The organism is Vibrio sp. NFR, from assembly GCF_027587095.1.
Lineage (GTDB): Bacteria > Pseudomonadota > Gammaproteobacteria > Enterobacterales > Vibrionaceae > Vibrio > Vibrio harveyi.
In genome coordinates this window covers 576,715-634,385 of sequence record NZ_JAPPTN010000002.1, presented here as the reverse complement: position 1 = coordinate 634,385, position 57,671 = coordinate 576,715, and the positions used below count along the sequence as shown (strand labels likewise).

Here is a 57,671-nt window from a genome sequence, read left to right as displayed (position 1 = left end):
CGAGAAACCGACAAGCTTGGCGAAACTTCCGAACTATCAATGTCTTTAAGAGCAAAACCACCAATCTCACCTTTTCCATCTGGTGTTAGTCGGTGCGCATCGAATCGCAATCCGCCCGTAATGGTCCACTTATCTAACTCCACCACATCTCGGATATATAGACCAAAATTATAAGATCGAGCTGGGGCGAAAGGTTGCTTTATAGAAGGTGTAACACCATTCCAATCAATCTTAGAATCACTGTCTTTGCGCTCGTAATAATCTGTCGATAGCTCGACACCATAAGCAAGCTGGTGCTCAGTGTTTATCGCGTTAATTGTGTGTGTGAAATCTCCTCGGAATCCCATCGTTTCATCAATAAACTTCTTGTGTTCAAGCTCACGACGCCTAACAGTCAAACCATTGTGGTCTGTCTGTCGCATCAAACGATTTGTATCTTCAACCACTTCGGTATGGCGCCAGTAAACTTTGGCATCGAGTTCTTCAAACCAAGTAGGTTCAAGAGGCGTCATTTCCACACCAACGTAAGCACTGTATTCTTCGGAAGCTTCATCCTCATCAAATGTTTCGATATCCCAGCGCCCGTCAGGTTGAATCGATGGGGAACCTTCTAAACGCTTTTGGTTCTGGGTGTAAAGTTCTGCTCGTGCTTTCAACATCAATTCATCGCTGTAGAAATGATTGATCGTGTATGCACCGCTATAACCATCAAGATCTCGGTTATACAGGTCTTCATCAAAGTTTCGAGTTTCTTGTCCTTGCCAGTAAGCTACATTGAAGAGACTTTCCGTATTGCCAGAACGAAATGCTAAGTTACTTGTCGCTTTGTACTTCTTGCTGATATCGGTAAACGTTCCAGATGCATCCACATAAAAGTCTTTATTCTTTAGGAACTCACCCGGTTGTTTCGATTTCAGGATAACAGCACCACCAATGGCTCCAGAGCCATGAATAGATGAGCTCGCTCCTTTGATGATCTCCAACGAACCAAAATTTGATAAATCAAAAGTATCTCGTCCTACCGCATCGTTAATATCATTTGCGCCAAATCCGTCCGCAGAGCGAATACCGTCACGCATGATCATAATTCGGTTACCCGTCATACCTCGGATAGTAATGTTTTGAGGACGACCAGCTCCTCCAGTCACACTTACTCCAGGTTCGTTACGTAGTGCATCATAAAGTTCGGTTTCTCCCCGCGACTCAATTTCGTCGCCAGTAACAACCACAACACTGCCCGCGACTTTCGATAATGGTTGTTCAATTTTATTAGCAGTTACAACTACCTCTTCCATAGAGAAAACGTTAGATTCGGCGTGCACTTGACTGGCAGCAAGTACCGATAGTACTGCCGCTGACACTGGGGTAAGCTTCATTTACTGCTCCGCTTCAGATTTTTTGATTAGTGATAATAAAAATGCATATTCCTTTGCTTGTTGCTCCCTAGCCTGCCTTGGGTCCATGCGGTGGCCTGAGTTAAAGTCCGTTTGCAACAAATAAGGTCCTGTCGATTCACTAGTCGACGAAATTTTGGCGAGATATTTAGCACCTTCCCAGTAAGGCACACGTTGGTCGTTCAGTCCGACTTGAACCAACATGGGTGGGTAAGCGTCTTTATAGATATTGAGGATAGGGTCGTAAGCTTGCATGATAGTGCGTTGCTCAGGGATGGTCGGATTCCCCCACTCACCATATTGTTGAGCCGTTAATGGCAATGATTGGTCAGACATGCTTGCTACAACATCAACGAATGGTACTTTTAGCACAGCACCAGCAAACAAATCAGGTTTTTGGTTGATTGCGCCAGCAACCAAAGTGCCGCCAGCGCTTGAACCAAGTGCATAAACATCACGTTTACCACCTTTGAAGTGTTTTAGTGCTTGAGCGACAGCAGTAAAGTCATTGATAGAATTAGCTTTAAGAAGACCACGCCCCTGTTCATGCCACTCGCTGCCAAAGTAGCCACCACCACGGACATGCGCAATCGCATAAATAACGCCTTGGTCAAGCAAGCTTACCGTTTGAGGCATAAAGTATGGTTTCATCGTAAAGCCGTAAGCTCCATAACCATAAAGGACGACAGGAGCGTTATCAGAAAACGTATCTTTTCGGTAAGCAAGCGACACGGGTACTTCTATACCGTGGTTTTCAACCATAATACGCTTGGATACGTAGTTTTCGCTTGAGAAGTTGTTGTAAGTATCCTGAGATAAGTCAGATTTCACCAGCGTTTCGACATCGAACTCTTCCCAGAGTGGAGGCGTTATCATTGACATACTGCGAATGCGGAGCTTGTTTGACTGGTAATCTCCGAGTGTACTCAGCCAAGCCACTCGCCCTTCAGTTTCCAAAGGAAGTGATTTTTTAGCCTGACCATCGTATGAGTACACAGTCATCGTCGTAGCATTTTCCCTCTTAGCTAATGCCACAAGTCCCGCATCATAAAGATAAAACTGCTCAATACCGCCTTCTGCACTCACAAAAGGGTGCCACTTAGATGCAGGCGATTGCAGTTTAGTATCAGAGACTTTCATCTCAAACAGCTCAAAGCTGCCGTTAAGATTACTGTTGATGAATATGGTGCCCTTAGCGACATCCGCATAATACTCAACACCAAGTTCAGGCTTACGTAACGAAGCCGTTAATTTTCCTGAATCCAAATCCAGCAATTTTTGCTCTGTCGTAGAATCATTATTGCTTTGTACTAGCGCATAACGAGCATCAGCAGACGGATAAAATGACATTAACCAGTCATTTTTATTCTCTTGCCAAATAACTTTGCTTTCACGCGTCTGAGTATCGATTTGAATAATTCGATATGGGCGTTGTGTTTTCGCTTCTTTCGCTACGGCATAAGCAAACTTTCCATTGCCTGATAACAACACATTGTCATCAACATTCTCGGTCAGTTCTGTCGTCTGGTTGTTGGAGACATTCACGAGTACAGCACGATATTGTTCGCTGCCATCAACATCCTCAGTGAACAGTAGCAAAGAACCTTGCATGCGCCACTGACCGATTTGGTAGTATTGGTGTTGATTCTGTCGAGATGAAAAATCGTAAACAACTTTTTCTTTCGCAGTTTTGCTTGGACGAGACAGTAGAATGTAATTGCCTTGGCGACGAGTCAGGTTCCATTCTTGCCCATTACTGATACTCCAAGGCTTGTCACCTTTCTCTGCCGTCATCAAATCCCATTTATCTAATAGATATTGAGTAATATCACTGTAACCTTTTTGATAGCCCTCTGTTGCTTGGTTTTGCTTCTTGAGGTAAGCAATGACTCGTTGATCTTGACGTGAGTCATCTCTCAGCCAATTAAAATCATCAGCAGCAAAGCTAGGTAAAGAGGTAACGAAAAGCCCCAAAAAAACATGACTAAATTTCATATAAAAGGCACAGATATTTATAGAATTAATGATATCGGCGTATTCTGCCCTTAAATGAAAATGAGATCAATTATCATTACGGAATTTGTTTGGTATTTTTATCTAATTACAAAACGCAAACGTTTAAATGTTAGGCAAATGCACTAAGTGGAATAGTATTTACTGGAGAAGTAATCTGTAAGAAAGAGACAAACTTCACGGTAGCGTCTCCTAAATACAGAGGCAATACCGCAAAGCTTTCAAATATCAGGTCACAGGAAAGCAAGACTCAATTAGAAAAGATGTGTCGTTACAACCCAAATTAGAGCGAGGAAGCCAACAAAATAAAGTGAGGAAACAACAATGGATTTTATCAACTCTCCCATCTGTGATTTCTCAGTAATCATGAGTTCCTCCACGATACATAACCAGAGCACAGCTTATTACTGCCATACAGAGAAACGAAAACATCTCAACGAACAAAGTTGTTTGTTCCCACCCTAGTTCTCGACATTGTTGCTCGGTAAGGGTCATGTCTATTTCTTCTAACCATTGATCTTTTTGTTGCTGAATATCTTGCTGCTGCATATCGTATTCTCCTCTTCACATCCCGCTCATGCTAAGCAAAAAATCCGTTCAGAAAAATCAAAGTGTCTTTAACCCACGTTTAGAATAAATAAACATAAAGCTTATACCCAAGTAACCTCGAGATGCTTGGTTCAGCGAGGATGACTTGGTTTGTAGGCGCGGCGGCGATTTAAAGGTTTAGTGGGTCTAAATCAAAAATCGACAACAAAGTATACAAGCCAAGGCCCTTACTATTTACAAAGAGTGCCCTTCGGGAGCGTGTCATTGACTCGCTTTTTTAGTCAAACAAATGGCTACGTCAAACAACTTGGAAAGAGCTGGCTATTACGCTGCGTCGTTTTCCTTGAAGTCAAATCAATAACAACGCTCTGAACTCTGCATCTTGAAGTCACTTGGGTATATCTGTATCGTTTGTTTGAAAGAATAAGGCATAAAAAAACCGAGCTCTTGAGCTCGGTTTTCGTCTATCAGTCTTGTCACTTTCGCTGAAGATTAATCTTCAGAACTTGGTGCTGCTGGCTTCTTTTTAGGGATAAACACGTTATCGCCCACTGCCACGTTTTGATAGAAACCTTTGTCGCGCTGAGCTGGTTTCTTCGGCGTTTTCTTAGCTTGAGGACGTGCTTTCTTAGGAGCCACTTTCTTATTGCGGAAATCTGGCTTACGTGGCTTCAGACCTTTGAATTTACCTTTTAGATCTTCAAACACAGAGAAGCTCAAATCTTGCTGTAAGTATGTTTCTACACGCTTGAAGCTATCCCAATCTTTAGGGCCGACCAATGAAACTGCATCACCTTTGTTGCCCGCACGACCAGTACGACCAACACGGTGAACGTATTCTTCTGTATGCTTAGGCATATCGAAGTTAATTACGTGTGTCACAGTCGCGATATCAAGACCACGAGAAGCAACGTCCGTTGTCACCAGAATCTTAAATACCGCACGCTCAAACTGGCTCATGATGGTATTACGTTGAGTCTGGTTCAAGTTACCGCTTAGTGCGATAGCTTTCAGTTTCTTCTCGTTCAACTTCGCTGTTAGACGCTCAGTATCATCGCGAGTCGCAGTAAAGATGATCACCTGACGGTATTCAGCTTCTTCTAGAACTCGTTCAAGAATCGCTTCTTTGTGATCTAAGTGATCACATAGGTAGAATTTCTGAGTAATGTCTTTGTGTTCTTCGTTCGAAACACCAATTGCAATACGTTTTGGCGCATTCAGCATTTCTGCCGCGATGTCATTCACTTCTGCGTGATCAAGTGTTGCAGAGAACATCAAAGTTTGACGACGACGGTGTTTTGCCGCTTTATGAATGCGACGCAACTCTGGAGCAAAGCCCAGATCCAACATACGGTCAGCTTCATCTAGAACCAATGTTTCCAGACCATCAAGGAACAAAGAACGGTGCTCCAGATGATCAGCCAAACGACCTGGAGTGGCAACGATAAACTTAGGGTAGCGACGCAGTGCTTTAACCTGATCGTTAAAGTTTTCACCACCAAGAATCAATGCAGCGTCGTAGGACAAACCACCAAGCATTGAGCGAAGCTCACCATATACTTGTTTTGCTAGCTCACGCGTTGGCGCAAGAATCACAGCTCGTGGGTCTTTTGCAGAAAACGACTTATTCTTTAGTGACTTATGTAGCATTGGCAATACAAACGCCAAAGTCTTACCCGAACCCGTTTTCGAAGATGCCAATAGATCCTTGCCTGCAATCGCAACAGGAATCGCCTGCTGCTGAATGTCAGTCGCTTTTTTGAAATCGTAGTGTTTTAGGTTCTTCAACAATCGGTTGTCTAGGCCTAGATCTTTAAATTGCAAAGTATTCTCCAATAAATAGTCAGCGTCTTGAGCGCTTTTTCAGTGTCGTTTCCGCTCTAACGCAGCAAAAAATAAAAGCTCGATATAATACCGCAAATCATAGGAGTATAGATAGAGATCACACAAACTAATTCCAATAGAAAAAATAAAGTTTCCGCTTAGAAACTTTCATTTGTGTCAATATCGTCTAAATTATTGATATCAGGTAGTAGCAAAAGAGCTGCTGTACTACCTGATACTAGCGTTAGCAAGTGAGTAATCACTTACATTTGTAAGAAGAAAGTTAGCGTCCGTATCAGGTACTCTATGAAATCCTTGGATTTTTTTGACTTTTGCTACATCATGTTCTGATAGAATGTATTCACATTTGACCCTATGACTATATGACACAGAATTTATAGCGTAGGAATTTCACTATATGCAAGGAGTTCTAATATGAACAAAACGTTGATCGCAGCTGCAGCAACTTCAGTACTTCTACTAGCAGGTTGTGCTTCTTCTGACGAAGCAGCAACAGCTACTAAACTAGACGAACTAAGCAACCAAGTTAGCCAACTAAGCCAAGACGTACAGTCTCTACAATCTGACGTTCAAAAGTCTAACGACGCGGCTATGGCAGCTCAAGAAGAAGCTGCACGTGCTAACGAGCGTATCGACAACATCGCTCAGTCTTACACTAAGTAAGATTTGATTCCGCGCTTTAACGCTCGTTAAGGCGCGGTTATTTCAACTGGAACACCATTCTGCGCAGCAATCGCTGCTTTCGCTTTAGCATTCGTCATACCAAACTCATCAAGCCACCAGTCCAGTTCTTTTGGAATGACTAAGTGATCCTTCTCGCCATTGCTGCGAGTTAACGGCTCGTGGGCTTCAACAAACACACTACGATCTGGTTCTAATGCGACTTTAACCGGTTGATTGATGATTTTTACTTTTTCGCCACGACGTACTTTATCAAATAACCATTCGATGTCTCTTGGGTCCATACGAATACAACCCGCACTCACACGCATACCAATACCAAAATCTTTATTGGTGCCGTGGATCAAGTATTCACCATGCCCATATGCCAAACGAAGTGCAAACATACCTAGTGGGTTATCTGGTCCAGCAGGAACGACAGCAGGTAGGTCAATCCCCTTTGCTTTGTACTCTACACGAATAGAGGCAGGTGGCGTCCAAGTCGGATTAGGACGCTTTTGACTGATGCTTGTAGTCATTTCTGGAGTGTCTCGACCAATTCGACCTATACCTACAGGAAAAACATGAACCACGTTTTCGTTTTCTGGGAAATAGTAAAGTCGCAATTCGGCAAGGTTAATGACAATACCTTTATGAGGGACATCAGGAAGAATAAGCTGAGTAGGGATCGTTAAAACGTGACCATCTTGAGGGAGAAACGGGTCAACCCCTTTGTTTGCAGCCATTAGCGCAAGCATGCCAACATCATATCGCTTCGCAATATTCGCCATAGTTTCGCCTTGTTCAACCACATGGTTTTCCATGCGACCTATAACGCGAGCTCCGTCCTCTGGTAGTTGGTACATTTTAGCGAATGACAAACTACTCACTAAAGACAACGATATAGACAACAGGGTTCTTTTAGCGATACTCATTGGACGCTTCTTGCTAGGCATCTCTCTCTATTCCTTGGCATTTTTGAAGAGCCGTAAGGTTATCTCTCTTTCCACCTTGTGATCAACCATCGGCTTGTGATAATCCAGTAAATTAAAGCCACTCCATAGCCAAGGGTTATGAATGAATTTGTTTGGTACTTGTTTTATTTCCGGCACCCAATGGCGAACAAAGGTTCCGTCAGAGTCAAATTTCTCGCCTTGGCTGATCGGATTGAATATGCGGAAGTAAGGCTGCCCGTCGCACCCTGTTGATGCCGACCATTGCCACCCACCATTGTTGGCGGCAAAGTCTCCATCCACCAGCTTACTCATAAAATAAGCTTCACCCCACCGCCAATCGATATGAAGATCTTTGGTTAAGAAGCTTGCCACTATCATACGTAGTCGATTGTGCATCCAACCTGTTGTATTAAGTTGGCGCATTGCCGCATCCACGATAGGGTACCCAGTATTTCCTGCTTTCCAGCGTTCGAAGGCTTGCTCATCGTACGACCACTGAATCTTGTCTTCCCAAGCAATGAAGCCTCTGCCCTTGACCAACTTTGGCTCGAATACCAATAAGTGTTGATAAAATTCTCGCCAAATGATTTCGCTCAGCCACGTCGCTTTACCATCTGATAGGTCAACCATAGGGCTTTCAGCATACAACCTAGCGATGCACTGCCTTGGTGACAGAGCGCCGATAGCCAAATACGGAGACAATTGACTCGTACCATCAACAGAAGGGATATCCCTTTCAGCTTGGTAGGCATCACTACGGTCTCGAGCAAATTCTCGCAAATGCTGAACAATATCACTGGTTGCTGCGAACCATCGCTTGCTAGATTCTCTAGGATAAGAGAATGCGACACCATCATGGTAGCGATCTGGCTGAATCGGCTGGATGGTAGACGGTGACAGCTCGGCTTGCGGCTCAGGTTTCGATACAACTGGCATTTGAAACTTTGCCAACCAAGCACGTTTAAACGGGGTGAATACTTTAAAGTACTCCCCCTGTTTATTTAAAACGGTAGTCGGAGTATGAACGCACTTATCGTGAAAAGTATCAAAGGCAATGCCTCGAATTGAAAGTGCGTGAGAAACCTCTCTATCTAGTGCTTGTTCATTAACCTCGTAATGGATGTTCGCCATGACACGTTGAGCGCTTAAAGAAGTAGCCCAATCATTTATGACCTCTGTTACATCGGCAAACTCGGGCACCTCTTTGTATAAAAATGGGATGTTGAGTTTGGCGAGCTCTTCATTAAGGTGAGATAAACGTCGAGCAATCAAATCAGCTTGCATCGGTGCCATATGGTGCTCTCGCCACTGCTCAGGGGTCGAAACAAAACAAGCAACAACCGGAAGCCCAGTATCCAATGCAGCCTTAAGTGCTGTGTGGTCTAACGTTCTTAGGTCACGTCGAAACCATACAAGAATCATGTCGCCTCCTTACGAGGATGGATTTATTGCGGGAAATGCAGTTTTTCGATGACTTCAGATAGCTGCACTTGCTTCGGAGCTTGCTCTAATAACGTCGCCAAAGCTTCAACTTGCTTGATAGGCAGCGCTTTATTCGAGAAGAAATGCACGTATTGGTAACGTGACATCACATCATGCTCAACTAAACCCGAGATGTCTTCGACTTTATCAATCAGAGTAATGTGATACCCCTGTTCACACAGCTTTGCCGCCTGAATCCAGCTCTCTGAGTCACGAACTTGTTCAAAACTCAAAAGCAAACATTTTCCCTTGGAAGATGCCTTATTTTCCGAATCGACAACCAAGGCTAATCGAGTAATCAAGCAAGTTTGGAACAAACCAAGCTGTAAAGAACGTAGCGAGACTTTCACCAAATCTAACGCTTCAAACACAGGATTGACCAGCTGTTCAATGACAATGTTGAGTGGGTACTCTTTTAGCACATTCGATAACAGCGTTTCTGTTTTGCCACGATTGAGTTCAGATAACGCTTTGAGCATTGACTCCACTTCTTCTAGTCGTTGGATATCGGTCACTAAATCCACATCTGATTCCTGGCCTAGCAAGCCTTTGACTTTGCCAATCGCAACGCCTTTTGCAAGCCAACCTTGAATTTCACGAATAGTATCTAAATCCTGCTGTCGATACAGGCGGTGACCCTTCTCTGTTCTTTGTGGTTGGATCAAGTTATAGCGTCTTTGCCAAGCGCGCAGAGTAACGGGTTTTACTCCCGTTAACTCTGATACATCTCGAATTGCGTATAGTTTGTCTTCTTGGCTACAATCCATAACGAAGTCTCATCTCCTGTGGATACGGTTCTAAGTATTTTTGTTTCTGTAAGTACGCGTCGGGGTACGTATTGAGATAGTGCTTAATTAACGTTAACGGGGCAAGTAATGGTAACAAGCCCGTACGATAATCACTGATCACCGTCGCCAGCTCCGCTTTTTCATTAGCGGTTAAAGAGCGTTTAAAATAGCCTTGCAAATGCATCAGGACGTTCGTGTTGTTTTTTCGACTGGCGCGATTCTGTAACGCTTTCATCAGACCTAGACGATATTCGTTGTAAAACTGTTCCATTTCGTAACTTGATACATCTGCAACCAAGCGTCCCAGCGAACGATAAGACTCTGGATGGTGCGCCATTAAAGTCAGCTTATAGCGAGAGTGAAAATCAATAATTTTGCCGCGTGTGGGCTCGCCGCCCATCGACTCATAAAAGTCATTCAAACAGTAAACACGCGTAATGAAATTTTCTTTTAAAACCGGATCGTTTAGACGACCGTCTTCTTCTACAGGCAACCACGGCATTTTTTCCATTAATGTTCTGGTGTACAAACCGATACCTTCTTTCGCCGCACTATTTTTGCTGTATACCTTCACTCGCTCCATGCCACACGTTGGTGACTTCGCACAGACGATGTAGCCACACAGCTCTTCACCCTCTAATTCGTTCACTTTATTTTCTGAGTACGCAAGCATGTTGTCAGTGTGGTCGTTTTCTGGATTTTTCGTTTCTACCAGCGCGATTCGCTCCTCATTGCTTACCAAACGAATGGTAGGGCGTGGAACAGACATACCAACACCGACTTCTGGACATACGGGAACAAAGCTAAAGTAGCCGTCGAGCTCTTTCGTTACGAAGTTACTGATTTTATGTCCCGAATCGAAACGAACTCGTTCGCCTAGTACACAAGAACTGATACCAACTTTGATTGAAGATTCCATAACGAAGCGTCCTATACAAAATGTTTTGTTGTATAACTTATAGCAAGTCAAATAGCATTGTACAAGAAAATAAATTGTACAATTTAATCGTTTTACTCACTCTCTTCGAATATCGATCAGAAACTTTTAAGAAAAAATTTTGTGCTGAAAGACGAGATTTTGTGCGCGCAATCAACAAACTGCTCAAAAGCAAATCGATTGCCTTTTTGCTTTCAACAGATTTAGTTATCAACAGATTATTTAAACAATAAAACCGACCATTTTGTGACTCAACTCTCATGCCCCCTTACCCTGTCCCGATATTATTGCCTCAACGAAAACGAACAAGTTCAACAGAATTGGTAATAGCATTCTATAATTGATGCGTTTTACCTGAACAAAACTTTGGAGAGCACTTATGGCAACCCCACACATCAACGCACAACCAGGTGATTTCGCTGAAACAGTACTAATGCCAGGCGACCCGTTGCGTGCAAAATACATCGCAGAAACTTTCCTAGAAGATGTGAAACAAGTTTGTGACGTTCGCAACATGTTCGGCTTTACTGGCACATACAAAGGTAAGAAAGTGTCTGTTATGGGTCACGGTATGGGTATCCCATCTTGCTGTATCTACGTACACGAGCTAATCGCTGAATACGGCGTGAAAAACGTTATCCGCGTAGGTAGCTGTGGTGCAGTACGTGACGACGTGAAACTAATGGACGTTGTTATCGGTATGGGTGCTTCTACAGACTCTAAAGTTAACCGTATCCGTTTCAACAACCACGATTTCGCAGCAATCGCTGATTACGGTCTTCTAGAAGAAGCGGTTAACCAAGCGCGTGCTCAAGAAGTACCAGTTAAAGTAGGTAACGTATTCTCTGCAGACCTATTCTACACACCAGAAGCTGACATCTTTGAGAAGATGGAAAAACTAGGCATCCTAGGTGTAGATATGGAAGCGGCAGGTATCTACGGCGTAGCTGCAGACCTAGGCGCGAAAGCTCTAACTATCCTGACAGTTTCTGATCACATCATCCGTGGTGAAAAACTAAGCTCTGAAGAGCGTCAAAAGTCGTTCAACGACATGATGAAAGTTGCTCTAGAAACTGCAATCAACATCTAAGAAATACTTAAGTAGTAATTTGCAGCCGGAGCCTGACCGGCTGCCTGAATTATCCCGAGGGGGCGATTGTGTCTAACGGCGAACTGCCAAAGGACGCAGATGGGTTACAACTCAACTTTTGTAAAACATTGGCGTGTGACAACTTTGGATTGAGTGATGCAAAGCGTTACGTCTTGCAGCATGCTAACCCTAAACGTCCGGCGATGGTGTGCCGTGAATGTGGAGCTTTCCCCCCCTTACTTAACAACCGCGATGTGGTCAACGAACTTCATCGTTTGAGACACGTCCACAGTGATGGACTACCTGCTTGTCGCAATGATGACTGCGACAACTTCGGACTTTCTGTCCACACTCATAAACACCTCTATCACGCTTTTGGTTACAGTGGCGATCGCCAACGTTACCGCTGTAAAGTGTGTCAAAGTACTTTTGTCGATAAATGGTCTGGTGCCAACAAAAAGCTTCAATTTCAAGAAAACTTAATGGGCTTGCTGTTCACGGGATATTCCGTCCGAGAAATCTGCCGTAAACTGAGCATCAATCCAAAAACCTTTTACGATCATGTTGATCACATTGCTAGTCGTTGCCGCCGTAAGCTTGCAACCATTGATGCACGCTGGGTAAACCACGCGCAGCATTATGAGCTCGCTTCTAGCTACGTTGCATTGCAACCCCATAGTAATAATGGCGTGTATTGGATTGCTTCTGGTGAGGCACATTCGGGCTACATTCTTTGTCAGCATGTGAACTATTCATCTGATGATGAGCCAGTGGCGTCCTTGGATCACAATCCATACGATGAAGTCTCTCGCTTTGTATCACAAGAATACACCGCTGAAGCAAGTGAACCACCACCAGAGCCATCAAAAAAGCTGCGTGAGCGCATCGATCAGAAATACCAAACGATTTTGGCCCGTGGTAACGTCGAAGATCCAATGGGAAATCTCTCTGTTTTCCACTATCCGTCTAAAGGTGCCTTAATTCGTCCACCTTATACCTCTTACGCACACTATCTTCATGTATTGGATATGTGTTGCCCAGAAAAACGCGTATCGATCTACATGCCACAAGATCCCCTGCTCCGCTCAGCGGCGTTGAGCGTCTGTTTGTCTCGTATTCAAGAGAAAAACGTCGATCTTATGTACGTAGAAGAAGACGCAATTTGGGATATGAATGCCCCGTTTGGTAAGGTAGATATCGCTTATATGAGTTGGTGGCGAGATCGCTGGGCGATTTCTAGTCAATACGAATGTAACAAAGGTATTTGTTATCTAGCTGGTGATAAAAATGAACCTGAAGCTTGGTTCAATGTAGCAACAACTCGCCACATCCAATTCTATCAAAACCGTTTCCAACTGCTGTTTGAGAGCTTCATCAACGAGCCACGTCGCAAATTAAGACCTGCTGGTATATTGCCTCTTTTAGATATATTCAGAGCTTGGCATAATTTGTGCTATCAGGATAAGCAAGGACTCACTGCCGCTCAGAGACTGAAAGTCACCGACGCACCACTAACGATCAAACAATTGTTGTCATGACTATTTAACAGTTTACTCATTTAGAAGTGGTAAGTAAGCGCTGAACACGGTATACATTACAGTATCCGATCCCTTATTGGTGTGGCGATTTTCCACACCGAAATGATAAACGCATCTAACCACTTGTTTTTAGGTGTAAATTCCAGTTCTATAGTCATGGATGTGAACGTTGGATAAAAGCCAAATTCAGCTCGAAACTGAGCTAACTGCGCTTGAAGGTCAGATAAAAACTGATCCTGAGCGCGCATTTCGAATTGCAGAACAATGCCGGATACGCGCAGAACAAATTCTGTTTGTTGACGGTGAGATTCGTGCGCTTATTGTTATGTCCCATGCCTGCTGGTGTAGCATGGATTATCGACACGGCTTAAAGCTGGTTAAAGACGCCTATAACCTTCAAATTCAACTCGACACTGACGACCACTTACCTAAAATACTTCACTTATTTGCCCTACAATACTGGGGACAAGCTAAGTACTACTCTGCTCAGCAATACTGGATTAATGCCCTAGAGCAGTCTGCGCTAGTCGACGATATCGAGATTCAAATCGAAGCTTTGATTGGTCTTGGTAATGTTTGGCGAATCACCAATGAACACAAACTTGCCGCCTCAACCCATGAGCTCGCGGTAAAAGTGGCAAACAACGTTCGCATAGCTTGGCTAGAAGGGAAAGCCAGAATCCTGCTTGCTTGGGATTACTACTTGCTGAATAACTTTGTCGAAATGCTAACAGTGCTCGACGGTGCGACCGAAGTACTTCGAGATCACGAAGACAGCACTTGGCACGCAGAAATCTGGGATTTCAAAGGTCTCGCTCTACTGGGTTTAGAACGTTTAGACGCAGCGGAAGAAGCTACTCAAAAAGCCCACCAGCTCGCAATTGAACAAGATCTTACGTGGATGAAAGCGCATTCTTTCATCAGCCGAGCAAGACTCGAATTACTACGTAAAAATACCGAAAGTGCATCTGAGCTACTGCAATCAGCAGAACAATCCGCCCTCGCGTTTGATAACGGCGAATTGCTCAGTCAAATTTGTTTCCAACAATCGCGCGTAGCGGAAGAGCAAGGTGACTATCAAGGTGCTTTCCAAGCGTTCCAGAAATACCGCAAACACGCACTCAAAATGCTGAAAGAGCAAACGCATCGAGTGAGCATGGACAAAGCACGAGGCTCAAAACGCCAGTTAGAACAGCGAGCACGAAAGCTCATCAATCGTATCCGTGCTCAACATGAATATGACCCAGAAAAGCAGTTCTCAAATGTAGTATCAGAAACTTACTGGTGGGAACAACTGGTTCTGTTTAAGACCGAATTAAAACGCTCTAATCATGCGATCATCATGATCCGCCACGCTGAGCCCGCATTTCTCGATATTTGTACCGAACTGGTTCACTCATTGACCACTTCCAGTGATTTAATTTCCCGCCTAAGCAGCGATCGCTTAGCCATGCTTATCGCAGAAAAAGACCAAGCGGCAGAAGATCTGTATCAAACCGTGTGTTCGATGTTAGACATCTATCCTTGGAAGCGTCGTGGTCTTGATGGTCCAAAACCGACACTTTATCTACAGGACATCCTAACCTTCCCGTTCACCTTAGAGCAGTTGGAAGAAAGCCATATTGAGGTATTGAAGAATGGAACAACTGCTTAGTAAGGTCACTGATGCGGGAATGGATCCCTCTTCTGTCGCCGGTGAAGAGGCATTGATTCTGTGGGAGCACATTCGCCTTCATATCGCCTCGACCAACAAAGAAAAAGCGCATTGCTACATCATTAGTGCTGAATATCGTAGCAAGATTAAACAGTTAACCGAGAGTATTGAAGAGCTACGTCTCGCGCTTGATCTACTAAAACTCCCAGAGGATGTAGAAGATATCCTATCGGTAAAAGCGAGTTTAAGTGATCGCTTGGTAGAAAAAGGGGACTATAACGCAGCACTGACCGAATACATCGCCTCAACCAACATCGCCGTTGAGTACGGCTATATCGATGAATATGTTCTCGCCATCATTGGTATGGGCAATCTTTGTGATGCGTATGGGGATCATAATCGTGCCCTACGTTATTACCAGAAAATCGACGCGATTGACCATGCAATCGGTAGCCGTTCACTAAGACTGCGTTACAAACTCTACATGCTAGCGTGCTACATCAGCCTGCAACGCATCGGCGCAGCAACCGAGCTACTAAGTGAATGCGAAGAACTGAGTATCCTAGTAAGTGATAAGAACTTAACTGGGCAAATTCATTTATATCGCGCGAAGTTATATCGTCTCCAAAAGGAATATGAACAAGCCTTACTTGCGATTTCGCAAATCCAGTATGCGACAGGCAAGCAACATACTTACTGGCTCTCAACCATGGTAAAAATTGAAACGGCTTACTGCTTAAATGAGGTCGGTCATCAATCTTTAGCGAACTTGCTGCTGGCATCAACGGGCAAACGCATTAATGAGCACTCCTCACCACTTATTGCGAACCGATTCTACAATGCAATGAGCCAAGTATGCGCGTCGCAAGGCTTGTTCAAAGAAGCGTTAAACTACGAGAAGAAAGCTTTTCGAGTTGAGTCTGACTTAGTCAAACATATTCCGATTAGTGAGTTGGGACCAGCACAGTTGCGCCGCCTCACTCGCTTTGAGCTGCAACTAAAACTCATTCTGTCTGAGATTGAAAACAAAGAACTCAAAGAGACCACCAAGCAACACAAAAATACCGTAGCTCAGCTTCAACAAGATGTATTCACCGATCCGCTGACTTCTTTACATAACCGACGTTGGTTGGAAGTGAAACTAAAAGATCTGCTGCTGCACGACACGCCATTTGCACTTATGGTGATCGACATTGACCACTTCAAATCGATTAATGACGAACTCAGCCACCTTGTTGGTGACAAGGCGATCGTCAATGTGTCGAAAGAACTCTCAGGTTACTTCAAGTTCCGCGGTTCATCGTGTGTGCGCTTCGGTGGAGAAGAGTTCTTGGTCATTTTAGAGAACACCGAAGTGAACAAGGCAGAAATGCACGCAGAAAACTACCGAGAACGTATTTACCAATTTGGGTGGCATGAGATTCTTGGTGAACGCGGTCTGACCGTGTCGATAGGCATTACTTTGCATCGGGAGGGAGAGAATACGCAACGTACCTTCTATCGCGCCGACAAAGCCCTATACCGCGCCAAAGCCAATGGTCGAAACCAAGTCTGCACTGAACTATAAAAAACGCCCCAGCAACAACTGGGGCGTTTTGATAAGCCGAATGACAAGCTTAAAGAAAAAACAAAGAAATACCGCCAAGTGCGACTAATGTACCAAGCATACTCTTCACGCCGACCTTTTCTCCTCGCAGAGCATAAATCACCAAAATAAACAGTGGGCTGGTTGCAATTAACGTCTGAGCAATGGCGGGGTTAGCGTATTTCAACGCGATTTGTTGTAACCATAATGCCAGAAATGTCCCCACGAAAATTGCCAACAACAGCCAAACTAGCGCTTTGTTGCCCATTGCTTTTAGGTGCTGTTTAATGCTGCTAAACGGCGCCGGTTCGACAATTTTCACCACCAAACACACTGCCAACACGCCAATACTAAGACGAATGAGAGCACCGAGCAGCGGTGGAAGATCGCCCGCAACCAACGCATAGTGAGAGATCACCACACCTGAGGCTTGGCACACACTCGCGAGTAACCCAAATCCGATACCGCTCCAGTTTGTTGCCGCTCCCGAGGTTGATGGTTGAAATACCACAAACGTAACCGCAACCGTGGTCACTACCACGCCCAGCCAACTTTGTAGTGTGAGTTCAGACCCAAGAAAAACAATGGCAAGCACGCCAGATAAAGGCGGTGCAAGGGATTCTAAAAGTAGTGTTTTGTTCGGACCAATGCGCTTTAATGCAGCAAAATAGGCACTGTCACCGACGGCAATACCAATCACACCAGAAATTGCCAACACCGCGAGATGTAACGGCTCAATGTACGCAGGTACACCTTGAGGTAGAAAAGGAATAACAACCACCATCATCATTGAGGCGATCACACCTTTTACTATGTTCAACTGCATTGCTGAAAATCGGTGGCTGAATTGGCTGTAAATCCAAGTCGCAACCGCCCAAACGATGGCTGCACTTATCGCGGCAAGTTCACCAGAATAATGCACTACTCACTCCTTCGTATTCCATGCCGTATCTCTCAATAACTGTGTATCAAATTATAAATTACTTGATCCACCTATTGTTCTATCAAATACTTAAACAGTTAATTTACGTAAGTTTTTCTATTTAGCAACAAGCACAGGGAAGTAAGATGTTTCTAGACTATTTTGCACTTGGGTTACTCATTTTCGTTGCTCTGGTTATCTTCTACGGGATCATTGTCATTCACGATATTCCTTATGAAATAGCGAAGGAACGTGAACACCCTCATCAAGACGCCATTCACTATGCAGGCTGGGTCAGTCTTTTCACACTTCATGCTCTTTGGCCATTTCTGTGGATCTGGGCAACCTTATGGCGCAAAGAACGCGGATGGGGTTTCAAACAACTCGAGCAAGAAACGCATGATATCCATCATCGTCTCGAAGAGCTAATTGACGAAGTCAATGAATTGAAAAAAGAAGTCTCAACACTCAAAGATCAAAAACCTGCACAAAGTGTTCCTGCACAAAAAGAACAAGGTAAGGAGGAGCAATAATGGATTTACTACTGGTTCTGACTTACGCCGCATTATGTATCGCCATTTTCAAAATCTTTAACATTCCACTTAACAAATGGACAGTGCCAACCGCTGTGCTTGGCGGCGTTGTATTGGTCGGCACACTAATCTTGTTGATGAACTATAACCACCCGTTCACACAAATTGGTAATCAAGTATTCTCTACCACACCGGTGGTGTCAGGCGTTCGTGGGCGCGTCATTGAAGTGCCTGTACAACCAAACCAACCTCTACAAAAAGGCGACGTTCTTTTCCGTATCGACCCGATTCCATTCCAAGCAGAAGTCGATAAGTTACGTGCAAAAGTGAAAGAGGCAAGCCAAGGTGCACTTGGGCTTGAGTCTGGCGTGCAAGAAGCGGAAGCAGCGGTTATCAAAGCGCTTGCCGAGCGTGACAAAGCACAGCGAGAATTTGACCGTTATCAACGCGGTTTTGATCGCGGAGCATTCACTGAGCAGCAATTGGATACTCGACGCCAAGCATACAAAGCCGCACAAGCCGCATTGGAAGTCGCACAATCTAAGCAACAACAAGCGCAAATCGCGCTGGATTCTGAAGTGGGTGGTGAAAACACCCAAGTCGCTTCATTGCTTGCAGAACTTCGCCAAGCAGAGTTCAACCTAGAACAGACCGTCGTTACAGCTCCTACTGATGGCTATGTTACCCAGCTCGCACTACGTCCTGGTGTTATGGCAGTACCATTGCCTCTTGCTCCAGTGATGACCTTTGTTCATACCGAAGATAAACTCTATACCGCTGCGTTTCGCCAAAACTCACTACAGCGTTTAGAACCGGGATTTGAAGCGGAATTTATGTTCCGCGCGCTACCGGGCAAAGTCTTTAAAGGTGAGGTTGTTGATGTATTGCCAGCCATCGGCGAAAGCCAATTCCAAGCTCGTGGCTCCCTGCTTGGTACAGAGGCATTGCGTACCAGCGGTCGTGTATTCGTGACGCTGAAAATTACCGATGAGCTTGCTGAATATCACCTGCCTATGGGTACGGCGGTAGAGGTTGCCGTTTATTCTGACAGCTTCACTCATGTCTCCATCATGCGTAAGGTTCTCATTCGAATGAAGAGCTGGCAAAACTACCTATACTTAGACCATTAATTTATCGATAAAAATCGCATTAAAAAGTGTAATCAGGGGCTGACAGTTAGCCCCTGATTTCATTCTAGCCATCCAGACAGATAGCATTCCCACTTTTATCAATATTCTGTATAATGCGCGCCTTATTTTTGATGCTTGCTGAAAAACTAAGCCAGTCAATAGAGTGCGTGAATCCAATCACACATTTCTTGAAGAAAAACAGAGCAAACAATAAGCAGCTTGGTTGTTTCTTAACTTTGTTACACAATCAGCGCTATACAAAAAAGCAAGTGAACGTTCTTTAAAATCGACAATTGAACTGAGGTTATCTATGAATCTTTCCGCTAAAACCGTTGTGGTTATTGCAATCGGTGCTGCATTGTACGGCATCGGTGGTCTGCCAATGTTCGGTATTCCAGTATTTGCAAACACGACGCTAAAACCAGCAATGGCGGTATTAGCATTGTTCTCAGTACTATTCGGTCCTCTTGTGGGCTTCTTGGTTGGCTTTATTGGTCACTGGGTCACTGACCTGTTCGCAGGTTGGGGGGTATGGCTTACTTGGGTACTTGGTTCAGGTATTGTCGGTTTAATTATCGGTCTTTTCCCTTCTCTGACGCGCAACCGCTTGGAGAAAGGTGATTTCAATATGAAAGACTTTGTGTTGTTCGTGGTACTTGCTCTATTGGGTAACGTATTTGGTTACGGTTGCTCAGCCTTCCTAGACACCATCTTGTACGCAGAACCGTTCACTAAGGTATTTACTCAGCTATCTATCATTGCAGCTGGTAACACCATTCTTATTGCTATTGTGGGCTTCTTCATTCTTAAGTCTGTCGCAAAACGTAACAAGCAAAGCCGCAACTTAACAGAGGCTTAATGTCGAATGACAATCGAATTTTCTAACTTCTCTTTTAGATATGAGTCGCTGGACAAACCGACGCTAAAAAATATCAATCTAAGGATAGAGAAAGGAGAGAAAATCGTCATTATCGGTCCAAGTGGTAGTGGTAAATCTACCCTTGGCCAATGTCTTAACGGACTAATCCCACACGCAATCAAAGGGGAGAACAGTGGCAAACTGACCATCAATGGTCAAGACACAACCCCTTTTGACATGCACCAATACACCGAGCAAGTTGGCACCGTTTTACAAGATACAGATAGCCAATTTGTTGGGTTAAGCATCGGCGAAGACATCGCGTTTGCACTAGAAAACCAGCTCACTTCTAACATCGACATGTACCCGTTAGTCAAAGCAACGGCGAAAATGGTCGACCTAGAACAAATGCTAAACCGCTCCCCTCATGATCTATCTGGTGGTCAGAAGCAGCGTGTTTCTTTGGCTGGTATTTTGGTGGACGATGTCGATATTCTACTGTTTGACGAGCCTCTAGCGGCACTCGACCCGAAAACCGGTAAAAAGACCATTGAAATCATCGATGACTTACACCGTGAAACAGGGAAAACCATCATCATTATCGAGCATCGTCTTGAGGATGTGCTGCACCGTTCTGTCGATCGCGTTATTTTGATGGAAAGTGGTGAGATCATCGCCGATACAACACCTGATGCAATTTTGGCGTCCCCATTGCTGGAAGAATATGGCATTCGTGAACCTCTGTATCTTTCTGCATTGAAAGAAGCGGGCTGCGCGATTGAAGGTGACGCGAAACCATCAAGCCTAGATACGTTGCCACTGGCTCAGTACCAAGCAGCTGTCGACTCTTGGTTTAACACTTCACAAGAGACTTCAATAGCCGCCCCACTCGACTCACTGCTAGAAGTGCGTAACTTAACCTATTCTTATGACGGCGAGAAAAATGCCCTCGAAAACGTCAGCTTTGATGTTAAACGTGGCGAGTTCGTTTCTGTTTTGGGAAAAAATGGTTCTGGTAAATCGACGATAACAAAGTTGGTGATGGGCGTTATCGAAGCTGATCAAGGCTCGATGTCGCTAAATGGTCAAGACCTTAGTGAACTCTCCATCTTCGAACGCAGCCAAAAGGTTGGCGTAGTCATGCAAAACCCAAATCATATGATTTCACATCACATGATTTTTGATGAAGTGGCATTTGGTCTGCGCAACCGTGGTGTTGAAGAGAAACAAGTCGAAGTGAAAGTACTCGAAGTCTTAGAGTTATGTGGTCTCAGTAAATACCGTCATTGGCCAATTGAAGCTCTTAGCTACGGTCAGAAAAAACGCGTAACCATTGCATCTATTTTGGTGCTAGAACCTGAGCTATTGATTCTTGATGAGCCTACTGCTGGTCAAGATTACCGCAACTACACATCGATGCTGAGCTTTATCGAGAAACTCAACAGAGAACTCGGCATCACCGTGATGATAATCTCTCATGACATGCATTTAGTCTTGGAGTACACCACTAGTTCCATCGTGATTGCCGACAGCAAACTCATTGCTGACGCGCCGATGACGGCGGTTTTCAGCGACCCTGCACTGTTAGATCAAGCAAACTTAACGACCACCAGTTTGTATGAACTCGCAACCAAGTTGAATATTGAGAATACGAACGGCTTTATGCAGCACTTTATCGATGTAGAGAAAGCGAGGCGAGCAAACAAAACCGAAGCTGAGATTACCGTTCAAGCACGAGAAAACATTGAGAAAGTAGTGGCATGAAAGACAACAAAATGAAGTTTGGTATCAACTATATTGATACACAGTCGCCACTGCACAAGCTGAACGGCATCACTAAGTTCTTGATGTTTATCGCTTGGGTGACAGTAGTGCTGACGACATTCGATTTACGCATCATCGCATTATTGATCATTGTCGGTCTTGCCCTGCTCAAAATGACTAAGGTGCCATTCCACGTATACAAGCCATTGTTAATTGGTACAGGTAGTGTATTGCTTATCAACGCATTGTTTATGTTTGCATTAGCCCCACAACAAGGCACTGAGTACATGGGGTCAACGACCGTTTTATTCTCATTGCCAGGTAACTACTCCCTGACTCAGGAAACCTTGTTTTACCTTGTAACGGTAACGCTGAAATACTTCAGTATGTTCCCTATCGCTTTGGTGTTTGTGTTTACGACACATCCTACTGAGTTTGCGGCAAGTTTGAACCGTTTGGGAGTGCCTTACAAAATCGCTTATGCCGTCAGTTTGACCTTACGATACTTACCTGAGGTGAAGAAAGACTTTGTAAATATCATGCATGCACAACAAGCTCGTGGCGTAGAACTTAGTAAGAAAGCACCGTTGTTTACTCGAATGAAGAATGTCGCCAAGATTCTGGGGCCGTTGATTTTCTCTAGCCTAGATCGCGCAGACCAAATCTCCAATGCAATGACATTACGTGGTTTTGGTCGTCACTCATCTCGCACTTGGTATAGCTTAAAACCGCTAACTAAAGCAGACATGCTGTGTATGGCGGGCATCGCTGTTATTGTTGCGGCAGCAATCGCTAAACGAGTATTAGACGCTCAACTGTTCTGGTATCCGCTGTAATACCGCAACACTAACAATAAAAAATGGGATGCCGCAGCATCCCATTTTTGTATCTAACATCTCATTTATTGAGAAGTGAGCACTAACTCAGTTCCATCTCAACACGCGTGTTTCATTACCCTCTTGCGGCTTGGCTGGGATGTTCAACGAAAGCAACAGGCTCACCGCCGCCATGCCTGCGCCTATATAAAATACGCTTGATGGCGATACCAACCAAATCACCCCGAAAGTAACTGGGATGACGACAGCTGCAATGTGGTTAATCGTAAACGCCACGCCGGCAGTTGAAGCCATATCGGCAGGATCGGCAATCTTTTGAAAATACGTTTTGATCGCCAATGCTAACGCGAAGAACAGATGATCAATAACGTAAAGCGCAGCTGCCCATTCCGCTGTTTGAACCAAACCATAGCCAACAAAAACAAAAATCAAACCAACGTATTCGAACATCAAAGCCTTACGCTCACCAACAGCGCCGATAAAACGTCCAATACGTTTAGCAAACAAAAAGTTAAAGACGTAGTTAATAAGGAAAAGTAACGTAATGTCCGCAGCCGAATAACCGAACTTCTCTACCATCAAAAAGCCAGCAAATACGGTGAAAATTTGGCGACGCGCCCCGCTCATAAAAGTCAGAGCGTAATACAACCAGTAACGCTTACGTAAAACCAGCTTCTTATTTTGTGGTACTTCGGTTTTAAACTCAGGGAAAGCAAACGCCATCACGATAATCAAGACAAAACCAATCCCCCCAGCAAGTAAGTAAACGGTTTTGAAATCGAACTTAAGTTGCTCTAACAGCACCCAAATCGCACCGTAAGTAAAGAGTGAAGCCAACGCACCAACCGAGATGAATTTACCCAGCATCTCTGGCGCCTCTTCTTTAGAGAGCCACTGCAGCGACAAAGATTGCTTTAATGTTTCAAAATAGTGGAAGCCCGTCGACATCAACAGAGTAGTAAAAAGAAGTCCAAATAAAGATGGGAAGTAACCTGTTATTGCCGTCCCTAACGTCAGCATTGCCAACGACACCAACATAAAGCGCTGCTCACGAATAAACAGCAATACAAATACGACGGTAAAGGCTAGAAAGCCAGGGATCTCTCGCACGCTCTGTAGTAACCCGATATCTGCGCCATCAAAGTTAGCTTTTTCAATGACAAAGTTATTTAACAGCGCCATCCAAGTCGAGAAGGCGATAGGAACGATAATAGAAATCAGCAGAAGAAAGTTTTGTGGTGTTCTCCAGCTTTTCGGTGACGTGCTCATGATGTGTCCTTAGAATATGAAGCCGCCATCATACCGCCAAATGTAACAAATTCGCAATATCATTATTATTTCCTCGTTTGCTTGGCTTTCTTTTTTATTTCATCATGTTAGCTTAAGAAGCAGATTCATACCCTCGTTTATCAAACGATTTTATGTGACTATTTTTGAAGTATATTTTACAAAATTATTCCGTATTTCTAGACACCAACATTGAACCGCAACATCGTGATGAAGAGATAGGTGATGAGATAAAGGAAAGATACGTGCTTCTTGTTACACACCGGCAGGGTTATACTGTGCCAATCAACGTTCATTTTGACGTAAGTCTCTGCAATTCCTAATTTGATATAATGAAAAAACAAGTTTTGTTCCTTTGCACAGGTAACTCCGCGCGCTCGCAACTTGCCGAGGCAATTTTCAATCACATGGCGGGGGAGTTGTTTCATGCGGACAGCGCAGGTCTTCATCCTAGTGAGGTCGATGAAAGAGTATTTGAGGTATTACAAAGCCATGGAATGAGTGGCAAAGGTTTACGCTCAAAAGATTACGCAGAAGTCGAAGACAATCACTACGACTTCGTTATCACACTGTGCGATAACGCAAAAGACGAATGTGTCATCTTCGAACAAGATATCGACCAACTGCACTGGAATCTTACCGACCCAAAACCGCTTGATGGTATTCAACCATTCCAGAATACGGCAAAAGAGTTGGTCGAACGTATTAGCTTGTTTTTGTTGTTAAATAGCGAAGAAAACACCAGTCATGTGGACCCAAGCAGTTTCTTCAAACTGATGAGCGATCCCTTGCGTCTGAAAATTTTGATGTTGCTGGAAGATGAGCAAGATCTGACGGTGACTGATCTTAAAAACGCACTAAATGAGAGCCAACCAAAGGTATCTCGCCACTTGGCATTACTGCGTGATACCACGTTTTTAAAAGACACACGCCATGGGCTTTGGATTCATTATCGTCTCTCACCATCGCTACCAATGTGGATTAAGCATCTGTTGCAAACGGTGCGTGTCGGTAATCCTGGTATCATCAATATTGAAAAAACACGTCTGAAATCACTCCAGAATCCAGAGTGATTTCACTTCTTTTAGTGGTCCATCTTTCCTAGCGTCAGCTTAACTGGACCACTAATCAATGTTCTTCACCTTGAGTCGGTTTTGGAATTCAAACACTTTTTCAGGGCACACATCTAAGCATCGACCGCAACTCATACAAGTTTGATCCATGACTCGTCGGTCACCTTCTTTGAGGGGTTGGCGCAAAATATCTGGTTCAGGACATACATAAAAACAGTCCATGCATTTGGTACAATCTTCTCGACGAACAGCCGTCACTCGCAACAAACTCTTACTACCAATTACGCCATACGTTGCTCCCAGAGGGCACAAGTGACCACACCAACCATGCTCAACCAAGAGTAAATCCAGCACAAACACAAGTAGTATCAATACCCATCCAGCACCCATGCCAAAGACTAAGCCTCGATGAAGGGCGGCGACGGGGTCCAACCATGTCCAAAGCACAGAACCTGATATCGCACTGCCAAGCATTAGAGCAGGGATCAACCAATAACGGATGTTCGGCGACCAACGGTAGCTCGCTTTAAGGTTAAGCTTTCTGCGCAACCACGCCGCAAAGTCTGTGACAATGTTCAAAGGGCACACCCAAGCACAAAACGCTCTCGGGGCAAGAATCGCGTAAAAAACTAAGACAATCACAACCCCTAGCAGAGCATTAAACTCTGGGATATGGCCTGTCGCCAGCGATTGGAGAACAATCAGAGGATCGCTTAACGGCACTGTATTAAGCAACATACTCGAAGATAAGTTACCTTGCAGAATGCCCCATGTGGGACCGGCCATAAACAGAGCAATGATCGTCAATTGGCACAATCGGCGTACAATAAGAAAACGATGCGCTTGCCACCAGCCAAGCTTCTCGACAGCTTCTTTGCCAGCATCTTGCGCTAAATTCTTGGCCATCACTGACCTCCTTTAAGCGACTCTAGAGCACCACTAGGCACAGGTGTTTCTTCAGGCAATACGTTTTCGAGCGGCTTGTCGATTTCTTGCCAGCCAAAATTGTAGTGACTACCAACTTTGCCCTTGGCTAAATCTGTTGGAACAACTTTAATCGCCGCAACATCTAGCACACATGCTTGCTCACACTTACCACAACCAGTGCACACATCAGAATTAACCGTTGGAATCAATTTAGCGTGATAACCCGTTCGATCATTTCGGATGTTTTCTAGCGTTATCGCTTCATCAATCAGCGGGCATACGCGGTAGCAAACATCACAGCGCAAACCTTGCCAGTTGAGGCAGGTTTCGTGGTCAATAAGCACAGCCGTTCCCATTCTTGCATCGTCAATGTCCGTTAAATCATGGTCTAACGCCCCGCTTGGGCAAGCGACGACGCAAGGGATGTCTTCGCACATTTCGCATGGAATATCACGCGCAGTAAAGTAAGGAGAACCTGTTGCGACAGGAGACAGTAAACTAGCAAGCTTTAACGTGTCGTAAGGGCATGCTTGAACGCACAACCCGCAACGGATGCAAGCCGATTCAAATTCACCTTCAGGTAACGCGCCAGGAGGTCGAATCGGTACGCCTTTAGTTTCTCGCGCTTGGCTTTGCATTGACTGCAAGCCAAGAACACAAGCCGCAGCACCAACACCAGCCGCAGTGCGTGCGGTGTCACGCAGGAATCGTCGCCGACTTTGCGAGACTTTTGATTGAGAGGATTTCATTATTATATTCCTCAACTACGCTCTAATTGCTCTTAAATAAGTTAAGCATAAATAGCGTTAAAAAGGCGGCCTCCCCATACCCCATAAGAGGTAACTCCAACCTGTCTTGATTAAAATCAACTCGTTGCAGATACCCAGTTCACATTTTGGTGAAATGGCTTTATTTCGATCAATATACCCAAGCAACTTCAAGATGCTGGACTCAGAGCGTTGTCATTGATTCGAGGTCAAGGAAAACAACTTGGAACGGCGAGCTCTTTCCAAGTTGTTTGAAGCAGAGATCGAGTCAATGACCCCTCCCTAAGGGCACTCTTTGCAAATAGTAAGGGCCTTGGCTTATATACTTTGTTGTTGATTCTTGATTTAGACCCACTAAACCTTTAAATCGCCGCCGCATCTACAAACCAAGTCATTCTCGCGGAACCAAGCATCTCAAGGTTACTTGGGTATGCAACTTCACCATTATTCCCCATAAAGGTGAAGTTCTTTAGTATAAAAATTCAACACAAAATCACTCTCATTGGTGTTTTCAATGATAATTCACTATAAAAAGTTGAAATAAGCACTCGATAACTCACTAAATTAAAAGCGATTTAGTCTATAAAGTTCAAAAAATGCTATTCAAAACAGAATTCTCTCGTTAGATTGAAGTTAATTCCAAAAAACTACAAAGGAGAGAAGCATGGAAATTATCGTTCGTCCAACCACTGTTGAAGACGCTGCTGCGCTAGTCGAAATTTATTCACAACCAAAAGCACAACGTGAAACCCTGCAACTCCCTAAGCCATCTGTCGCTATGTGGGTCGAACGGTTATCGAAGATACCAGCAGGTGTGTATAGCTATGTCGCAGAGATCGATGGCAAAGTAGTCGGAAATATAGGCTTTCATCACTCACAGCGTCCAAGAACATCACATACCGCATCATTTGGTATTGGTGTTCATGATAAGTACCACGGTTTAGGGGTTGGCAGCGCATTGATCAGCACGGTCACCGAGTTGGCGGATAATTGGTTGAATGTAAGACGCATACATATTGAAGTAAACTCAGACAATGAGGCAGCCATTGGCTTGTACAAAAAACATGGCTTCGAGATAGAAGGCGAGTTTGTCGATGCATCTTTTCGTGATGGTGAGTTTATAAATACTTACAGTATGGCTCGCATCAAAAAACCGAAAAACTAACCAACACTAACGATAAACCTCCCAAAGCACCAATACCCAAGTAACCTAAAGGTGCTTGGGTATAACGCAGCAATTTCCTGGGAGTTTTTATTTACTGGTGAGAACCTAAATCGAGCTCATCGAGGGCGCGTTTGGTGAGTGATTCCGTATAGGGATTAATTTTCCAGTGCTCTGGACTCCATCCTTTCACAAATCGTTGAAAATCAGCCCAACCAAGTGCGAACAATGGTCGCCATTCTTGCTCGACGACGTTGTTATCAAGGTCGGGCTGGTAGTGATTCAGCGCATTCGTTAACGCAGAAAAATAGTTATCTAACACCCAAGACTCCATCTCAGTACACTGACTCGGCTCGATTGCACTGCTCATAAACAACGCAACATCTTTCATCGCACAGCCATGCCCCACGTACTGGAAGTCTACCGCTGCCGCCGCTGAGCCTTGTTCGTTAAAGCAAAAGTTTGCCAGCTTGGCATCACCATGCACTAAGGTTTGAAACCGAGCCTGACGCAACGTTTGGTCAATGCTCTCCGCGCGTTGCTTGAGCCTATTATCTTGTAACGCAACCAATTCATCCGGTCGCGTTTGCAAATGCCAGTAGGTTCCGGTTTGCCAAAGTTCATCATGGCGAACCCCAATATAGCGCGCATGAAAGTTGGCTAACCACGTCAAGCAAGCTTTTAACTGACCTTTGGTCGCGTCTTTGACGACGTTTGGATAACCCGCCAGAGCCAGATCTTCCATCACAATCAACCACTCTGTTTCATTCTGAAAGCACTTCAATCCTTGTGGAATTCGACAACGTTCATCAACAGGTTGGCTGAAGTGCTGATACCAACTCACTTCAACTTGATAAGAATGCAGTTTACGTTGATGCGAGCGGTCTGTATTCCACCCTCTCGGATGTTGTGACGGTCTTGGTAATTTGACGTGTTTTACGATAACGGAACGGTCTGGAAAAGTCAGTCGAACTAACTCCCCATAACCGCCCCATAAAGATTGAATCACATCGATGTGCTCTAAAGTGCCAAGCGCTAGCTCGTCACCGATGTTCTGATAAAGCGGATTATTCATTGGCTCCATTATGCGAGTAAATGTGCCCATTCAGGGTGCGTTGCCATGTATTTAATCACGTATGGGCAAACGGGTACAATGCGATAACCTTGCGCTTCGATCTCTGGTAAAACAGCTTCCATCATCACTTTGCCATACCCCTTCCCTCTTACTTCTTCAGGAATAAGCGTTGAAATGATATGCATCTCTTGCCCATCGAGCTTATAAACCACTTTCGCTTTGTGGTTTTCCTCCAAATCGACCCAAAAAATTTGGCTTGTTGTGTCTTGTGTCACTTTCTGCATTATCCGTGCCCCACTTTTCACTTGTGCTTTATTGAAACTCGCTATGCGACTGCATAGAATGATATCCACGCAATAGTCTAGTAATTTAGTATTACCATAACATAGCGCGAAACGTCTTCTCACATTAGGTACGACAATAATAATGAGAAATATGATGACGAGTGCAAGGGACAATCGTTCGTCTCAGCCAAGCAAAAATGCACCTGAACGTCAGGCAACAACATTAAACAGCACTGATGCAATGGCAATGGTGGAGCACGGTAGTGAAGTGACATTGAATGTTACGACGCCCGTGGGGACTAAGTTCATCACCACCAGCACCTTTATGGGCTGTCATTCCAACAATACCGCGCTAATTGAGATCCCAAATATCTCCGATGACGATTTAAAGTTTTATTTTCAAGAGGGATTTTGGATTAACGTGAAAGCTTATTCACACCGTGGTGAAGGCGCTGTTATTCCTTTTCGAGCACAACTTCAACATCGCCTTGGAGACCCATATCCACTCTTAGTTTTAGGCTTGCCAAATACCATGCAGGTCTACCAATTGAGAAAAGAAGTGCGATATGAAGTGAACTTACGCTCTCGACTCCAGTTTGAACAATTCCGTGCAGAGTGCGAAATTCGAGATCTATCAAAAAGCGGTTGTCGCTTTGTGACTTCACCGATGAGCCGAACACTTCAAGTTGGTGATCTTGTCACGTTGGATATCGCGATGCCCGGGAATGGGCGTATGCTCGCACCACTCAAAGGGCGAATCTGCAACTTACAGAAATCCACACATTATGCGCGATATGGCATGGAGTTTGATGACTTCGGCAAAGCAAATGCAAAGAACCTATTGAGCCATCTTAAATTTGATGGCACGAAACTGAAGCTGAAGGGATAACCCTCCTCAGCACCCAAAACAAAAAGGCACCGATAGTCGGTGCCTTTTGCTTTTCTGCTCAAATTACAATTTGAAGAAGCTTAATTGCTCTTTTTGCTTTTCCGCCAATTTAGACAGCTCGCTGCTTGCACTTGCACTTTGGCTAATACCAGCAACGTTCTGGTTGACCAGTTCAGACATATTGACCACATTACGGTTGATGTCTTGAGTCACCTGAGATTGTTGTTCTGCCGCCGTTGCAACTTGTGTATTTGAGTCGTTGATGTCTGCAACAGACTCTGTAATTCCCACCAACGCTTGGTTCGCTTGATGAGCCAACTCGTTGTTGCGAGACAACATATCTAAGCTCACTTGCATGCTGTCATTCGCCAAACCCGATTGCGCTTGCAGTTCTTCAATGATGGATTGGATCTCTTGTGTTGATTTCTGAGTGCGAGCAGCCAGCATACGAACCTCATCCGCTACGACCGCAAAACCACGTCCGGATTCACCTGCACGAGCGGCTTCAATCGCAGCATTCAGCGCTAACAAATTCGTTTGTTCTGATACACCGCGAATCACCTCAACCACGTTGCTGATTTGCTCAGACTGAGTTTGAAGACGCTGAACCACCTGAGCTGCGTCGTTCAGTGCTTCTGACATCTGTTCACTAGCGTGTGCACTCTCTTTGAAAATGGACAAGCCCGACTTCGCCAAGCCATCAGCTTCACGTGCCGTGGAGTCTGCTGCTGTTGCATTACTGCTTACATTGTCTGCGGTACTTGCCAATTCATTGACTGCCGACGCGACTTGTTCAATCTCGATCAACTCTTGTTGCGCGTTAGCTTCTGCTTGAGTCATCACAGCAGCCAGTTCGGTTGACGCCGAAGCAACCTCTTCACTGATACGCATCAATTGATCTACGGTGCTACGCAATTGTTCTGCGGTTAGGTTTACATCTTGGCTTAGTTTCGCCATTTCGTTTTCACCATCCGCTTCCGCACGCACGTTCAGATTACCCTGGGCAAGCTGACGCATCACACCTTGTAGATTGATGATTGGTGTCACTATCTTGCCAGACAGTAACCATGCACCGATAAGCGTTAGGGCAAACACTGACAGAACCGTGAACGTCGCATTGTCTTGTACACGTAGGTTTTGACGTTCACTTTCTGCCATGCTTTCTGCAGCAACTTCATTAACACGCTTAGACAACGCATTCATTACTGTCACCATGTCGTTACCTGCACGGCGGTATTGAGTGATCATCTCCTCACGCTGATCTGCGCTGAGTAAACCTTGATCGTATTTTGTCACAGCATCAATCACTCGATGTGCTTGCTCGATATATGCATTTACTTTCTCGCGCACATCGTTAGTTTGCGAATGGTAAGCAGGGTTCGCACCAATTTGACTTACCTTATTGTCTATCTCTTTTGCGATGTTGTTGAGCTCATTGATGTAATTTGTGCGACGCTCAGGGATGTACATGGCGTAAATGCCGTTAATTCGAAGGGGATAAACCAAGTTGTCGATTTCTGACAATAGGTCTTTGTATAGAATGACAGACTCGCTATTCTCCGTACTGCGTTTTAACTCTACTTGTAGCTCATTACGTGTGAACCACAGAGCAATAACCACTGCTAACGCCGTTGCCAAAACTGGCAAAAGTACCTGCATTCTGACTGACAGGTTTTTTAATAATTTCTGCATTTCCGAACCAATAAAAAAATAAAAGACGTGGGGGCACGTCAAGTTTTGTAAAATGGGCAGGAATGTTATAGATATCAGTAACTTTCAGCCAACAAATTATGTTTATCGTATTGATAAGCAAGCTCAATAAAATGCTGGAATTATGGATAAAAAAATCCCCAAGCCTTCGCTTAGGGATTCTCGTAATATCAATTGGCGCGGATTGCTTATAGTTTAAAGAAGCTCAATTGCTCTTTCTGTTTCTCAGCAAGGTGAGAAAGCTCTGTACTTGCGCTCGCGCTTTGGCTGATGCCTGCTACGTTTTGGTTTACCAGTTCAGACATGTTAACCACGTTACGGTTGATGTCTTGAGTCACTTGAGATTGCTCTTCTGCGGCAGTCGCAACTTGCGTGTTTGAATCGTTAATGTTTGCAACAGACTCTGTAATGCCAATCAACGCATCGTTCGCTTGTTGTGTCAGCTCGTTGTTGCGGTTAAGCATTTCTAGGCTCACCTGCATGCTGTCGTTTGCAAGACCAGACTGCGCTTGAAGCTCTTCAATAATTGATGAGATTTCTTGCGTTGAGTCTTGAGTGCGCGCTGCCAGCATACGAACTTCGTCTGCTACGACAGCAAAACCACGACCAGATTCACCAGCACGTGCAGCTTCGATCGCTGCGTTCAGTGCGAGAAGGTTAGTTTGCTCAGATACGCCACGAATCACTTCAATCACATCGTTGATTTGAACAGACTGCTCTTTTAGGCGCAATACCACTTGTGCTGCATCGTTCAGTGCTTGAGACATCTGCTCGCTTGCTTGAGCGCTCTCTTGGAAGATCGACAAGCCAGACTGTGCTAGACCATCAGCTTCACGCGCAGTCGCATCTGCAGATGTCGCGTTATCACTCACATTGTTTGCTGTGCTTGCTAGCTCGTTAACCGCTGATGCAACTTGCTCGATTTCAGCCAATTCTTGTTGTGCATTCTCTTCAGCTTGCGTCATTACCGCTGCAAGTTCTGTTGAAGCAGACGCCACTTCTTCACTGATGCGCATCAATTGATCAACCGTATCGTGAAGCTGTTTCGCTGTTTGGTTTACGTCTTTGCTTAGCTGAGAAATTTCGTTGTCGCCATCAATGTCTGCACGCACTGACAGGTCACCACCTGCTAGCTTACGCATCACTTCTTGCAGTTTTTGGATTGGCGTAACAATCATGCCAGATAGGAACCAAGCACCCAGCAAAGAGAACGCAAATACCGCAATCACAGAGATCATTGCGTTGTTTTGTACGCGAGTATGCTCACGAGCGCTTGCTGCAGTTGCTTCAGTCGCAATCTCATTCACACGTTGTGATAGTGCGTTGATGGTTGCCACCATTTCGTTACCAACACGGCGGTAACCTGAGATGAAGTTTGTGTATTCGCTATCAGAAACCAGACCACGATCATGACGGTTGAAGAACTCTACAGCACGTGTTGAGTAATCAATGTATGCATCGATGCTTTGACGTACTTTTTGCGCTTCTTTACTGAACGTGCCGCGCTCATCAACAAGATCAAGATCGATATCAATCGCTTTCGCGCCTGACTTTAGATCAGCAAGGAATGCATCACGACGAGAAGCATCGTAGATCGCGTAAACCGCGCTTATGCGCAATGGGTAAACTTGGTCATCGATTTTCGCTAATGTGTCTTTATAGAACACAAGAGAATCGGAGTTAGAAGCAACCAATTCTTGCTCTGCTTCTAGGTTGTTTTGAGTGATCCACAATGTAATAAACAGAGTGATCGCGGTGAATAAAACTGGAACCAAAACTTGCGTACGTACCGACAAGTTTTTCAGTGATAGCTGCATGAGTAACCTCAGGTATTTGAGTGTTGGCTTCCTTGCGATGGGATTATTCCCAGACGAATAAACAAGGAGGCAAATACTAGAGGTAGATCACACTTTTGTCCAGAACGAAAAGCCATCAATTTCATAACTTTATCGACAATATCCCGTCAAGTGCGACGGGATATTGTCGTTATGACAAGTTATGAAAATTTGTACGATTTTCTATCAATTTTTATGTTAATAAGCGCCTATTTTCTCAACGCATTGAGCTTAGCTTGTGCCAAACCAAAAATAGTATCGATTGGGTATGTGCCTTCATCTGTTGCTTCGCCCGCCGCTTTGCCAGTGAACAGCTCAACAGCCTCAGTAACATGGTCGATTGCCCAGATATGAAAGTCCCCTTTCTCTACCGCTTTAACAATGTCAGAACGAAGCATCAGGTTATGTACGTTTGAGCGCGGAATAATCACCCCTTGTCCATCGTGACGACCTTTAATTTCGCACACATCGTAGAAACCTTCGATCTTCTCATTTACCCCACCGATAGGCTGTGCTTCACCAAATTGGTTCATCGAACCTGTGATAGCAATGTCCTGACGGTTTGGCTGCTTCGAGAATGCCGATACTACCGCACAGAACTCCGCCATACTCGCACTGTCACCGTCAACACCACCATATGATTGCTCGAAAGTAATCGTGGTTGTCAGTGGAACACGTGCCGTCTTACCAAATACAGACGATAGATAAGCCGACAGAATCATCACACCTTTCGAGTGAATGCTGCCGCCAAGATCAACGCTTCGCTCGATATCAATCACGTCGCCATCACCATAACAAGTAGTCGCTGTAATTCGGTTAGGTGCACCGAACATGTGATCGCTGGTGCTCAGCACTGACAATGCATTTACCTGCCCTACCGCAGAACCTTCGGTATGGATCAAAGTCGTGCCGTTGACAAAGGTTTCCATCACGCTGTCTTGCAAACGACTCACTCGCATTTCCTGATTACTCAGCGCCTCTTCTACATGTCCGACACGAATCATATTGGAGTTCGCTTGGCGAGCCACGTAGTTAGACTCACGTAATAGGTTTGCAATGTTGGCAGAGTGCAGTGAAATCTTCGTCTGGTCACCAGACAAACGAGAGCTGTATTCAATGATGCGTGCGATGGCTTTCTTATCGCAATGCAGCATATTATTGTCGTTCACCACGCTTGAAATAAAGCGTGCATATTGTAGTTCTGAATCCGGTGTACGCTTCATCTCATCTTCGAAATCAGCCGTAACACGGAATAGTTCACCAAATTCTGGATCGTAGTGTTGTAGCAATTGGTAAGTGCGGTAATCACCAAACAAGATGATCTTGATATCCAATGGAATCGGTTCAGGATCGAGCGAAACCGCCCCAGTCAACGTCACCTCTTTCTCTAGCGAAGTGAAGCTCAATTGGCGAGAACGCAATGCGCGCTTCAACCCATCCCACACATAAGGTTGCTCCAGCACCTTTTGTGCATCCATCAGCAGCACACCACCGTTCGCTTTGTGTAAGCTACCAGCTCGAATCAAAGAAAAGTCCGTGAACACGGTACCTTTGAACGTCGCCGTTTCAATTGAGCCAAACAGTGAGTGATAGTTTGGGTTTTCTTCCACCACAATAGGGAAATCACAATCTTTACGACTCACCAACACGTTTACTTTGTAGCGGCGTGGAAGCTTCTTATCTAAAGATGCTGTTGCAATCTCACCTTGCTCTCCACTCTGCTCCAAGAAGATCTCTGCATTTTCAACAATGTCTTTTTGCAGATCGGTCAGGTACGTTTTGATTTCTGGGTACTCTGCATAATCCAATTTCAATTGCTTAATGAAATGGGTGATCACATCCAGAGTCACGTCATCGTTGAGTTTTTTGATCTTCTCACTGAACGTGTCTTCCCACTCGGTCAACTCGCGAACCATGTTGCGCAGGCTGATTTCCAATTCATCAATGCTGCTGCCGAAATACTCTTGTTCTTTCTTACTTAGCTCATCGAAAGATTCTTCGGTGTGCAGATCTTCACCGTTCATCGCCACAAATTGGTAATCGCCTTGCGCCGTAATCGTTAGACTAATGCCCTTCTCTTTGGCTTCTTTACTGATACTGTCTAACTCTGATTGCTGCTTATTCGCCAATTGGTTTTTTAGGCGATCGGCACGGCTATAGTACATCTCGTTATCGAAGGCGAGTGGCAATGCGTTAAGCAATTTGCCCATCAGCTTTTCAATATCCACTTTCAGCTTATTACCAATGCCACAAGGCAGCTTAAGCACTTTCGGTATACGCGTATCTTCAAAGTTTGCAACGTAACACCAATCAAATAGTGCCGCAGCATCATGTTGATGACGGTTTAAATAGCGCAGGATCATCGTGCGCTTACCTAGACCATTCTGACCTATGGCGTAGATGTTGTACCCTTTCTCCTTGATTGACATAGCAAACTCAACCGCTTTTTGTGCGCGCTCTTGTCCAACAATTTCGTCAATCGGAGGTAATTCCTTGGTCGACTTACATGGCATATTCTCTAACTCAGCTACAGAATACAGCTGTTTAGCTTCCAATCTTTGTACTGCCATACTTGCCTCCTTTTCTTATTGTCTTTACCTCAGTGTAGAGATTATTTGTTTAAATTTAAGTGATTTATCTTCCACCCCGGTTCGTTTGCACATTTTACGAGCAGCTGTTCTAAGTTTAGAATGCTAATAAGTCGCACTTGCAATTGATAATTAATTTCATTTAATATCTATCCAAATCGAATTTTGTGGAGACGAAGATGAATATTGAGCAATGCTGGATGCGCTACTTGAAAGCAGAGCAATTGATGGAGCAGGGTCACTGGCCTGAAGCCCATCGTCTGTACGAAGATGTGCTCAACCATTTGCCAAATCACATTCACTCCGCTCTTGAAAATGAACAAACTAAGCCATGCCAGTTCGTATGTTTAGTGAGTGGTTTACGCGATGCCAGCGTGGCGCAATCTGAAATCCTAAACAAACTCGGAATGCAGCAAGAAGCGTTCTCGGCTCTTAATCAATCTTATGCGCTACTCCAGTTTTTACAGCTAGAAAGCCACGATTTAATTGGTCGAGTGAGCCAGATGCTCAGCAAACACAGTGAAGATTTGTTGGCTCATATGGCAGCGTTTTGCTCTGCTCAGAGAAATGCAGAGTGGATGATAGAACTCGATCATGTCACTCGTGCTCATGAGCAGTTCTTGTATTTACAAACCATGAGTTCTGCAGAAACCGGAGCGACTCAGCTATATAATTGATCGTTCAAGATAATTGATCATTTGAGCGATAAGGCATAGGAATTTGCCACGGCAAGGCGACAGCATAAAAGTAATAACAACTCGATACACAAGGAAACGTGATGTCCACACAAACCATTCTTTCGGTGAGTAACCTATCTGTCAGTTTTACGACAAACGATGGTATCGTCGATGCAGTAAAGAAGGTGAGCTTTGATCTCAAAGCTGGTGAAACACTGTCTATCGTAGGCGAATCCGGCTCAGGAAAATCAGTATCAACCAATGCGTTGATGAAACTGCTGCCAGACAATGCCATTTTGCACTCAGATTCTTCTATCTTCTTCGAAGGCGAGTCCATACTAGATAAAACCGAACGTCAGATGCAGAGCATCCGCGGCGATCGTATTGGCATGATCTTCCAAGAGCCGATGACCTCACTCAATCCTTACATGCGCGTTGGTATTCAAGTGGCAGAAGCCATTATGTGTCATCGCCCTGTAAGTAAAAAACAAGCCAAAGCAAAAGTACTTGAACTGTTCGATTTGGTGCATCTACCAAATCCTCAACAAGCTTATGATAAGTACCCGCACGAATTTTCAGGCGGTCAGTTGCAACGCATCATGATTGCCATGGCATTGATCAACGAACCCGATATCCTGATTGCTGATGAGCCAACCACTGCGCTCGATGTCACCGTCCAAGCAGAAGTGCTTTATCTGATTAAAGAGATTCAAGCCAAGATGGGCATGGCGATCCTATTTATCACTCATGACTTAGGCGTTGTGAAGCACTTTGCAGACCGAGTATTAGTCATGTGTAAAGGTGAAGTCGTCGAAGAGGGCATCACTGAAGCGCTCTTCTCAGACCCGCAACATGATTACACTAAGATGTTGATTAATTCGATTCCAAAAGGCAGCAAAGACCCAATTGAAGAAGATGCGACTGAACTGCTAAAAGCCGATGACATCCGCGTTAAGTTTCTTGTTAAACCTCACTTCATTGCGAGTAAAAATGAATACTTTGAAGCCGTGAAAGGCATCTCCTTAGCGTTAAAACAAGGAGAGACCCTAGGTATCGTTGGCGAGTCTGGCTCCGGCAAATCAACCCTTGGCCGTGCATTGATTGGCTTACTGCCGTCAACGGGTAAAATTCAGTTCAAAGGGCAAGACCTAGCGCTTCTGACGGACAAAGAACGCTTTGCGCTGAAGAAAGACGTGCAAATGGTTTTCCAAGACCCATACGGTTCGCTTTCGCCTCGTATGACCGTTGGCGAAATCATTACTGAAGGACTAACCGTTCATCAACCTCAAATGAACAAAGCGGAACGAATGCAAAAGGCGCGTGATGTGCTGCGTGAAGTGCGTCTAGATCCAGCATCTATTAACCGTTACCCACACGAGTTTTCTGGCGGTCAGCGTCAACGTATTGCGATTGCGCGCGCATTGATTCTTGAGCCTTCTTTCATTTTGCTTGACGAGCCAACCTCAGCTCTCGACCGCTCTGTTCAGTTAACCGTCATTGATTTGCTAAAAGATCTGCAGAAAAAGCACAATATTGGTTACCTCTTTATCAGCCATGACCTTTCTGTCGTTAAAGCACTCTCTGACCGTGTATTGGTCATGCAAAAGGGTGAGGTAATGGAGCAAGGGACTGCGGAAGAGATCTTCCATAACCCGAAAAGTGATTACACTAGAAAGCTGATTGATGCCTCATTTGATCTTGAAAACAATGAAAATCAACATGATGCTGCTTAGATTAATCACAGTTTCATATTCATACACTAGGATTAAAGTATGGTGAGATTTTCGCCATAACTACGAAAATGGTATAGCTGCCATTCGGTTTGGCCGCCGAGACTGGTTGGTTCAAAGTTAGGCTTAGTCACCCTAACTATCAAATTGAGTTCCCCCAACCATGAAAAATGCCGCGAATGATTTCGCGGCATTTTTTATTGTGTTTCAGATGGTATCTCGCACCTGACTGGCTGCTAGCCTCTGACGCCAAGGAAAACAACTTAGCGTCAGGTCGTTAGCCTTTAAATATCGAGTGCCGTAATGCCCATGTTATGTAACGCAAACGCGTAAACATCCGTGGTCAGGTCGATTTGTTTACTCAAAGGCATACCCGCGCCATGTCCAGCGTTAACATCAATACGAATCAATACTGGATTGTCTCCCTGATGCTTGTCTTGCAACTCTGCGATGAATTTGTATGAGTGTGCAGGTACCACACGGTCATCGTGGTCTGCGGTCGTGACAAGCGTCGCAGGGTACGACTCACCCTCTTTCACGTTGTGTACGGGTGAATAACCGAGTAGATACTTGAACATAGCCTCAGTTTGCTCTGACGTGCCGTAGTCGTACTTCCAGCCTTCACCAGACGTAAAGGTGTGGTAGCGAAGCATATCCAATACACCAACCGCAGGAATCGCGACTTTAAACAGCTCTGGACGCTGAGTCATACACGCACCAACTAACAAGCCGCCATTTGAGCCCCCACGAATCGCAAGACGCTCTGAACTGGTGTAGTTCTTCTCAATCAAATATTCCGCTGCGGCAATAAAGTCATCAAACACATTTTGCTTTTGTTGTTGAGTACCTGCATTGTGCCAAGCTTTGCCATACTCACCGCCACCACGCATGTTTGCCACCGCGTAGATGCCGCCCAGTTCTAGCCAGTTCGCAACATTTCCCGAGAACATCGGCGTCAAACTGATATTAAAACCACCGTAGCCATACAGCATGGTTGGTGCGCTACCATCGAGTTTGGTGCCTTTTTTGTAAGAGATGATCATCGGTACTTGCGTGCCATCTTTCGAGGTATAGAACACTTGTTGAGATTCGTATTCTTGACGGTCAAACGGCGCTTTTGATTCTTGGTAAAGCGCTGAACCACCACTTTCTACATCAAAAGAGAAGATGGTTGGAGGGGTCACGTAGTTAGTAAAAGTATAATAAAGCGTCTTGTCTTCTGCTTTGCCTTGTAAGCCATATACGGTGCCTTGATCGGGTAGAGTGACTTCGCGTACCAACTCCCCCTGATAAGTAAACTGCTGAACCTTGGAGAGAACATCAACCATGTAAGTGGCAAACAAATAACCACCACCTTTGCTGATATCCAGTGGTTGTTCCTGCTCGGCTATGATCTCTGTCCATTGTTGAGATTGAGTGTTGTAGCCAACCACCTTGCCGTTTGGCGCATCCAAATTGGTGTAAAAGATCAATGTGTCATCTTGGTTATCGATAAGATAAGTGTCACCTTCGACAGTATCTTGAAGCGTACTCACTGCTTGCTCTTCTGAAGTAAGATCGACATAAAACAGTCTGTTTCCTGATGTCGATTCTGCACCAGTGATAATCAAGAAACGATCATCTTTGGTTGTCACTCCTCCTACATAACGGTGCTTTTGTGACTCCAATGCACCAAAGATCACTTTGTCTTCAGATTGTGATGTGCCTAGCTCATGGTAGTAAAGCTTGTGCTGCTCAGTGCGCGCTGAAAGCTCACTGCCTTTTGGTTTGTCATAACTTGCATAATAAAAGCCTTTGTTGCCAAGCCAAGAAATCGTAGTGAACTTAGCATCTACGATTTCAGGCTCAAGTTGCTCTTTCGTTTCGACGTCAATGACAAAGATCTTACGCCAATCACTACCACCCTCAGAAATTGAATAGGCGACAAGAGTGTCGTCATTAGAGAACTTCACTTCCCCAAGCGATGTCGTTCCTTCCTCTGAAAACGTGTTTGGATCGAGAAAGATTTCCGCTTCTTCATCCCCTTTACGGCGGTATAAAACGCTCTGGTTTTGCAAACCGTCATTTTTATAGAAGTAGGTATAGTCACCATGAACAAAAGGTTGAGAATACTTTTCATAGTTCTGACTGTTCGCCACTAGTTCACGAATTTGTTGACGGAAAGGAATCTGACCTAAGTAATCGAAGGTGATTGAGTTTTGTCCTGAAACCCACTCTGCGGTTTCTTGGCTCAAATCGTCTTCCAGCCAACGATATGGGTCTGCGATGTCGTGACCAAAATAAGTGTCGACGACAGAATCTTTACGAGTTTTTGGGTAATGCATAACGTCCGTGTTACTCCATTTGAAGTTAAGTGTTTTAGTTTTATTATTTTATTGAGATTTATTCTCAATACCTACCTTAGGGTTCAGGTACAGAATTTCAACCAATAGATTGAAACATTTCTTATATTTATGAACCGACTAAAAGTAATGTGAGATAGTGAGATATCGCTCTCGAATGTGTTCTATTAAAAGCTTCACTTTGTTAGGCGGTTGACGAGTAAAAGGGTAAACCGCGTAGATACCTAGCTTTTTACCAACCAATTCTGGGAAGATATCCACCAACTCCCCACTACGAATGTCATGATAAACCAAGCAACGCGGTACGTAGGCAATGCCGTGCCCACCCAAAGCTGCTTTTCGTAATGCGGTAGCGTTATCTGTCGAGAAACATCCAGAGACTCTAACGATGTAATCGCCATCTTTGCCTTTGAACTGCCAATCCGTTGCCCCCGTGGTTTGATAGGCGTATTGCAAGCAGTTGTGTGTCGTTAAATCGATCGGTTCGATCGGTTTACCATGTTTAGCAATGTAAGAAGGAGAAGCACATACTACCCATTGAGAGTCCAGAATATGCCTCGCAATCAGACTGGAATCTTCCAAGTAGCCGGTACGAATTACCAAGTCAAAACCACCAGCAACCAAGTCGACAAAGCGGTTATCAAGCGACATATCCACTGTTAAACCAGGATGCATATTACAAAACTCTGCAACCGCGTCCGCTAGAATCAAATCACCGGAGATAGTCGGCACCGACATTTTAATATGACCACTGACATTCTCACCAAAGCCTGAAACTGCATCCATAGCCTCCTGAGTGGCTTGCTTCACATTTTTAGCACTATGTAACAAAACCTTTCCCGCTTCGGTCAGGGTCAATTTACGCGTTGTTCGATATAATAGCTGAGCGCCAATTTCTTCTTCCAATCGAGCAATTCTTTTACTAACTACCGAATTTGTAAGGTTATTTTCTTCAGCCACCTTACTAAAGCTGCCCATTTCTACTACCTGAGAGAATAGGATTAGGTCGTCTGCACGCATCGATTATGTCACTTTTGGAATAAATTAATTTCATTATTTCCCTATATCTATAAAAAATAAAGGGGTAAATTCACGCCAAATTAACAAAACCATTACAACAAAAATCATCTCTACAGCATAAAGCCGTTCGAGAAGTCAGCGTACGAGGATGTACCAATGAGTGAAACCCTACTTGCCCTTGTGGCGTTTTCGCCAATTGTTGTCGCCGCCATATTATTGGTTGGTCTCAACTGGCCTGCTAAAAAAGCCATGCCTGTTGCGTTCGGTCTAACCGTCGCTATCGCCCTAATGTTTTGGGATATGTCAGCTACTCGCGTACTGGCCTCTGTATTCCAAGGGTTAGGAATTACTGTCTCTGTTCTATGGATCGTGTTCGGTGCCATCTTCTTGCTCAACACTTTAAAACATACCGGAGCGATCACGACTATCCGCAATGGATTTACTGATATTTCGGCAGACCGTCGAGTGCAAGCCATCATCATCGCTTGGTGTTTTGGTTCATTCATTGAGGGTGCATCGGGCTTCGGTACACCTGCAGCCATCGCAGCGCCACTATTGGTTGCGATTGGTTTCCCTGCTCTTGCAGCGGTATTGATGGGCATGATGATCCAATCAACACCAGTATCATTTGGCGCGGTTGGTACACCAATCATCGTGGGTGTGAATAAAGGTCTAGATACACACAACATTGGTGAAGCACTTGTCGCACACGGTTCAACGTGGGATGCCTACCTGCAACAAATCACCGCAAGTGTGGCAATGATTCACGCGACCGTTGGCACGCTAATTCCTGTACTAATGGCAATGATGCTGACTCGCTTCTTCGGTAAAAACAAGAGCTGGAGCGAAGGTCTAGACATTCTGCCATTTGCACTATTTGCTGGTGTTGCTTTCACCGTTCCTTACGCACTTACAGGCGTGTTCTTGGGGGCAGAGTTCCCATCACTCATTGGTGGTCTAGTGGGTCTAGCCATTGTGGTTACCGCGGCGAAGAAAGGCTTCCTTGTTCCAAAAACAAAATGGGATTTCGAAACCGAAGATAAATGGCCAGCAGAATGGCTCGGCTCTCTAAAGATCAATCTGGATGACAACCCAGGCAAACCAATGAGTCTGACCAAAGCATGGGCTCCATACGTACTACTAGCGATTATCCTCGTAGCAAGCCGTGTGAGCCCTGAGTTCAAAGGTCTACTTAAGAGCGTAAGCCTTTCGTTTGGTAATATTCTTGGCGAGACAGGCATCAGCACAGCGATTCAACCTCTATACCTTCCTGGTGGCATCCTAGTCTTCGTAGCATTGCTTGCGGTTCTTCTACAAGGTGGTGGTGCGAAATCATTGGGTAAAGCGTTTGGCGAATCGAGTAAGACGTTAATTGGTGCAGGTTTTGTTCTTGTGTTCACCATTCCTATGGTTCGCATCTTCATTAACTCAGGTGTCAACGGTGCAGATCTCGCAAGTATGCCAGTAACCACGGCAAACTTCGCGGCAGACCTAGTTGGCTCAGCATTCCCGGCGTTGAGTGCTACCGTTGGTGCCCTTGGTGCATTCATCGCCGGCTCTAACACAGTGTCGAACATGATGTTCAGCCAATTCCAGTTCGAAGTAGCACAGACACTGACCATCTCAAGTGCCATTGTCGTGGCTCTACAAGCGGTAGGCGCAGCTGCGGGTAACATGATTGCTATCCACAACGTGGTTGCTGCATCCGCAACCGTTGGCCTGTTAGGACGCGAAGGTGCAACGCTACGTAAGACGGTAATTCCAACGTTCTACTACCTCGTGGTAACTGGCATCATCGGTCTGATTCTAATTTACGGTTTCCAAATCACCGACGCTTTAATGAATTAATAATACATGCAGGGCTTCCCCCGCCCTGCTCTTTCTCTGGTACATCGGTCTGCACTACTACCCCGACACTTTTGGTGTGGCTTGCTGCATCAATCCCCCGACCGGTGTACCAGTCTTTTTCAGTGCAGATAATTGATTGTTCAGTGTATGGAATCCACCACAGCTCAATCACTTATCTATACTCTATTCTGACGTCGACTGCCGAAAGGATGGCAGTCAGTGGAACACTGACAGAGCAGGTGCTCATTGACTCAGGACGCAATCTTAGAATAACAGCCAGGACACACTATTATGATTATCTCTGCTTCTACAGATTACCGCGCTGCTGCTAAAGCCAAGCTGCCTCCATTTCTTTTCCATTACATTGATGGTGGTTCATACGACGAGCGCACGCTGAAACGCAACACCGATGATTTAGGTGATGTTGCGTTGCGACAACGTGTTCTGCGTGACATGAGCGATCTAAGCCTAGAGACTGAGATCTTCGGTGAGAAACTTGCTATGCCAATCGCACTTGCTCCTGTTGGTCTTACTGGTATGTACGCAAGACGTGGCGAAGTACAAGCCGCGAAAGCCGCAGAAAAGAAAGGCATTCCTTTCACCATGTCAACGGTATCCGTTTGTCCTATTGAAGAAGTCGCACCTGCGATCGAACGCCCAATGTGGTTCCAACTGTATGTTCTAAAAGACCGAGGCTTTATGAAGAACGTACTTGAGCGCGCGAAAGCGGCAGGTGTAACGACACTGGTTTTCACCGTAGATATGCCAGTTCCAGGTGCTCGTTACCGTGACATGCACTCTGGTATGAGTGGTCCAAATGCAGCGATGCGCCGAGTATTCCAAGCCATGCGCCATCCAAGCTGGGCACTGGATGTCGGTGTATTAGGTAAACCTCACGACTTAGGGAACATTTCTACTTACCGTGGCGAACCAACGAAGCTGGAAGATTACATTGGCTGGCTCGGTGCAAACTTTGATCCTTCGATTTCTTGGAAAGATCTAGAGTGGATTCGTGACTTTTGGGACGGACCAATGGTCATCAAAGGCATCCTAGACGAAGAAGATGCAAAAGACGCAGTTCGCTTCGGTGCAGACGGTATCGTTGTATCCAACCACGGTGGGCGTCAACTTGACGGTGTCCTTTCGACAGCGAAAGCTCTGCCTAGCATCGCAGATGCAGTAAAAGGTGACCTAAAGATTTTCGTCGACTCCGGTATCCGCACTGGTCTGGATGTCGTTCGTATGTTGGCGCTTGGTGCTGACTGTACATTGCTTGGTCGCTCTTTTGTTTACGCTCTAGCGGCACAAGGCGGTGCGGGTGTTGAAAACTTGCTTGATTTGTATGACAAAGAGATGCGCGTAGCGATGACACTCACTGGCGCAAAAACTATCGCCGATCTGTCGCGTGATTCTTTGGTGAAGATTCCATAGACCTTGCCGACTCTCCCCCTAACAAAAAAGCGAGCTCAATAAGCTCGCTTTTTTTAGAAATTTGAATTAGCGGACGTGATGTTCGTATTCAATCACCACTTGGTTGCCTTCAATAAAAACGTTACGAATGTCGCCGTCTACGGTCACTCTGTTTTGTAAGTAAACCGAACCAGAACCCGATACATCGCGTTCGGTCATTGATGGGATAACTTGTCCGGGACGAACGTGCAATTGCTCACATAACTGCTTAACAAAGCCCAAAGTCAACGGTGCGTTACCGCGTAACAACGAAGAGAACTCATGTAGACTTAAACCTAGACGTTTTGCCATCTCCATTTGGGTAAGGTGCATTTTTGCTTTTTGCGACATCCAAATGTCGTAGAGCGCATTTCGGTCTAGCTCTGTAAATTCCATGGTTCATCTCCGCATTTCAAAGTGACCTTAAAGTCTCATATTTAAATGTGATAAATGTTAGCGATGAGTCAAAGAACCTACAATTGATGGTTCGTATGGTAGTGCTTATCTTTCAATCTACGAGTTCTATCACATCTCATAGGTTGATTTACTCATACTTTACATTTCGTCATACCTATCATCATCTTGAATTAATATAAAAGTCATTAATGGCAATGTAAACAGCAAAACATCCCTGTTACAACACAACGAGACTTTGTCACTTTCGTTCCGCCTCATCATTTTTCTAGGGCGAATTGGTAAATTCTGCTACCTTTCCCCCATTGTTCTATAAAAAGAAACTTTACTTATGCCACAGTGGTTTACAGAACTTCAAACTTACGTCATGGCTAACCACCAAGATTGGAGCAGCAGCGTTTTATTTATCACGATAGCCAGCTTCTTTGCTTGGATTGCTTGGCGTGTCTTGCATTCGCGCCTCGCGATTCTTGTAGAGAAAACCCCCTTCCATTGGGATGACCTTTTATTAGAAGCGTTAAAAACCCCCGTCAGCACACTCATTTGGTGTTGGCCCGCTACGGTATCAATCGGCATTGTTTTGCAAAGTGAGTTAGGCAACGAGTTCAACTGGCTTAGCACACTCAAACTCATCCTAGTGATCAGCATATTAGTTTGGATAGTGATGCGTCTTATCACTAATGTTGAAGACTATGTACTGGAACAGAAAACTCGTGATGAAACCACGGTGCAAGCGATCGCCAAAGTCGCGCGCCTGTTCTTCATCGTGATTGGTGTGCTTACCGTCATGCAAGCATTCGGGCTTAGCCTTTCTGGTTTGCTAACCTTTGGTGGCGTCGGTGGTTTGATTGTCGGTTTAGCAGCAAAAGACTTACTGTCCAACTTCTTTGGCGGCTTAATGATTTACTTCGATCGCCCATTTAAAGTTGGCGATTGGATTCGCTCGCCAGATCGTAAAATCGAAGGCACTGTTGAACGTATTGGATGGCGCATGACCAGTATCCGTACTTTCGATAAAAGACCGCTCTATGTACCAAACTCAGTGTTCAGCAATATCGTCGTAGAAAACCCATCGCGCATGCTAAATAGACGCATCTTTGAAACGATAGGATTACGTTATGATGATGCAGAAAAAGTACCCGTCATCATCGATGCAGTACGTGAAATGCTACAAAACCACAAAGATATTGATACGCGTCAAACGCTGATTGTGAACTTTGATTCGTTTGGAGCTTCCTCACTGAACTTCTTCATTTACACCTTCACTAAAACGGTGAACTGGGTGCGTTACCATGAAGTGAAGCAAGATGTGTTACTGCAAGTAATGGCGATCATTAAAGAACACGAAGCGGACATCGCATTCCCAACTCAAACGCTCAAACTCGATCCAATTCAAATGGCGAAAGCACAAGCGCAAGAAGATCAAGGCTACTAGCGATTGCAGACTGCCATCATCTAACGATGGCTTATCAAATAAGGACCAAGCCCCGGACGTTATGCTGGGGCTTTCTTTTTATCTATAGGGCAAGTTCGAGCAACTATTGTTAAAAAGTGTAGGAATTGGATAAGCTAGCTTCTAGCTCAAGCGAATGAAAAGGACAGCGCAGTGAATTTAAGACAATTGGAAGTCTTTTACGCCATCATGCAAACCGGAACCGTTTCTGGTGCCGCGCGCTTATTGCATGTATCGCAACCCAATGTCACTCGGGTACTTGCCCATACGGAGCAACAACTTAGCTTTGCCCTGTTTGAGCGTGTCAAAGGTCGCTTAATACCAACCCAAGAAGCCAAAGCCCTACTGCCAGAAGCAGAGAAAGTCTACCAACAGCTTGGGCAATTTCGTTCTCTCACCAATAAGGTGAAACAAGGCACTCAGCACTTGAGAGTTGGGGCGCCGCCTGTCTTGGCTTCACAACTGCTTGCTCCAACCATTGCGACCTTGTCTAAGCAGCAAGACATCTCATTTGAACTATTAACGGCAAACCGCGATGAACTTTGCTCAGGCTTACTTAAACACGAATTGGATGTGGCGATTGCCTTTGGTGAAGAAGCCCCACCCGCAATTTTGAGTGAGGTTTTACTCAAGCAGCAACTTGTCCTGATTGCGCCTAAATTGGCACTCAGTTCGACCGAAGACACAATGTCGTTTGATGATTTGATTCAGCACGAATTGCCAATCATCGGCTTGGACAGTCGAGACCCACTCGGTTTGTTGCTTCATCAAACACTCTCGGCACGCGACGAACATTATCACCACGCAATCACAGTACGCAGTTACGCCGCTGCTGCTGAACTGGTCAAACACCATGCCGGCTTTGCGATTGTCGATCCATGGACATCAAAACAGTATCAAGATGATGAATCGGTAAGCGTGCGCTCACTTTCTCCTGCGCTGTCATTTTCAATCTCTATCATGTTTGCGGAACATACACCGCAATCCATTTCGACCAAGCTTTTTATTGATTCACTTAAGCAACATGTGAATCAGTAAGTTAGCACTCACCTTACCCTATAACCTCAAGTTATAGACGCACAACAAATAGGCATTCGGCTTCCCTCTTCAAACTGGCTACATTGTTTGAAAACGCCATTACTTGAACGTATTGGTTAAAAACGTCTTGTTTGAAAACGTACTGTTTAAAAACATACAGAATGACAGAGGGAACCATCATGCAAATTGCTCAACCTTACTTACTTTTTCTTGGTGACGTCACCGATCCATTAGCCGCAAAAACTGCGCGCGGTATCCATCAATGGCGCCCAGAGATTTGCTTAGGGCAGCTTCGTCTTACGTCAGAAACCGTTTCATTAGGTTTAACCGATATGACGCTGCAACAGGCTCAGCAGCAAGGCGCAAAAACGCTCGTCATCGGCACAGCAAACCCTGGTGGTGTTATTCCTGAATCATGGCAAGCGACGTTACTAGAAGCGGCGGAAATGGGGTTTGAAATCGCCTCAGGTATGCACCAACGTCTTTCTGAATTCGCTCCTTTAGATGACTTACAACAACGTGGCTTAGCCAAGTTACACGATGTACGCCATTACGATGCCTCGCTCAAAGTGGGCAATGGTAAAGCGCGCTCGGGGAAACGCTTACTAACGGTTGGCACCGACTGCTCGGTTGGTAAGATGTTCTCTGCCCTCGCGATTGAGAAAGCTTTACAGCAATCTGGTTGTAACGCTGAGTTCAAAGCCACAGGTCAAACGGGCATCTTAGTCGCGGGCAGTGGTATTTCGATTGATGCTGTTGTCGCGGACTTTATCTCTGGTGCGGTGGAAGCCATCAGCCCTGAGTTCACAGACCATGAATGGGACATCATTGAAGGACAAGGCTCGTTGTTCAATCCTTCTTTTGCGGGCGTGAGTTTAGGCTTGCTTCACGGCGCACAAGCGGACGCTTTGGTATTGTGTCACGAGATCGGTCGCCCACACATTCGCAACCTTCCCCATGCGAAATTGCCAACGATTGAACAAACCATCGAGGCAAATTTACAAGCAGCACGTTTAACAAACCCTGACACACAACTTGTTGGAATCTGCTTGAATACCTCTGCAATCAGTGAAGATGATGCCGCACAGCTTTGCCAAGAATGGACGGAGAAATACCAAGTGTCCGTAACCGATCCTGTGCGTTTTGGCGTAGAGCAAATTGCTCAACAGATTATTGCGATTTAAGTTGCGATTTAAGGATTGTAGATGCGATGAAAATCCATGTAGAGCCCGTCACCATTGCGATGGCGACGCCTTTTCGTATATCCCGTGGCAGCAGAACTGAATGTCACGTGGTGCGCGTAACCGTAGAACAAAGTGGCATCAGTGCCCAAGGTGAATGTACGCCTTACCCTCGTTACGGCGAGTCGGTGAAATCGGTGATCAAAGCCATTTCTCAAGCCGCTCATGAACTGCAAGGTTTGTTTGCCAAAGGTGACGCGAACATAGTCTCCCTCAGAGAAAAACTACAAACTCTTCTCCCTGCCGGTGCGGCACGTAATGCGCTCGACTGCGCGATGTGGAACTTACAAGCCAAACTCGCAGGCAAGCAACATGCCCAAGATCTATTTGAATTGCCGGCATCGATTGTCACTGCGATGACCGTGTCGATTAACACGCCAGAGGCAATGGCAAACCAGACCCGCAGCTACATCGAACAAGGCGCAAAACTACTTAAAGTGAAGCTCGATGGCGAACAAGTGATTGAACGCGTTCGCGCTGTTCGTGAGGCGGCAGGCGACGCGATGATCGTGCTGGATGCAAACGAAGCATGGCAAGAGCTGGATTTAGACGCCACGTTTGCCGCGTTAACGCCACTGAATATTGCGATGATTGAGCAGCCTTTACCCTCGAATGACGATGATAAGATAAAAGACATTTCGCACCCAATTCCACTTTGTGCCGATGAAAGTTGCCATACACGCCAACAATTGCATGAATTGGTAGGCAAATACGAAATGGTCAACATCAAACTCGACAAGACAGGTGGTCTTACCGAAGCCTTATTGCTTGCAGAAGAAGCGAAACACCTTGGTTTTACCTTGATGTCCGGTTGCATGTTAGGCACTTCATTGGCGATGCGTGCAGCGCTACCCATCGCGGTCCAATCGAAAGTGGTTGATTTAGATGGTCCGATTTTACTGGGTCAGGATATTGAGCCCGCTTTGGTATATCGAGAAGGAGAAATCGTTCTGTAAAGAAGCGATGATAACCCCATCACCGATTTCATGACCTAGATTAAAAAACAATCACCATCAGCATGAAATAAGTCACATAAATTACGAGGTTATTACGGCATGCTAACACGGTAGTAACCTCTAATGCGCTTTTTCAGCAAGGTGGTGGTTGTATGTATAGAGTCATCCGAAAAATGACATGGAAGACGAACAGGCGGTAAACCCGCCCTACTCCAATGCAGTTCGTACCTGATATCAGGTTTGCTTTGGAACCGTTGATTTGCCGATAACGGCTCACTCGGTTTCGCACGTCATTTGCAAGGAGGCTCTATGCCTATCAATAAGATCCGCAACGTCGCCTTTGTCGGTCAAACGGGTACCGGCAAAACCACACTGATAGAAAAACTGCTCTACACCTGCCAAGCCACTAGCCATTTAGGGTGTGTGGAAAAAGGCGATACGGTGACCGATTTCGATCAGCAATCCATCCAATATCAACACAGTATCGAAGCCACGCCAGTCGCCCTCAGTTGGAACAAGCACCGCCTCAATATCATCGACACTCCCGGACAAAGTGAATTACTCGGACGCACACTCAGCGTGTTCCCTGCCGTTGAAACTTCCGCGTTGATCATCGACCCACAAATGCCCATCAACCAAACTTCTGACCGCTTGTTCGCCTTTGCTAAAGAGCAGCAAAAGTGCCAGATGATCATCATCAACAAGCTCGACAATCACGGCAACCAACTTGAAGCCGTGATGGAAAATATCATCGAACACTTTGGTGATAATTGCTTACCAATCAACTTACCTTCAGCCGATGCTCAATCGGTGGTGGATTGCTATTTCGAACCAGAGATCGAACGCGACACTTTGCTCGCTAAAGTCGAAGAAGCGCATGAAACCTTAATAGACCAAGTGATTGAAGTCGATGAAGAGCTGATGGAACTGTATCTCGAACAAGGCTCAGAACTGACTGCAGAACAGCTGCATGATCCGTTTGAAGAAGCATTGAGAACCGGACACGTAATTCCAATCTGCTTTGTGTCGTCCGAAACAGGCGCGGGGGTAGAACTACTGCTGAGAACCCTAGCGGAAATCATGCCGATGCCAAATGAAGGCAACCCACCGCTGTTGGAGAAAAACGGCAAGAAGGTAAAAGTAAACTGTGAAGCACTTGAGCACAGCGTGGCGCATGTGTACAAGATCAGCGTCGATCCTTACATGGGTAAACTAGCCTATTTGCGTGTTTACCAAGGTGAAATCAACGCAGGTAGCCAACTCTACATTGGGGAAAGCAACAAAGCGTTCAAAGTTGGTCATCTTTACCAGTTGCAAGGCAAAGACAGAACGGAGATCCCAAGGGCGCTTGCCGGCGATTTCTGTGTGCTCGCCAAAGTGGATGAGTTGGAATTTGATTCCATTGTTCATGACTCTCATGAAGAAGATGGCGTACAACTCAAAACCCTCAACTTCCCAGATTCGATGTACTCACTGTGCCTCAAGCCCGTTAAGCGTGGCGACGAGCAAAAGCTTGGGGATGTGCTGAATAAAATCGCCAGCGAAGATCCTTCTCTTCGAATCGAACATCGTGCACGCACCAATGAAACCATCATCAGCGGTCAGGGTGAATTCCACCTCAAAGTCGCGCTTGAGAAAATGTCTGCGGTCTACAAACTGGAAGTGGAAACCAGCCAGCCAAGCGTCGAATACTTTGAGACCATAACCAAACCAGCAGAAGGCCACTATCGTCATAAGAAACAAAGCGGCGGCGCGGGTCAATTTGGTGAGGTGCAATTAAAAGTACGCCCACTCGAACGTGGTGCGGGCTTCAAGTTCATTAATAAAGTGGTTGGCGGCGCGATTCCTACTGCACTAATCCCTGCAGTGGAAAAAGGCATTGTTCAGGCATTGGAAGAAGGGGCGATTTCTGGCAACCCAATCAAAGATGTCGAAGTGACCGTTTACGATGGTAAATACCACTCGGTTGACTCGAAAGAAATCGCGTTTGTCATCGCAGGTAAGAAAGCCTTCTTAGATGCGATCAACAATGCAGACCCGATAGTGCTCGAACCGATTGTACAAATGGAGCTTCATATTCCAACCGCAAACGTGGGTGATGTATCCGGCGACTTATCCGGTAATCGCGGACTAATTGAAGGAACAGAGCCTATCGACGCAAACTTCACCATGTTAAGAGCCAAGTCTCCAGTCAACGAACTGCAAGATTATGCTCGTCGTCTGCGCTCAATTACTGGCGGTGAAGGTAGCTTTAACATGACGCTCAGCCACTACGAACCTGCTCCTCCAGCAGTGCAAAAACAAGTGTGTAATGAAGCAACACAACAAAATTAACCTCTCTTATTTATCCCCTAAAAAAGCAAACGCCCTCGAAACTTGAGGGCGTTGTTGTATTCTCTTGGTCTTTATTTGTCTAACGACATACCAATCTGATTCAGCTTGGTTTGGAACTGCTCTACACTGTCGGCTTTATAGGTAGGAGAACCGTTAAAATAGCGTGGCTTCTCTGGCAACATCGCATTCTTGAGTTCTTGTTCCTGATCGACATTGTCATGGTACACCGTTACACGGTTTGGGATATCCTGCTTCATAAATGCCATTTTGGTTCTCCTTTATTAAGACGAATCTTAAGCGTAGAACTGAACAAAAAATGCGCAAAAACTCATCATTAAAAATTTGATCTTCTAGACAATATTAGGATCTATTGACCTTTCGAACTTGGCTCTTGGATCTGATAGAGGCGGCGTTCATTCTCTGCGCAAGTAGTCTCACAGTTACACACTTTGTCAACGCCGACGTTATTCAAGCCACCGCAACTGCCTTGAATGCGTTTATTGTGAAAGATCACGCCCAGTGACATCAACAAAATGATGGCTAAGAACCCAAGAAAAGTGAACAACCAAACCATTACTTCACCTCTTTCACGTAAGAAGAAACCAATGCTTTAAGTTTAGTTGGGCGCAACGTCATGAGTGTGTTTTTTGATTGAGATTGAGGATTGATCAATAGCGAAGGCGCTTTTTTGCTACCACAGCCACCGCAACCACCTTTTTTGACGTGATTGGTCGAAGGGCGACCTTGCGTCGCAACCGTTAATGGCGATCGAGGCACACCCATTACATCATCCAGTGAGCTGCGAGTCGATAGCTTAAAGACTTGTTTACCACTGCTCAAGAGCTTACCAAGCGCACGTTCCCCAATGTTGCGAACCAACACTGCATCCACATGATATTCTTGCAAAGATTGAATAAGTTGAGATTTTGCTTTACAGCCAGCTTGTGGCATAGAAGCAATATTAGCTAGGTTTTTCAACAGCCCTTCCGTATCGGAATAAATCGCAATGTATGGGGCTTTTACAAAATGATTGGCGACGCGTTCGCCGTCATTCGGAATAGCGTAAATCATGAGTTTGACTCCTGGTCAGGAAAAACAAGTGCATGACCCTCAACTAGGCTTTTCGCGACTTTAAAACGCGCGCTTTTAACCGTATTACCAAAGGTCTGGCGAGAGACTCCCATTTGGTCGGCAGCTTGCTGCTGGCTCAATCCTTCCAGATCGGCTAATCGCAATGCCTCTAGTTCTTCTGGCAATATGTTGACTTTCTCCAGCTCATAAAACGGTACGCCATTGGGCTTAAAACAATGGTGTGCTGCACGTCCACATATGCGTCTTTCTATTTTTGGTCTCGCCATCACATCCTCTCTACAAAACGCCTTAACCTTACGCTCGTTTATGGCATATGCCAATTATAGTTTTTAGCATATGCCAATATCTTAGTTTGCAAAAATCGTATTCATAGCGAAATATTCGTTAGACATCTAATAATAATGCAACAGCACATACAAACCACCATACGATTCATTGACATGAGTCGATAAAAAACCTTTCATTTCTGTGGCTATTTTCATCAAAAATTCACCAACACTTTCACGCTCATTAACAAACAAAGCTATAATTCACCTAACACATTAGTTTGAACACTAATGATTAATTAGTTACCCTAAGTGAGCAATTTAGAGAAAGGAAACTCAATATGACGTACAAAACTCCCTTACTACTAGCGATTGGTGCGCTAGCAGCGACCAACGCAAACGCAAGTGAGTGTGGAACGGTTACCATTGCAGATATGAACTGGAACTCTGCAACACTGATTGCCAACGTGGACCGTTTTATTCTTGAGCACGGCTACGGCTGTGATGCCGAACTCATCCCTGGCGACACCATGCCAACTGGCACCTCAATGATCGAAAAAGGACAGCCCGATGTGGCACCAGAGCTTTGGAGTAACAGCCTTAAAGATGCACTAGATAAAGGCGTTGAAGAAAAGCGCCTACGCTATGCTGGTAAAGCACTCGTCGATGGCGGTGAAGAAGGTTTCTGGATCCCTGCCTACCTTGTTAAACAATACCCTGAAATGAAAACCATCGAAGGTGTGAAAAAACACGCGAAGCTGTTCTCTCACCCAGAAGACAAAGCAAAATCGGCATTTTACAGCTGCCCAGCTGGTTGGAACTGTCAAATCAGCGCCGGTAACCTTTTCAAAGCGATGGACCTTGCCGGATCAGGCTTTGATATTATCGACCCAGGGTCAAGTGCAGGTCTGTCTGGCTCAATAGCAAAAGCCTACGAACGTGAAGAAGCCTGGTTTGGTTACTACTGGGCACCAACTGCGGTTCTCGGTAAGTACGATATGGTGAAAGTGGATTTCGGTAGCGGCGTTGATGAGAAAGAATTTGTCAGCTGTACGACACAAGCTGATTGCGAAAATCCAAAACCAACCATGTACCCACCTTCACCGGTTCACACTATTACGACTGAAGAGTTTGCTTCACGCTCTCCGGCTGCATACAACTACTTCACTAAACGTGGTTTCACCAATGCAGACATGAACCAATTGCTGGCTTGGATGGAAGACAACCAAGCGGACGGTGAAGAAACCATGTTCCATTTCCTAGAAAACTACCCACAGATCTGGACCGCATGGGTTCCTCAAGACGTAGCTAAAAAAGTGCAAGGTGCACTGTAAGACTTAGACGTTTCGTAAATGGTATAGGAATACCAAAATTGTTGTATGCCGAGGCTCACTTGGGTCTCGGCAAGAAAAGGAAGTAAACATGTCTGACTCGAATTGGCTTAGCGAATTCCCAGAAATGGATCGCTCAGATCTCAGAGCCATCCGCAAAACCCTAGATGGTGCCTACCGCGATTTCTCTCGCGAATACGGCGACCTTATTGAATCATTCTTCGATCCTCTTCTCTCATTTCTCGTTTGGTTCGAAAAACTCCTCATTTCTACACCATGGATGATCATCCTTGGTGTATGTACCGCGTTGGTTTATGCCGCAAGCCGATCGTGGAAACTGGCTGTCGCGTGTTTCGTGTCATTAATCCTGATTGGGTACTTTGGCATGTGGGAAGACACGATGCGGACGCTCAGCATCATCACGGTGTGTACCATGCTCGCCATTGCGCTCGGCATTCCTATCGGTATTGCCATGGCACGCTCCAATCGCGTGCAATCCGTCGTGACACCACTGCTCGACGTGATGCAAACCATGCCCGCGTTCGTCTATCTGATTCCGGTCGTTATGCTCCTTGGTATCGGTAAGATCCCAGGTTTGATTGCTGTTGTGATCTACGCGATTCCACCAGTCATTCGTTTAACCAACTTAGGCATTCGACTCGTAGATAAGGAAGTTCTTGAAGCCGCCACCGCCTTTGGTGCAAGTAACAAGCAACGCTTAGTTGGCGTACAATTACCTTTGGCAATGCCAACCATTATGGCTGGTATCAACCAAACCATCATGATGGCACTTTCTATGGTTGTTATCGCTTCTATGATTGGCGTTAAAGGCTTAGGTCAGCCAGTATTAAAATCAATTACCAACCAGTATTTCACCCTTGGTCTGCTTAACGGGCTAGCAATTGTAGCACTGGCGATTCTGTTTGACCGAGCGTCGCAAGCTTACGCGAAGCGAACCCAAGCACACTTAGGAGATCTGAAACATGACTAAGCCACTTATTGAAATTAGCGGGCTGTATAAGATCTTCGGACCAAAGCCAAAAACAGTGATTGAGCGAGTAAAACAAGGCCAGAGCAAAGACCAAATTCTGGCTGATACGGGTCATACCGTTGGTTTAAAAGACATCAATCTGCAAATTAACAAAGGCGAAATCTTCGTTATTATGGGGCTATCTGGCTCTGGTAAGTCGACCATGATTCGCCACTTCAACCGTTTAATTGACCCAACCATGGGGCAAATCTTAGTTGAAGGCGTCGACGTAATGCAGCTGTCACCAAAAGAGCTAGAAGAGTTTCGCCGCCATAAAATGTCGATGGTATTTCAACGCTTCGGTCTTTTGCCCCATCGTACTGTGGTTGACAACGTAGCTTACGGCTTGGAAATCCAAGGCATCAAAAAAGAAGCGCGTCTTGCGAAAGCCAATGAATGGTTGGAGACAGTTGGTCTGAAAGGTTACGAGAACCAATACCCTGCGCAGCTTTCTGGTGGTCAGCAACAACGTGTAGGCTTGGCTCGTGCACTGGCGACTGACGCCGAGATCCTATTGATGGATGAAGCGTTCTCGGCACTCGACCCTCTGATCCGTAGCGAGATGCAAGATCAGCTGATTGAACTCCAAGAGAAGCTACATAAGACCATTATCTTTATCACTCACGATTTGGATGAAGCGCTTCGCTTGGGTGACCGTATCGCTATTTTGAAAGATGGCGAGTTAGTACAACAAGGTTCTCCAGACGAGATTCTGCTACACCCTGCTGATGAATATGTAGAGGCCTTCGTGAAGGACGTAAACCGAGCACGCGCTCTGACGGTTGAAACCGTGATGCAGCCACCAGCGTATCGCATTGCAGCAACAACCATTGAAGAAGCCCTTGTTGAGATGAAACGCGTGAAACAAGACTACGCGTACCACGTGACCGATGATGGCTATCAAGGAGTGGTTACCAAAGAGAGCTTGCTAGATGCTGCGAAAACCGATGCAGCACAAGAGCTGGCAGAAGAGATCTACGAAGAAGTGCCTGTTGTCTCTCCTGATTCCGTAATTGAAGAAGTACTTCCAGACACCATGTCTTGTGACTACTCACTGCCGGTTGTGGATGACGAAGGTAATCTGCAAGGTGAACTAGAACGTAGCGCCGTGGCTGAAATCTTTACTGATAATACCGAAGAGGAGTCTCCGTCAAAGGAGGTCAAAACACCACCCGCAATGGATAAAGCATCCTAATACGCAAAAGGCTCATCATCTGATGAGCCTTTTTTGTCTGGTGGCGGTTTAAAAATTGCGCTACGAAAGTCAAAACATAAACACAAGGAACACAACCAACAGAAAAATACCAAAATAGCTGAT

At 45.2% G+C, this 57,671-nt stretch carries 50 protein-coding genes (2 of these 50 only partly in view); 25 read left to right on the top strand and 25 right to left on the bottom strand.

Features of this window, described 5'->3' with window-relative positions; genetic code table 11:
- The 4 genes from OH463_RS06455 to OH463_RS06440 all read right to left on the bottom strand — a co-directional run.
- On the bottom strand, positions 1–1,376 hold the 5' portion of the coding sequence (locus tag OH463_RS06455) for a TonB-dependent hemoglobin/transferrin/lactoferrin family receptor (RefSeq protein ID WP_050904360.1). It extends 766 nt beyond the left edge of the window; 1,376 of the gene's 2,142 nt are visible here — the first part of the coding sequence; it begins with the start codon at positions 1,374–1,376; its stop codon lies beyond the left edge, outside the window.
- Positions 1,377–3,389 carry a prolyl oligopeptidase family serine peptidase gene (locus tag OH463_RS06450; protein ID WP_059678346.1) on the bottom strand — a complete coding sequence of 671 codons (2,013 nt, stop codon included), beginning with the start codon at positions 3,387–3,389 and terminating at the stop codon, positions 1,377–1,379.
- 375 nt (positions 3,390–3,764) lie between these two features.
- Positions 3,765–3,956, bottom strand: coding sequence for a hypothetical protein (locus OH463_RS06445; protein WP_005452866.1), 192 nt, complete (start codon positions 3,954–3,956; stop codon positions 3,765–3,767).
- 492 nt (positions 3,957–4,448) lie between these two features.
- Positions 4,449–5,792 (bottom strand): DEAD/DEAH box helicase, encoded by a 1,344-nt coding sequence (locus OH463_RS06440; RefSeq protein ID WP_017818510.1) that lies wholly within the window; start codon positions 5,790–5,792, stop codon positions 4,449–4,451.
- Between the two features lie 423 nt (positions 5,793–6,215).
- On the opposite strand from OH463_RS06440, the gene OH463_RS06435 reads away from it, so the two are divergent.
- Entirely contained in the window at positions 6,216–6,464 is a 249-nt protein-coding gene (locus OH463_RS06435) for an Lpp/OprI family alanine-zipper lipoprotein (protein ID WP_005441096.1), read from the top strand.
- Between the two features lie 26 nt (positions 6,465–6,490).
- Here OH463_RS06435 and OH463_RS06430 read toward each other — a convergent pair whose 3' ends face one another.
- Genes OH463_RS06430 through OH463_RS06415 form a run of 4 tightly spaced genes read right to left on the bottom strand, consistent with a single transcriptional unit; the run spans position 6,491 to position 10,606 of the window.
- Complete coding sequence (locus tag OH463_RS06430) at positions 6,491–7,417, bottom strand: L,D-transpeptidase family protein (protein ID WP_269990908.1); 927 nt, start codon at positions 7,415–7,417, stop codon at positions 6,491–6,493.
- 6 nt (positions 7,418–7,423) lie between these two features.
- Positions 7,424–8,839 (bottom strand): deoxyribodipyrimidine photo-lyase, encoded by a 1,416-nt coding sequence (gene phrB, locus OH463_RS06425; RefSeq protein WP_239968752.1) that lies wholly within the window; start codon positions 8,837–8,839, stop codon positions 7,424–7,426.
- A 23-nt stretch (positions 8,840–8,862) separates the two neighbouring features.
- A complete protein-coding gene (locus OH463_RS06420) occupies positions 8,863–9,666 on the bottom strand; it encodes a MerR family transcriptional regulator (RefSeq protein ID WP_101959852.1) in 804 nt (267 codons plus the stop codon).
- A complete protein-coding gene (locus tag OH463_RS06415) occupies positions 9,656–10,606 on the bottom strand; it encodes a YbgA family protein (protein WP_005452880.1) in 951 nt (316 codons plus the stop codon). Before OH463_RS06415 ends, OH463_RS06420 begins: the two co-directional genes overlap by 11 nt.
- Before the next feature lie 397 nt (positions 10,607–11,003).
- Between OH463_RS06415 and deoD the strand changes: the two genes are divergently transcribed.
- From deoD to OH463_RS06395, 4 genes are all read left to right on the top strand, one after another.
- Complete coding sequence (gene deoD / locus OH463_RS06410) at positions 11,004–11,714, top strand: purine-nucleoside phosphorylase (protein ID WP_005375140.1); 711 nt, start codon at positions 11,004–11,006, stop codon at positions 11,712–11,714.
- Positions 11,715–11,782: 68 nt separating this feature from the next.
- Positions 11,783–13,252, top strand: coding sequence for a hypothetical protein (locus OH463_RS06405; RefSeq protein ID WP_005452883.1), 1,470 nt, complete (start codon positions 11,783–11,785; stop codon positions 13,250–13,252).
- A gap of 169 nt (positions 13,253–13,421) precedes the next feature.
- A complete protein-coding gene (locus OH463_RS06400) occupies positions 13,422–14,906 on the top strand; it encodes a hypothetical protein (RefSeq protein WP_114092098.1) in 1,485 nt (494 codons plus the stop codon).
- Positions 14,890–16,473: a GGDEF domain-containing protein gene (locus OH463_RS06395; RefSeq protein ID WP_033008588.1), complete on the top strand. Its 1,584-nt coding sequence runs from the start codon at positions 14,890–14,892 to the stop codon at positions 16,471–16,473. The genes OH463_RS06400 and OH463_RS06395 overlap by 17 nt, the downstream gene beginning before the upstream one ends.
- A 49-nt stretch (positions 16,474–16,522) precedes the next feature.
- Here OH463_RS06395 and OH463_RS06390 read toward each other — a convergent pair whose 3' ends face one another.
- On the bottom strand, positions 16,523–17,413 hold the full coding sequence (locus OH463_RS06390; RefSeq protein ID WP_017818507.1) for a DMT family transporter: 891 nt from the start codon (positions 17,411–17,413) through the stop codon (positions 16,523–16,525).
- 146 nt (positions 17,414–17,559) lie between these two features.
- On the opposite strand from OH463_RS06390, the gene OH463_RS06385 reads away from it, so the two are divergent.
- From OH463_RS06385 to OH463_RS06365, 5 genes are all read left to right on the top strand, one after another.
- Entirely contained in the window at positions 17,560–17,946 is a 387-nt protein-coding gene (locus tag OH463_RS06385; protein ID WP_005452887.1) for a DUF3302 domain-containing protein, read from the top strand.
- The gene (locus tag OH463_RS06380) at positions 17,946–19,076 is read left to right on the top strand and encodes an HlyD family secretion protein (protein WP_017818506.1); all 1,131 of its coding nucleotides are present in this window, start codon (positions 17,946–17,948) and stop codon (positions 19,074–19,076) included. Before OH463_RS06385 ends, OH463_RS06380 begins: the two co-directional genes overlap by 1 nt.
- 310 nt (positions 19,077–19,386) lie before the next feature.
- Complete coding sequence (locus OH463_RS06375) at positions 19,387–19,935, top strand: ECF-type riboflavin transporter substrate-binding protein (RefSeq protein WP_005452889.1); 549 nt, start codon at positions 19,387–19,389, stop codon at positions 19,933–19,935.
- A gap of 6 nt (positions 19,936–19,941) precedes the next feature.
- Positions 19,942–21,699, top strand: a complete 1,758-nt coding sequence (locus OH463_RS06370; RefSeq protein WP_269990907.1) for an ABC transporter ATP-binding protein — start codon at positions 19,942–19,944, stop codon at positions 21,697–21,699.
- The gene (locus OH463_RS06365; RefSeq protein WP_005452891.1) at positions 21,696–22,535 is read left to right on the top strand and encodes an energy-coupling factor transporter transmembrane component T family protein; all 840 of its coding nucleotides are present in this window, start codon (positions 21,696–21,698) and stop codon (positions 22,533–22,535) included. The genes OH463_RS06370 and OH463_RS06365 overlap by 4 nt, the downstream gene beginning before the upstream one ends.
- 87 nt (positions 22,536–22,622) lie before the next feature.
- Here the strand turns inward: OH463_RS06365 and OH463_RS06360 are convergent, their stop codons facing one another.
- Positions 22,623–23,804: an MFS transporter gene (locus tag OH463_RS06360; protein WP_009697882.1), complete on the bottom strand. Its 1,182-nt coding sequence runs from the start codon at positions 23,802–23,804 to the stop codon at positions 22,623–22,625.
- A 347-nt stretch (positions 23,805–24,151) separates the two neighbouring features.
- Here OH463_RS06360 and OH463_RS06355 point away from each other — a divergent pair, with 347 nt between their 5' ends.
- On the top strand, positions 24,152–24,895 hold the full coding sequence (locus tag OH463_RS06355; protein ID WP_017189594.1) for a metalloregulator ArsR/SmtB family transcription factor: 744 nt from the start codon (positions 24,152–24,154) through the stop codon (positions 24,893–24,895).
- Between the two features lie 51 nt (positions 24,896–24,946).
- Here OH463_RS06355 and napH read toward each other — a convergent pair whose 3' ends face one another.
- Positions 24,947–25,801, bottom strand: coding sequence for a quinol dehydrogenase ferredoxin subunit NapH (gene napH / locus OH463_RS06350; RefSeq protein ID WP_017818501.1), 855 nt, complete (start codon positions 25,799–25,801; stop codon positions 24,947–24,949).
- Positions 25,801–26,571: a ferredoxin-type protein NapG gene (napG, locus tag OH463_RS06345; protein ID WP_005452896.1), complete on the bottom strand. Its 771-nt coding sequence runs from the start codon at positions 26,569–26,571 to the stop codon at positions 25,801–25,803. The genes napH and napG overlap by 1 nt, the downstream gene beginning before the upstream one ends.
- A gap of 682 nt (positions 26,572–27,253) precedes the next feature.
- Between napG and OH463_RS06340 the strand changes: the two genes are divergently transcribed.
- On the top strand, positions 27,254–27,754 hold the full coding sequence (locus tag OH463_RS06340) for a GNAT family N-acetyltransferase (protein ID WP_005452898.1): 501 nt from the start codon (positions 27,254–27,256) through the stop codon (positions 27,752–27,754).
- 91 nt (positions 27,755–27,845) lie between these two features.
- Here OH463_RS06340 and OH463_RS06335 read toward each other — a convergent pair whose 3' ends face one another.
- Together OH463_RS06335 and OH463_RS06330 are read right to left on the bottom strand one after the other, a co-directional pair.
- The gene (locus tag OH463_RS06335; protein ID WP_269990921.1) at positions 27,846–28,835 is read right to left on the bottom strand and encodes a phosphotransferase; all 990 of its coding nucleotides are present in this window, start codon (positions 28,833–28,835) and stop codon (positions 27,846–27,848) included.
- A complete protein-coding gene (locus OH463_RS06330) occupies positions 28,835–29,110 on the bottom strand; it encodes a GNAT family N-acetyltransferase (RefSeq protein ID WP_009701951.1) in 276 nt (91 codons plus the stop codon). The genes OH463_RS06335 and OH463_RS06330 overlap by 1 nt, the downstream gene beginning before the upstream one ends.
- 142 nt (positions 29,111–29,252) lie before the next feature.
- Here OH463_RS06330 and OH463_RS06325 point away from each other — a divergent pair, with 142 nt between their 5' ends.
- The gene (locus tag OH463_RS06325; protein ID WP_017189597.1) at positions 29,253–29,999 is read left to right on the top strand and encodes a flagellar brake protein; all 747 of its coding nucleotides are present in this window, start codon (positions 29,253–29,255) and stop codon (positions 29,997–29,999) included.
- A 63-nt stretch (positions 30,000–30,062) separates the two neighbouring features.
- Here the strand turns inward: OH463_RS06325 and OH463_RS06320 are convergent, their stop codons facing one another.
- The 3 genes from OH463_RS06320 to OH463_RS06310 all read right to left on the bottom strand — a co-directional run bounded on the left by OH463_RS06320 (position 30,063) and on the right by OH463_RS06310 (position 36,114).
- Positions 30,063–31,691, bottom strand: coding sequence for a methyl-accepting chemotaxis protein (locus tag OH463_RS06320; RefSeq protein WP_053052340.1), 1,629 nt, complete (start codon positions 31,689–31,691; stop codon positions 30,063–30,065).
- 206 nt (positions 31,692–31,897) lie between these two features.
- Positions 31,898–33,526, bottom strand: a complete 1,629-nt coding sequence (locus OH463_RS06315) for a methyl-accepting chemotaxis protein (RefSeq protein WP_269990906.1) — start codon at positions 33,524–33,526, stop codon at positions 31,898–31,900.
- 227 nt (positions 33,527–33,753) lie between these two features.
- The gene (locus OH463_RS06310; RefSeq protein WP_047514125.1) at positions 33,754–36,114 is read right to left on the bottom strand and encodes a Lon protease family protein; all 2,361 of its coding nucleotides are present in this window, start codon (positions 36,112–36,114) and stop codon (positions 33,754–33,756) included.
- Positions 36,115–36,311: 197 nt separating this feature from the next.
- On the opposite strand from OH463_RS06310, the gene OH463_RS06305 reads away from it, so the two are divergent.
- Complete coding sequence (locus OH463_RS06305; RefSeq protein ID WP_005452911.1) at positions 36,312–36,809, top strand: hypothetical protein; 498 nt, start codon at positions 36,312–36,314, stop codon at positions 36,807–36,809.
- A 101-nt stretch (positions 36,810–36,910) separates the two neighbouring features.
- Positions 36,911–38,542, top strand: a complete 1,632-nt coding sequence (locus OH463_RS06300) for an ABC transporter ATP-binding protein (protein ID WP_005452912.1) — start codon at positions 36,911–36,913, stop codon at positions 38,540–38,542.
- 281 nt (positions 38,543–38,823) lie between these two features.
- Here the strand turns inward: OH463_RS06300 and OH463_RS06295 are convergent, their stop codons facing one another.
- Together OH463_RS06295 and OH463_RS06290 are read right to left on the bottom strand one after the other, a co-directional pair.
- Positions 38,824–40,863 carry a prolyl oligopeptidase family serine peptidase gene (locus OH463_RS06295; RefSeq protein WP_017818495.1) on the bottom strand — a complete coding sequence of 680 codons (2,040 nt, stop codon included), beginning with the start codon at positions 40,861–40,863 and terminating at the stop codon, positions 38,824–38,826.
- A gap of 138 nt (positions 40,864–41,001) precedes the next feature.
- Positions 41,002–41,901 (bottom strand): LysR family transcriptional regulator, encoded by a 900-nt coding sequence (locus OH463_RS06290; protein WP_005452914.1) that lies wholly within the window; start codon positions 41,899–41,901, stop codon positions 41,002–41,004.
- Between the two features lie 156 nt (positions 41,902–42,057).
- Between OH463_RS06290 and OH463_RS06285 the strand changes: the two genes are divergently transcribed.
- Together OH463_RS06285 and lldD are read left to right on the top strand one after the other, a co-directional pair.
- The gene (locus OH463_RS06285) at positions 42,058–43,749 is read left to right on the top strand and encodes an L-lactate permease (protein WP_269990905.1); all 1,692 of its coding nucleotides are present in this window, start codon (positions 42,058–42,060) and stop codon (positions 43,747–43,749) included.
- Between the two features lie 291 nt (positions 43,750–44,040).
- Entirely contained in the window at positions 44,041–45,180 is a 1,140-nt protein-coding gene (gene lldD, locus OH463_RS06280; protein WP_005452916.1) for an FMN-dependent L-lactate dehydrogenase LldD, read from the top strand.
- A gap of 66 nt (positions 45,181–45,246) precedes the next feature.
- Here the strand turns inward: lldD and OH463_RS06275 are convergent, their stop codons facing one another.
- Positions 45,247–45,594, bottom strand: coding sequence for a helix-turn-helix domain-containing protein (locus OH463_RS06275; RefSeq protein WP_005452917.1), 348 nt, complete (start codon positions 45,592–45,594; stop codon positions 45,247–45,249).
- 349 nt (positions 45,595–45,943) lie between these two features.
- On the opposite strand from OH463_RS06275, the gene OH463_RS06270 reads away from it, so the two are divergent.
- From OH463_RS06270 to fusA, 5 genes are all read left to right on the top strand, one after another.
- Positions 45,944–47,047, top strand: coding sequence for a mechanosensitive ion channel family protein (locus OH463_RS06270; RefSeq protein WP_009703553.1), 1,104 nt, complete (start codon positions 45,944–45,946; stop codon positions 47,045–47,047).
- Between the two features lie 171 nt (positions 47,048–47,218).
- Complete coding sequence (locus tag OH463_RS06265; RefSeq protein WP_269990904.1) at positions 47,219–48,103, top strand: LysR family transcriptional regulator; 885 nt, start codon at positions 47,219–47,221, stop codon at positions 48,101–48,103.
- 179 nt (positions 48,104–48,282) lie between these two features.
- A complete protein-coding gene (gene dgcN / locus OH463_RS06260; RefSeq protein WP_269990903.1) occupies positions 48,283–49,287 on the top strand; it encodes an N-acetyltransferase DgcN in 1,005 nt (334 codons plus the stop codon).
- Positions 49,288–49,313: 26 nt separating this feature from the next.
- A complete protein-coding gene (dgcA, locus tag OH463_RS06255) occupies positions 49,314–50,300 on the top strand; it encodes an N-acetyl-D-Glu racemase DgcA (RefSeq protein WP_269990902.1) in 987 nt (328 codons plus the stop codon).
- A gap of 309 nt (positions 50,301–50,609) precedes the next feature.
- Positions 50,610–52,634: an elongation factor G gene (gene fusA / locus OH463_RS06250; protein WP_009703549.1), complete on the top strand. Its 2,025-nt coding sequence runs from the start codon at positions 50,610–50,612 to the stop codon at positions 52,632–52,634.
- 71 nt (positions 52,635–52,705) lie between these two features.
- On the opposite strand, the gene OH463_RS06245 is transcribed toward fusA, so the two are convergent.
- From OH463_RS06245 to OH463_RS06230, 4 genes are all read right to left on the bottom strand, one after another.
- The gene (locus OH463_RS06245; RefSeq protein ID WP_005452934.1) at positions 52,706–52,900 is read right to left on the bottom strand and encodes a hypothetical protein; all 195 of its coding nucleotides are present in this window, start codon (positions 52,898–52,900) and stop codon (positions 52,706–52,708) included.
- A 101-nt stretch (positions 52,901–53,001) separates the two neighbouring features.
- Positions 53,002–53,208: a (Na+)-NQR maturation NqrM gene (gene nqrM, locus OH463_RS06240; protein WP_005452936.1), complete on the bottom strand. Its 207-nt coding sequence runs from the start codon at positions 53,206–53,208 to the stop codon at positions 53,002–53,004.
- The gene (locus OH463_RS06235) at positions 53,208–53,705 is read right to left on the bottom strand and encodes a NifB/NifX family molybdenum-iron cluster-binding protein (RefSeq protein ID WP_005452938.1); all 498 of its coding nucleotides are present in this window, start codon (positions 53,703–53,705) and stop codon (positions 53,208–53,210) included. Before OH463_RS06235 ends, nqrM begins: the two co-directional genes overlap by 1 nt.
- On the bottom strand, positions 53,702–53,992 hold the full coding sequence (locus OH463_RS06230; protein WP_005452940.1) for a DUF134 domain-containing protein: 291 nt from the start codon (positions 53,990–53,992) through the stop codon (positions 53,702–53,704). Before OH463_RS06230 ends, OH463_RS06235 begins: the two co-directional genes overlap by 4 nt.
- A gap of 341 nt (positions 53,993–54,333) precedes the next feature.
- Here OH463_RS06230 and OH463_RS06225 point away from each other — a divergent pair, with 341 nt between their 5' ends.
- The 3 genes from OH463_RS06225 (at position 54,334) to OH463_RS06215 (ending at position 57,548) form a co-directional block, all read left to right on the top strand.
- Positions 54,334–55,326 carry an ABC transporter substrate-binding protein gene (locus tag OH463_RS06225; RefSeq protein ID WP_005452943.1) on the top strand — a complete coding sequence of 331 codons (993 nt, stop codon included), beginning with the start codon at positions 54,334–54,336 and terminating at the stop codon, positions 55,324–55,326.
- Positions 55,327–55,414: 88 nt separating this feature from the next.
- Positions 55,415–56,314: an ABC transporter permease gene (locus tag OH463_RS06220; RefSeq protein WP_005429511.1), complete on the top strand. Its 900-nt coding sequence runs from the start codon at positions 55,415–55,417 to the stop codon at positions 56,312–56,314.
- Positions 56,307–57,548, top strand: coding sequence for a quaternary amine ABC transporter ATP-binding protein (locus OH463_RS06215; RefSeq protein ID WP_029788248.1), 1,242 nt, complete (start codon positions 56,307–56,309; stop codon positions 57,546–57,548). Before OH463_RS06220 ends, OH463_RS06215 begins: the two co-directional genes overlap by 8 nt.
- A 69-nt stretch (positions 57,549–57,617) precedes the next feature.
- Here the strand turns inward: OH463_RS06215 and OH463_RS06210 are convergent, their stop codons facing one another.
- Positions 57,618–57,671, bottom strand: the 3' portion of a protein-coding gene (locus OH463_RS06210; protein WP_005452947.1) for a hypothetical protein. 162 nt of this gene lie beyond the right edge of the window; 54 of the gene's 216 nt are visible here — the last part of the coding sequence; its start codon lies off the right edge, out of view; it ends in the stop codon at positions 57,618–57,620.

Coding starts and splice junctions, on each gene's coding strand:
- OH463_RS06450 (WP_059678346.1), bottom strand. CDS start 3,389: ATGAAATTTAGTCATGTTTTTTTGGGGCTTTTCGTTACCTCTTTACCT.
- OH463_RS06445 (WP_005452866.1), bottom strand. CDS start 3,956: ATGCAGCAGCAAGATATTCAGCAACAAAAAGATCAATGGTTAGAAGAA.
- OH463_RS06435 (WP_005441096.1), top strand. CDS start 6,216: ATGAACAAAACGTTGATCGCAGCTGCAGCAACTTCAGTACTTCTACTA.
- OH463_RS06430 (WP_269990908.1), bottom strand. CDS start 7,417: ATGCCTAGCAAGAAGCGTCCAATGAGTATCGCTAAAAGAACCCTGTTG.
- phrB (WP_239968752.1), bottom strand. CDS start 8,839: ATGATTCTTGTATGGTTTCGACGTGACCTAAGAACGTTAGACCACACA.
- OH463_RS06420 (WP_101959852.1), bottom strand. CDS start 9,666: ATGGATTGTAGCCAAGAAGACAAACTATACGCAATTCGAGATGTATCA.
- OH463_RS06415 (WP_005452880.1), bottom strand. CDS start 10,606: ATGGAATCTTCAATCAAAGTTGGTATCAGTTCTTGTGTACTAGGCGAA.
- deoD (WP_005375140.1), top strand. CDS start 11,004: ATGGCAACCCCACACATCAACGCACAACCAGGTGATTTCGCTGAAACA.
- OH463_RS06395 (WP_033008588.1), top strand. CDS start 14,890: ATGGAACAACTGCTTAGTAAGGTCACTGATGCGGGAATGGATCCCTCT.
- OH463_RS06385 (WP_005452887.1), top strand. CDS start 17,560: ATGTTTCTAGACTATTTTGCACTTGGGTTACTCATTTTCGTTGCTCTG.
- OH463_RS06380 (WP_017818506.1), top strand. CDS start 17,946: ATGGATTTACTACTGGTTCTGACTTACGCCGCATTATGTATCGCCATT.
- OH463_RS06375 (WP_005452889.1), top strand. CDS start 19,387: ATGAATCTTTCCGCTAAAACCGTTGTGGTTATTGCAATCGGTGCTGCA.
- OH463_RS06370 (WP_269990907.1), top strand. CDS start 19,942: ATGACAATCGAATTTTCTAACTTCTCTTTTAGATATGAGTCGCTGGAC.
- OH463_RS06365 (WP_005452891.1), top strand. CDS start 21,696: ATGAAAGACAACAAAATGAAGTTTGGTATCAACTATATTGATACACAG.
- OH463_RS06360 (WP_009697882.1), bottom strand. CDS start 23,804: ATGAGCACGTCACCGAAAAGCTGGAGAACACCACAAAACTTTCTTCTG.
- napH (WP_017818501.1), bottom strand. CDS start 25,801: ATGGCCAAGAATTTAGCGCAAGATGCTGGCAAAGAAGCTGTCGAGAAG.
- napG (WP_005452896.1), bottom strand. CDS start 26,571: ATGAAATCCTCTCAATCAAAAGTCTCGCAAAGTCGGCGACGATTCCTG.
- OH463_RS06340 (WP_005452898.1), top strand. CDS start 27,254: ATGGAAATTATCGTTCGTCCAACCACTGTTGAAGACGCTGCTGCGCTA.
- OH463_RS06335 (WP_269990921.1), bottom strand. CDS start 28,835: ATGGAGCCAATGAATAATCCGCTTTATCAGAACATCGGTGACGAGCTA.
- OH463_RS06330 (WP_009701951.1), bottom strand. CDS start 29,110: ATGCAGAAAGTGACACAAGACACAACAAGCCAAATTTTTTGGGTCGAT.
- OH463_RS06325 (WP_017189597.1), top strand. CDS start 29,253: ATGAGAAATATGATGACGAGTGCAAGGGACAATCGTTCGTCTCAGCCA.
- OH463_RS06320 (WP_053052340.1), bottom strand. CDS start 31,691: ATGCAGAAATTATTAAAAAACCTGTCAGTCAGAATGCAGGTACTTTTG.
- OH463_RS06315 (WP_269990906.1), bottom strand. CDS start 33,526: ATGCAGCTATCACTGAAAAACTTGTCGGTACGTACGCAAGTTTTGGTT.
- OH463_RS06310 (WP_047514125.1), bottom strand. CDS start 36,114: ATGGCAGTACAAAGATTGGAAGCTAAACAGCTGTATTCTGTAGCTGAG.
- OH463_RS06305 (WP_005452911.1), top strand. CDS start 36,312: ATGAATATTGAGCAATGCTGGATGCGCTACTTGAAAGCAGAGCAATTG.
- OH463_RS06300 (WP_005452912.1), top strand. CDS start 36,911: ATGTCCACACAAACCATTCTTTCGGTGAGTAACCTATCTGTCAGTTTT.
- OH463_RS06295 (WP_017818495.1), bottom strand. CDS start 40,863: ATGCATTACCCAAAAACTCGTAAAGATTCTGTCGTCGACACTTATTTT.
- OH463_RS06290 (WP_005452914.1), bottom strand. CDS start 41,901: ATGCGTGCAGACGACCTAATCCTATTCTCTCAGGTAGTAGAAATGGGC.
- OH463_RS06285 (WP_269990905.1), top strand. CDS start 42,058: ATGAGTGAAACCCTACTTGCCCTTGTGGCGTTTTCGCCAATTGTTGTC.
- lldD (WP_005452916.1), top strand. CDS start 44,041: ATGATTATCTCTGCTTCTACAGATTACCGCGCTGCTGCTAAAGCCAAG.
- OH463_RS06275 (WP_005452917.1), bottom strand. CDS start 45,594: ATGGAATTTACAGAGCTAGACCGAAATGCGCTCTACGACATTTGGATG.
- OH463_RS06270 (WP_009703553.1), top strand. CDS start 45,944: ATGCCACAGTGGTTTACAGAACTTCAAACTTACGTCATGGCTAACCAC.
- dgcN (WP_269990903.1), top strand. CDS start 48,283: ATGCAAATTGCTCAACCTTACTTACTTTTTCTTGGTGACGTCACCGAT.
- dgcA (WP_269990902.1), top strand. CDS start 49,314: ATGAAAATCCATGTAGAGCCCGTCACCATTGCGATGGCGACGCCTTTT.
- fusA (WP_009703549.1), top strand. CDS start 50,610: ATGCCTATCAATAAGATCCGCAACGTCGCCTTTGTCGGTCAAACGGGT.
- OH463_RS06245 (WP_005452934.1), bottom strand. CDS start 52,900: ATGGCATTTATGAAGCAGGATATCCCAAACCGTGTAACGGTGTACCAT.
- nqrM (WP_005452936.1), bottom strand. CDS start 53,208: ATGGTTTGGTTGTTCACTTTTCTTGGGTTCTTAGCCATCATTTTGTTG.
- OH463_RS06235 (WP_005452938.1), bottom strand. CDS start 53,705: ATGATTTACGCTATTCCGAATGACGGCGAACGCGTCGCCAATCATTTT.
- OH463_RS06230 (WP_005452940.1), bottom strand. CDS start 53,992: ATGGCGAGACCAAAAATAGAAAGACGCATATGTGGACGTGCAGCACAC.
- OH463_RS06225 (WP_005452943.1), top strand. CDS start 54,334: ATGACGTACAAAACTCCCTTACTACTAGCGATTGGTGCGCTAGCAGCG.
- OH463_RS06220 (WP_005429511.1), top strand. CDS start 55,415: ATGTCTGACTCGAATTGGCTTAGCGAATTCCCAGAAATGGATCGCTCA.
- OH463_RS06215 (WP_029788248.1), top strand. CDS start 56,307: ATGACTAAGCCACTTATTGAAATTAGCGGGCTGTATAAGATCTTCGGA.